Raw genomic sequence first — 53,849 nt, forward strand, 5'->3', positions numbered from 1 at the left:
TCGATCCTCTTCATCATCTTCGACCTGGAAGTGGCCTTCCTGTTCCCCTGGGCGGTGACGCTGATGAAGCTCCCGACCGAGGTGGCCCAGTTCGCCTTCTGGTCGATGATGACCTTCCTGGGCGTGCTCACGGTGGGCTTCATCTACGAATGGAAGAAAGGCGCCCTGGAATGGGAGTGATCGTTCCCGCGGGCTCCGCCGGTCGCACGACTGTCGAAGGCTATGACCCCAAGCTGCACGACCCGTACTTCGACGGCGTCTCGCAGCGCCTGGCGGACAAGGGCTTCGTCACGGCCGCCGCCGACGACCTGATCACCTGGGCCCGCACGGGCTCCTTGATGTGGATGACCTTCGGTCTCGCCTGCTGTGCGGTCGAGATGATGCAGGCGTCCATGCCGCGCTACGACCTGGAGCGCTACGGCTTCGCCCCGCGCGCCAGTCCGCGCCAGTCGGACGTGATGATCGTGGCCGGCACCCTGGTGAACAAGATGGCTCCGGCCCTGCGCAAGGTCTACGACCAGATGCCCGAGCCGCGGTACGTCATCTCGATGGGAAGCTGCGCCAACGGCGGCGGCTACTACTACTTCAGCTACTCGACCGTCCGGGGCTGCGATCGCGTCGTGCCGGTGGACGTGTACGTGCCGGGCTGCCCGCCCACGGCCGAAGCCCTGGTGTACGGCGTGCTGCAGCTCCAGAAGAAGATCCGCCGCACGGGGACGATCGTCCGATGAGCTGGCCCGCCACCCGTTCCGAACTGGAGGCCCTGGGCCAGGAGCTCGTCGCCAACGGCGCCGGCCTGTTCGGCGGCTATGAGGTCGCCTTCGGCGAACTCTCGCTGACGGCCCCGGCGGGCCGCATCGTCGAGGCCCTGACCTTCCTGCGCGACACCCAGGGCTTCCAGCAGCTCACCGAGCTGTGCGGCGTGGACTATCCCGAGCGCGAGCGCCGCTTCGACGTGGTCTACCAGCTCCTTTCGTTCACGAAGAACCGCCGCCTCCGGGTGAAGGTGCAGACCGACGAGGACACGCCGGTTCCGTCCGTGACGGGCGTCTATCCGAACGCTGACTGGTACGAGCGCGAGGCGTTCGACATGTACGGCGTCTTCTTCGACGGCCACCCCGACCTTCGCCGGATCCTCACCGACTACGGCTTCCACGGCCACCCGCTGCGGAAGGACTTCCCGATGACCGGCTATGTCGAGGTGCGCTACGACGACGAGCTGAAGCGGGTGGTCTACGAGCCCGTGAAGTCGGTGGAATGGCGCAACTGGGACTTCCTCTCGCCGTGGGAGGGCATGGAGCGCGGCTTCTCGCCCGTCCTGCCGGGCGACGAGAAGGGTGAGGAGGCCAAGTCTTGACCGGCCAGACCGCGCCTGCGGCGCCCGACGGCGCCGGGCACCTGCCCGAGACGCAGGTCCGCAAGTTCAACATCAACTTCGGCCCGCAGCACCCTGCGGCCCACGGCGTTCTGCGCCTGGTCCTGGAGCTGGACGGCGAGGTGGTCGAGCGGGTCGACCCGCACATCGGCCTCCTGCACCGCGGCACCGAGAAGCTGATGGAAGCCCGGCCCTACGCCCAGACGATCCCCTACATGGACCGCCTGGACTACGTGGCCCCGATGAACCAGGAGCACGCCTATGTGCTCGCCATCGAGAAGCTGCTGGGGGTCGAGGAAGTCCCCGTCCGGGCCCAGCTGATCCGAGTGCTCTACTCGGAAATCGGACGCATCCTGAACCACCTGCTCAACGTCACCACCCAGGCCATGGACGTGGGGGCGCTCACCCCGCCGCTGTGGGGGTTCGAGGAGCGCGAGAAGCTGATGGTGTTCTACGAGCGGGCCTCGGGGGCCCGTCTGCACGCCAACTACTTCCGCGTCGGCGGCGTCCGCCAGGACCTGCCGCCCGAGCTGGTGCAGGACATCTCGGACTGGTGCGACGCCTTCCCGAAGGTGCTCGACGACATCGAGGGCCTGATCACCGACAACCGCATCTTCAAGCAGCGCAACGTCGACATCGGCGTGGTGTCGAAGGACGAGGCTATCGCCTGGGGCTTTTCGGGCGTGATGGTGCGCGGCTCGGGCATCCCGTGGGACCTGCGCCGGTCGCAGCCCTACGAGTGCTACAACGAGCTGGAGTTCGACGTCCCGCTCGGCGTCAACGGCGACTGCTATGATCGCTACCTCTGCCGCATGCAGGAGATGCGGGAGTCCACCAAGATCATGAAACAGTGCTGCGAGCGCCTGATGAAGACGCCGGGCCTGGTTCTCGTGGACGACCACAAGATCTCCCCGCCGCGGCGGGGAGAGATGAAGCGCTCGATGGAGGCGCTCATCCACCACTTCAAGCTCTACACCGAGGGCTACCGGACGCCGCCCGGCGACGTGTACGCCGCGGTCGAGGCCCCCAAGGGCGAGTTCGGCGTCTATCTGGTCAGCGACGGCACCAACCGGCCGTACCGCTGCAAGATCCGCGCGCCGGGCTACCCGCACCTGCAGGCGATGGACTGGATGAACCGCGGCCACATGCTGGCCGATGTGTCCGCCATCCTGGGCTCGCTGGACATCGTGTTCGGGGAGATCGACCGGTGAACGCGGCCGCCACCCTTTCGCCGGCGCAGGTCGTGCAGGGCCAGCTCGACGCCTACAACGCCCAGGACCTGGACGCCTTCTGCGCCTTCTACGCCGACGACGCGGTGCTGGGTTCATACAATGGTTCGGTGGCGACCGAGGGCCTGGCGGCCATCCGCGAGCGCCACGCCCAGCTGTTCGCCGAGTTCCCGCGGAACACGGCCGAGCTCAAGCACCGGATCGTGATCGGGTCGAACGTCATCGACCACGAGTTCGTCACCCGTTCGCCCGGCGGCGAGACGTTCCACGTCGCCGCCATCTACACCCTCGCCGGCGGCAAGATCGCCCGCGTCGACTTCGTGAAGTGAGGCCCGCGTGAGTGTCCGCAGACTGAGCCCGGACCAGCCCGAAAGCTTCGCCTTCAGCGCAGAGACGCTGAAGAAGGCCAAGGCGTGGATCGCCAACTTCCCGCCCGGCAAGCAGCAGTCGGCCGTGGTGCCGATCCTGTGGCTGGTCCAGAAACAGGAAGGCTGGGTCTCCGAGCCCGCGATCCGCGCGGTGGCCGAGCTGCTCGGCATGCCGGTGATCCGGGTGCTTGAGGTCGTGACCTTCTACACCATGTTCATGCTGGAGCCGGTGGGCACGCACGCCCTGGTCCAGGTCTGCGGCACGACGCCGTGCCAGAGCCGGGGGGCCGAGGCGCTCATGGCCGTGTGCAAGAAGCGGATCGGACCCCAGAACCACCGCTCGGCCGACGGCAAGTTCTACTGGCAGGAAGTCGAGTGCATGGGGGCCTGCGCCAACGCGCCGATGGCCGCCATCAACGACTATTACTACGAGGACCTCACGCCCGAGGCCCTGGAGAAGCTGCTCGACGACTTCGCTGCGGGCAAGAAGCCGAAGCCGGGCTCGGCCATCGGCCGCCAGGGTTCGGCGCCCGAGGGCGGGCCGCTGACGCTCACCGACCCGTCGCTGTACGACGGCTCGCGCGCCAAGAAGATCAAGATCCCGAACCTGCCCTCGAAGGAGAAGGCGTGATGGCCGGCCTCCTCGCCGACAAGGACCGCATCTTCACCAACCTCTACGGCCTGCACGACTGGGGCCTGGAGGGGGCGAAGAAGCGCGGCGCGTGGAACGGAACGAAGGACATCCTCGCCCAGACGCCCGAGTGGATCTGCGACCAGATCAAGGCCTCTGGCCTGCGCGGCCGGGGCGGGGCGGGCTTCCCCACCGGGCTGAAGTGGACCTTCATGCCCAAGCAGGAAAGCGAGCGGCCGCACTACCTGGTGGTCAACGCCGACGAGTCCGAGCCGGGCGCGTGCAAGGACCGCGACATCCTGCGCAACGACCCGCACCTGCTGATCGAGGGCTGCCTGATCGCCTGCCGGGCGATCCGGGCGCGCACGGCCTACATCTTCATCCGCGGCGAGTACGTGCACGAGCGCGAGCGCCTGACGGCGGCCATCCAGCAGGCCTATGACGCCAAGCTGATCGGGCCGGGCAACGTGAACGGCTGGGACTGCGACATCCGCATCCAGCACGGCGGCGGGGCCTACATCTGCGGCGACGAGACCGCGCTGATGGAGAGCCTGGAGGGCAAGAAGGGTCAGCCGCGCCTGAAGCCCCCGTTCCCGGCCGGCGCCGGCATCTGGGGCGCGCCCACCACCATCAACAACGTCGAGTCCATCGCGGTCGTCGGCACCATCCTGCGCCGGGGCGCCGAGTGGTTCGCGGGCTTCGGCACCGAGAAGTCCACGGGAACCAAGCTGTTCGCGGCCTCGGGCCACGTGAACAAGCCCTGCGTGGTCGAGGACGCGGTCGGCATCCCGGTGAGACAGCTCATCGAGGAGCACTTCGGCGGCGTGCGCGGCGGCTGGGGCAACCTGAAGGCGGTCATCCCGGGCGGCATCTCGGTGCGCATGATCCCGGCCCACGAGGCCGAGGAAGCCCTGATGACCTACGAGGACCTTCAGGCCCGCGGCTCGGGCCTGGGCACCGGCACCATGATCGTCTTCGACAAGGACGCCGACCTCGTGAAGGCTATCGCCCGGGCCAGCTACTTCTACAAGCACGAGAGCTGCGGCCAGTGCACGCCGTGCCGCGAAGGCACCGGCTGGATGTGGCGGATCATGGAGCGGATGGTCACTGGCGAGGCCGAGATGTCCGAGATCGACCTGCTGCTGGACGTCGCCAGCCAGGTCGAGGGCCACACGATCTGCGGCCTGGGCGATGCGGCCGCCTGGCCGATCCAGGGCCTCTTCCGCCACTTCCGCCACGAGGTGGAGGAGCGGATCAACAATTACCGCGCGCGCAAGGGCTCCTACGCCGGCGCATCCATCGCGGCGGAGTAACCGGGCATGCCTACCTGCAAGGTCGATGGGGTCGAGGTCGAGTTCGAGCCGGGGATGAACGTCCTCCAGGTCTGCGAACTGGCCGGCAAGGAGATCCCGCGCTTCTGCTACCACGAGCGCCTGAGCATCGCCGGCAACTGCCGCATGTGCCTGGTCGAGGTGAAGCCCGGCCCGCCGAAGCCGCAGGCGTCGTGCGCGCTGCCGGCCGCCGAGGGCCAGGAGATCTTCACCGACACGCCGATGGTGAAGAAGGCCCGCCACGGGGTGATGGAGTTCCTGCTCATCAACCACCCGCTGGACTGCCCGATCTGTGACCAGGGCGGCGAGTGCGACCTGCAGGACCAGGCCATGGGCTATGGCCGCGACGATTCCCGCTACCAGGAGAACAAGCGGGCCGTCGAAGAGAAGTACATGGGTCCGCTCATCAAGACGGTGATGACCCGCTGCATCCAGTGCACCCGCTGCGTGCGCTTCATCACGGAAGTGGCCGGCGTTCCCGACATCGGTCTCATCTCCCGCGGCGAAGACGTTGAAATCACGACGTATCTCGACAAGGCGGTGGGGTCTGAACTGTCCGCCAACGTCATCGACCTGTGCCCGGTCGGCGCGCTGACCCACAAGCCGTGGGCCTTCAACTACCGCCCCTGGGAGCTGAAGAAGACCGAGAGCGTCGACGTGATGGACGCCCTGGGCTCGGCGATCCGCGTCGACAGCCGCGGCCCCGCGGTGCTGCGCGTGCTGCCGCGCATCAACGACGAGATCAACGAGGAGTGGATCTCGGACAAGACCCGCTACGCCATCGACGGCCTGTCCCGCCAGCGCCTCGATCGGCCCTACATCCGCGAGAACGGCAAGCTGCGCGCCGCCGCCTGGGGCGAGGCCCTGGACCTGGTGGCCTCCAGGCTCAAGGCCGCCAGTCCGGACCGGGTGGGGGTGATCGCCGGCGACCTGCAGGACGCGGAGTCCATGAAGGCCGCCCTCGACCTGTTCGGCGGCCTGGGCGTGAAGAGCCTGGACTGCCGCCAGGACGGCATGGTGCTGGGCGAGGGCGCCCGGGAGAGCTGGCTGTTCAACTCGACCCTCGCCGGGATCGAAGAGGCCGACGTCGTCCTGCTGGTCGGCTCCAACCCACGCATCGAGGCGCCCGTGCTGAACGCGCGCCTGCGCAAGCGCTGGCTGGCCGGCGCGCTGCGGGTAGGCGTGATCGGCGAGGCCGCCGACCTGACCTACCAGTACGACTACCTGGGCGCGGGCCCGGCCTCGCTGACGGGCCTCGCCAAGTCGAAGAGCGACTTTGTCAAGGCGCTCAAGGACGCCAAGAACCCGGCGATCATCGTCGGCGCGGGCGCCCTGGGCCGCGCCGACAGCGCCGCCGTCCTCCAGGCCGCCGCCCAGGTCGCCAAGACCTTCGGCATGGGCTGGAACGTGCTGCACACGGCGGCTTCCCGCGTAGGCGGCCTCGACATGGGCTTCGTTCCCGCCGCCGGCGGCAAGACGGCCCGTGAGCTCGTCCAGAAGGGCGGTGCCGAGGTGCTGTTCCTGCTGGGCGCCGACGAGATCGACCTCGGCAAGTCCGACGCCTTCGTCGTCTACCTGGGCACGCATGGCGACGCGGGCGCGCACCGCGCCGATGTCATCCTGCCGGGCGCGGCCTACACCGAGAAGAACGGCATCTACGTGAACACCGAGGGCCGCGTGCAGCTCGGTTTCCGCGCCGTCTTCCCGAAGGGCGAGGCCAAGGAGGACTGGGCGATCCTGCGGGCGCTGTCCGAACGCCTGGGCGCCAAGCTGCCCTACGACAACCTGGACCAGCTCCGGGCCAGGCTGTTCGCCGATCATCCGACCTTCGGGCGCATCGACTACGTCCCCGAGGCGCCGGCGGCCGTGGATTTCGCCGCCCTCGGAAAGAAGGGCGAGGTCTCTGACGACCCGTTCTGGAGCGGCGTGAAGAACTTCTACCTGACCAACCCCATCGCCCGCGCCAGCGTGACGATGGCCGAATGCGCCGCGCTCGCGGCCGGCGCCACGAAGATCGCGGCGGAGTAGGGCATGGAGCCGGCCACCAATTCGTTCTGGGCCACGCCGGGCGGCTGGACCCTCCTCACCGCGGGCCAGATCCTGGCCGTGATGATCTGGATCCTGCTGTCGCTGGCCTTCCTGCTGCTGGCCGACCGCAAGATTTGGGCGGGTGTGCAGATGCGAAAAGGGCCGAACGTCGTCGGTCCCTTCGGCCTGCTGCAGTCGTTCGCCGACTTCCTGAAGTTCGTGCTGAAGGAGATCGTGATCCCTTCCGGCGCGGACAAGGCCGTGTTCATCCTGGCGCCGCTGATCTCGTTCACCCTGGCCTTCGTCGCCTGGGCCGTGGTGCCGCTGGCCCCGGGCTGGGTGGTGGCCGACATCAACGTCGGCATCCTCTACCTGTTCGCGATCAGCTCGCTGGGCGTCTACGGCATCATCATGGGCGGCTGGGCGTCCAACTCGAAGTACCCGTTCCTGGGATCGCTGCGTTCGGCGGCCCAGATGGTGTCCTACGAGGTCTCGCTGGGCTTCATCATCATCACGGTGATCGTGCTGGCGGGCACCATGAACCTGCAGCAGATCGTCGAGAGCCAGCAGGGCGGCTTCTGGAACTGGTACGCCTTCGGCGGGCCGGGCGGGCTGGCCAAGCTGCCTCTGCTCCTCATCATGTTCCCGATGGCGGTCGTGTTCTTCATTTCGGCTCTGGCCGAGACCAACCGCCCGCCCTTCGACCTTCCCGAGGCCGAGTCCGAGCTCGTGGCCGGCTACCAGGTCGAGTACTCCTCGACCCCGTACCTGCTGTTCATGATCGGCGAGTATTCGAACATCGTGCTCATGTGCGCGATGATCACGGTGCTGTTCTTCGGCGGGTGGACGGCGCCGTTCCCCACCGAGTTCACCGCGGCCTGGAATCCCACGGCGGCCAGCTTCTTCGGCTTCATGTGGTTCTTCCTGAAGGTCATCTTCTTCTTCTTCCTGTTCGCGATGGCGAAGGCGATCGTGCCTCGCTACCGCTACGACCAGCTCATGCGGCTGGGGTGGAAGGTGTTCCTGCCGTTCTCGCTCGTCGCCGTGGCCCTGGTGGCCGGCTGGCGGCTGTTCGGGCCGATGGCGGCGGCATGAGAATCCTGGCGGCCATTCTCCTGGCCTTGACCTTGGGCGCCTGCGCGGCGGCCCAGCGGGACGGGGGACTGGCCACCTACGACGCCCTTCGCGCCGCGCAGACGGACTGCGCGGCCAAGGGCGGGACGCTGAAGCTCAAGAGCGGCGGGAATTCCCGGTACGTGGAAGACTTCGCCTGCGAGAGGAAGTGACGAGATGATCAACCGGATCGGCCAGGCGGCGAGGGGAGCGGCGCTGCTCGACTTCGCGGGCGCGTTCGGCCTGGCCATGAAGCACATGATGCGGCCGAAGAAGACCGTGCAGTACCCCCATGAGCGCAATCCGCAGAGCCCGCGCTTCCGGGGCGAACACGCGCTGCGCCGCTATCCCAACGGGGAAGAGCGCTGCATCGCCTGCAAGCTGTGCGAGGCGGTGTGCCCGGCCCAGGCCATCACCATCGAGGCCGAGCCGCGCGCCGACGGCAGCCGCCGGACGACCCGCTACGACATCGACATGGTCAAGTGCATCTACTGCGGCCTGTGCCAGGAGGCCTGCCCGGTGGACGCCATCGTGGAAGGCCCGAACCTGGAGTTCGCCACCGAGACCCGCGAGGAGCTCTACTACGACAAGGAGCGCCTGCTGGATAACGGCGACCGCTGGGAGCGGGAGATCGCGAAGAATCTGGAACTGGACGCGCCGTACCGTTAAACCCCCGGCGCGATTCAGCCGCCGTTTCACGCGTGATTTGAGGGACGAAAAGAGAGCCCGATGGCCCTGCAGGCGATCGCATTCTACCTGATGGCGGCCGTGACCGTCGCAGCCGGCTTCGGCGTCGTCTCGGCGCGGAATCCGGTCCACTCCGTGCTGTGGCTGATCCTGGCCTTCTTCTCGGCCGCGGGCCTCTTCGTCCTGATGGGCGCGGAGTTCCTGGCGATGCTGCTGGTGGTGGTCTATGTCGGCGCCGTCGCGGTGCTCTTCCTGTTCGTGGTGATGATGCTGGACGTGGACTTCACCGCGCTCCGGCAGGGCTTCGCCCGCTACATGCCGCTCGGCCTGCTGATCGCGGGCATCCTGGCCGTCGAGATGGTCGTCGTCTCCTCGACCGTCGCGACGCAGGGCGCGGCCAAGGGCGGCGACGTTCCGATGGCTTCGGGCGCTGGGGCGGACGTCACCAACGCCGAGGCGATCGGGCGGGTGCTCTACACCGACTACGTCTATTTCTTCCAGGCGGCGGGCCTGGTGCTGCTGGTGGCCATGATCGGCGCCATCGTGCTCACCCTGCGCCACAAGCCGGGCGTGAAGCGCCAGGTGATCGCCGACCAGGTTCTGCGCTCGCCGAAGACCGGCATGCGCGTCGTCTCCCTCAAGCCGGGTGAAGGGGTCGAGCAATGACCATCGGCCTCGCGCACTACCTCGCGGTCGCCGCGATCCTGTTCACGATCGGGGTCTTCGGCATCTTCGTGAACCGCAAGAACATCATCGTCATCCTGATGTCGATCGAGCTGATCCTGCTCGCGGTGAACATCAACCTGGTGGCGTTCTCGGTCTACCTGGGGAACGTGGTGGGGCAGATCTTCGCCATGTTCGTGCTCACCGTCGCGGCCGCCGAGGCCGCCGTGGGCCTGGCCATCCTGGTCACCTTCTTCCGTAACCGCGGCGATATCGCCGTGGACGACGCTTCGATGATGAAGGGCTGACGCGCCTCATGGATCCGAAAGTCCTTGTCTCGATCATCCTGTTCGGGCCCCTTCTGGGCGCGATCACGGCCGGCCTGTTCGGCCGCCGGATCGGGAACATCCCGTCCCAGGCGGTCACCACCGGCCTGCTGTTCCTGTCCTGCGCGCTGTCGTGGGTGGTGTTCGGCCAATGGACGTGGGGCGGCCTGGAGCCCTTCACCGTCACCTACGCGCCGTTCATCCACGTGGGCGACTTCGTCTCGAACTGGTCGTTCCGCCTGGACGGCCTGTCGGCGGTGATGCTGGTCGTCGTGACGAGCGTCTCGGCGCTCGTGCACCTCTATTCCTGGGGCTACATGGCCGAGGACGACAGCCGGCCGCGCTTCTTCGCGTACCTGTCGCTGTTCACCTTCGCCATGCTGAGCCTGATCAGCGCCGCGGACTTCATGCAGCTTTTCTTCGGCTGGGAAGGCGTGGGCCTGGCGAGCTACCTGCTGATCGGCTTCTGGTTCAAGAAGCCCTCCGCCAACGCCGCCTCGATCAAGGCCTTCGTGGTCAACCGGGTGGGCGACTTCGGCTTCGCGCTCGGCATCATGACGGTATTCTGGGCCTTCGGGACCATCCAGTTCGCCGAACTCTTCCCGATGATCGCCGACAACACCGGCCGCACCTGGGAGTTCGCCGGCGGCTCGTTCCGCCTGATCGACCTGGCCTGTTCGCTGCTGTTCGTCGGCGCCATGGGCAAGTCGGCCCAGTTCTTCCTGCACACCTGGCTGCCCGACGCCATGGAAGGCCCGACCCCGGTGTCGGCCCTGATCCACGCGGCCACCATGGTGACGGCCGGCGTCTACATGGTCTGCCTGCTGTCGCCGATGTTCGAGTACGCCCCTGTGGCCAAGAACATCGTCACCGTCATCGGCGCGGTCACGGCCCTGTTCGCCGCGACCGTCGGTCTGACCCAGAACGACATCAAGCGGGTGATCGCCTATTCGACCTGCTCGCAGCTCGGCTACATGTTCTTCGCCGCGGGCGTGGGCGCCTACCAGGCGGCCATGTTCCACCTCTTCACCCACGCCTTCTTCAAGGCCCTGCTGTTCCTGGGCGCCGGCTCGGTGATCCACGGCATGGCCCACGAGCAGGACATGCGCCGCTATGGCGGCCTGGTGAAGTACCTGCCGGTGACCTACGCGGCCATGACCATCGGCACGATCGCCATCACCGGCCTGGGCATTCCGGGCGTGGAGCTGGGCTTCGCCGGCTTCTACTCGAAGGACGCCATCATCCACGCCGCCTACGAGGCCGGCGGGGCGGGCCATCCGATGGGCTACTTCGCCTTCGTGATCGGCGTCTTCGTGGCCGGCCTGACGGCGTTCTATTCCTGGCGCCTGGCGTTCTTCACCTTCAACGGCCGCGCCCGCTGGACCAGCGAAGACCTGGAGCATCACTGGCACAACCGCGATCACGCGGACGGCCATGACGACCACGCCACCCACGCCCAGATCGAGACGCATGAAGAGCCGCTGGCGGACGATCATGCTCACGGCCACGGTCATGGCCCGGCCCTGCCGCACGAGAGCCCCTGGACCATGCGCCTGCCGCTGATCCTGCTGTCGATCGGCGCCATCGCGGCGGGCTTCGCCTTCCACCACCAGTTCATAGGCGAGCACAACGCCGAGTTCTGGAAGGGCGCGGTGTTCAACCTGCCGGCCGAGCACGCGGCCGAGGGCGGCCACCATGCGCCGACCTGGGTGATCTGGGCCCCGCTCGTGGCGTCGGTCGTGGGCCTGCTGGTCGCGGCCTACGTCTATCTCGCGAAGGAAGGGCTGGGCGCGCGCCTCGCCGCCCGCGGCGGGCCGCTCTACACCTTCTTCTACAACAAGTGGTTCTTCGACGAGCTCTACGACTTCGTCTTCGTCCGCGGGGCCCGGTTCCTGGGCGACCTGTTCTGGAAGGGCGGGGACCAGAAGCTCATCGACGGCCTGGGTCCCGACGGCGTCTCGGCGCTGTCGGTCCAGGTGGGCAAGGGCGCCGGACGCCTGCAGTCCGGCTACGTCTACCACTATGCCTTCGTCATGCTGCTCGGCGTCGCGGGTCTCCTGACCTACGCCCTGTGGGCCTGGAACGCCTGAGGGGGATAACGACCATGCCGCTTCTCTCCCTCATCACCTACGCGCCCCTGGTCGGCGTCGCCGGCATCCTGGCGCTGCGCTTCCTGGGCAGGCCGGACGACGCCAAGGTCGTCTCGGCCACCAAGTGGATCGCGCTCGTCGCCACGCTGGCCACCTTCGCGCTCTCGGTGCTGCTGGTCGTCCAGTTCGACCCGGCCAACCCTGGCTTCCAGTTCGTGGAAGAGGCCCCGTGGTTCGCGACCCTGAACTACCGGATGGGCGTGGACGGGATCTCGGTCCTGTTCGTCCTGCTGACCGCCTTCCTCATGCCGCTCTGCATCGCCGCCTCGTGGACCTCCATCGAGAAGCGGGTGCCGGAGTACATGATCGCCTTCCTGGTCCTCGAGACCCTGGTGATCGGCGTGTTCTGCGCGCTGGACCTCGTGCTGTTCTACATCTTCTTCGAGTTCGGCCTGGTCCCGATGTTCCTGATCATCGGCATCTGGGGCGGGGCGCGCCGGGTGTACGCGGCCTTCAAGTTCTTCCTCTACACACTGCTGGGCTCGGTGCTCATGCTGGCGGCCATCCTGTTCATGATCGGCTCGACCGGCACCAGTTCGATCCCCGAACTGATGCAGTACGACTTCCCGGCCGGCGTGCAGACCTGGCTGTGGCTGGCCTTCTTCGCCTCGTTCGCGGTGAAGATGCCGATGTGGCCGGTGCACACCTGGCTTCCCGACGCCCACGTCGAGGCGCCCACGGCGGGCTCGGTGATCCTGGCCGGCATCCTCTTGAAGATGGGCGGCTACGGCTTCATGCGCTTCAGCCTGCCGATGTTCCCGGACGCCTCGCAGATGTTCGCGCCGCTGGTGTTCGCGCTGTCGGTGATCGCCATCGTCTACACCTCGCTGGTCGCCTTCCGGCAGACCGACATGAAGAAGCTGATCGCCTATTCGTCGGTGGCGCACATGGGCTTCGTGACCATGGGCATCTTCTCGGGCAACGCCACCGGCGAGCAGGGCGCGCTGTTCCAGATGATCTCCCACGGGGTGATCTCGGGCGCGCTCTTCCTCTGCGTGGGCGTCGTCTACGACCGGATGCACACCCGGGAAATCGCCTTCTACGGCGGCGTGGTGAACCGCATGCCCTGGTACGCGGCCGTGTTCATGCTCTTCACCATGGGCAACGTGGGCCTGCCGGGCACCTCGGGCTTCGTGGGCGAGATCTTGACCATGACCGGGACCTACCAGGCCTCGACCTGGACCGCGCTCTTCGCGGCCAGCGGCGTGATCCTGTCGGCCATGTACGCGCTGACGCTGTATCGCCGGGTGATCTTCGGCGAGCTCGTCAACCCGAAGCTGGCGACCATCACCGACCTCGACTGGCGCGAGGCGGCGATCTTCGTCCCGCTGATCGCGTCCACCCTGTACCTGGGCGTCCAGCCCAACTCCGTCTTCGACCTGACCGCGGCCTCGGTGGACCAGCTCGTGTCCGCCTACCAGGCGGCCGTCGGCGGGTGAGGGGCCTCTAGATGAACTTCGCAGCCGACCTCTCGCTCGCGTTCCCCGAGCTCATCCTGGCCGCCGGCGCGCTCGCGCTGCTGGTGGTCGGGGCCTTCGCGCCGCGCGCCACCGCCGCGGTGAGCGCCGCCGCCGTCGTGGCCCTGCTGGGCGCCGCCGTCGCGGCCGCGACCCAGCCGTTCGGCGTGGCCTTCGGCGGCGGCCTGATCGCCGACGCCGCCGCCGCCTTCTCGAAGGTGGCGATCTACGCGGCCTCGGCCGTGGCCATCCCGCTGGGCCAGCCCTGGTTCGAACGCCGGGGCGTGCGGAACTTCGAATACCCGGTGCTGATCCTGCTGGCCGCGCTCGGCATGGGCATGATGGCGTCCTCGGGCGATCTCATTTCGCTCTACGTGGGCGTCGAGCTGCACTCGCTCGCGCTCTACGTCATGGCCGCCATGCACCGCGACAACGCCAAGGCCTCGGAAGCGGGCCTGAAGTACTTCGTGCTGGGCGCGCTGTCCTCGGGCCTGCTGCTCTATGGCGCCAGCCTGATCTACGGCTTCGCCGGCTCGACGCTCTTCACGGACATCGCCGCCTCGGTGCAGGGCGGCGCCAACACGGGCATCCTGTTCGGCCTGGTGTTCCTGATTTGCGGCCTGGCGTTCAAGGTCTCGGCCGCTCCGTTCCACATGTGGACGCCCGACGTCTACGAGGGCGCGCCGACCCCGGTCGTGGCCTTCTTCGCCGCCGCGCCGAAGCTGGCCGCCATGGTGCTGTTCGCCCGCGCGCTGGCCGAGGCCTTTCCCGGCGCCACCGCGCAGTGGCAGCAGGTGATCGTCGCCATCGCCCTGATCTCGATCGCCGTCGGCGCCTTCGCGGGCCTCGTGCAGCGCAACCTGAAGCGCCTGTGGGCCTATTCCTCGATCGCCAACGTCGGCTATGCGCTGCTCGGCCTGTCGGCTGGCACCCAGGAAGGCGTCCAGTCGATGCTGGTCTTCATGGTGCTCTACATGATCGACGTGACCGGCTTCTTCGCCTGCCTGGCCGCGCTGTCGCGCCAGGGCCGGCCGATGGAGACCATCGACGACATGGCGGGCCTCATCAAGGAACAGCCCGGCATCGCGCTGGCCATGACCGCGTTCTCGCTGTCCGCGCTCGGCCTGCCGCCGTTCTCGGGCTTCTGGGCCAAGGTGGTCGTGTTCCAGGCGGCGTTGGACGCCGGCCTCTGGGGCCCGGCGGTCGCCGGCCTCGTGGGCTCGGTCGTGGCGGCCTTCTATTACCTGCGCCTGATCAAGGCGATGTGGTTCGACGCCAGCCCCGGCGCCACCGACAAGGCGCCGTTCGAGGCGCGCGGCACGGCCATCGCGCTCGGCCTGTTCTCGTTCCCGGTCGTGCTCGTGGCGCTGACGTGGATCTATCCCGCCGCCGGCGTCGCGGCCCGCGCCTTCGGGCTGTCGTAGGGGTTGGCCGAACATCCGCCGATCGAGGCTTACGAAGCGCTCGACTCCACCAACGCCGAGGCCCGCCGCCGCGCCGAGGCGGGCGAGGCCGGGCCGGTCTGGATCACGGCGGCGGTGCAGACCGCCGGCCGGGGCCGCCGGGGCCGGGCCTGGTCGACCCATAAAGGCAACCTGGCCGCCACCCTGCTGACGCTTGCGGACGTCCCGGCCGCCGAGGCGGCCCAGCTCTCGTTCGTGGCGGCGCTGGCGGCCTGCGACCTCGCCGACGCCTGCCTGGGCCCCGGCGCAGCGCGGCTGAAATGGCCCAACGACGTGCTCCTGCACGGCCGCAAGGCGGTCGGCATCCTGGTGGAATCCGGGACACGGCCCGACGGTCGCCTTTGGCTGGCCGTGGGGATCGGGGTGAACCTCGCCCACGCGCCGCAGGACGTGGAGCGGCCCGCCGCCGCCTTCTCCGACTACATGGCCGGCCCGCCGCCGGAGCCGCGCGCGGCCCTGGAGGTCCTTGCCGCCGCCTTCGAGCGCTGGCGCAGGGCCTGGGCGACGCGGGGTTTCGCGCCGATCGCCGAGGCCTGGACCGAGCGGGCCGTGGGCCTGGGCCAGCCCTGCGAGGCGCGGCTGCCCAACCGCACGCTCACCGGCGTGGCCGAGGGCATGGATTCCGACGGCGCCCTGCGGCTCAGGCTGGACGACGGGTCCCTTGAGCGCGTAACGGCGGGCGACGTGTTTTTCGGGGGCGTGTGAGGCGACGGATGCTGCTGGCGATCGAACAGGGCAACACCAACACGCTCTTCGCCGTCCACGACGGTGAGCGCTGGACCGCCCAGTGGCGCGCGGCCACCGAATCCAGCCGAACCGCCGATGAGTATGCCGTGTGGCTCTCCCAGCTCCTCGGCATGGCCGGGCTGTCGCTGGGCGTGTTCGACGGCTGCATCATCTCGAGCGTGGTGCCGCAGTCGATCTTCAACCTGCGCAACCTCTCGCGCCGCTACCTGCACGTGGAGCCACTGGTGATCGGCGAGAACGCCGATCTGGGCATCCCGGTGCGCATCGACAAGCCGTCCGAGGCCGGCGCCGACCGCCTGGTCAACGCCATCGGGGCCCATGTGGTCTACCCGGGGGCACTGATCGTCATCGACAGCGGCACGGCCACCACCTTCGACGTCATCGCCGCGGACGGCGGGTTCGAGGGGGGTGTGATCGCGCCGGGGATCAACCTCTCGATGGAAGCGTTGCACAACGCGGCGGCCAAGCTTCCCCGGGTGGCGATCCAGAGGCCGCAGAAGGTCGTGGGGACGGATACGGTGGGCGCCATGCAATCAGGCGTGTTCTGGGGCTACATCGCCCTGATCGAGGGGCTGGTGGCCCGCATCAAGGCCGAGCGGGGCGAGCCGCTGACGGTCGTGGCCACCGGCGGCGTGGCCTCGCTGTTCCACGGCGCCACGACGGCGATCGACCATTTCGACCCGGATCTCACCATTCGCGGCATGCTGGAAATCTGGCGCCGCAACCAGGCGGCGGCGTGATGGCGCGTAACAAGGACACCGACGAGCTCGTCTTCCTGCCGCTGGGCGGGTCGAACGAAATCGGCATGAACTTCAACCTCTACGGCTTCGGACCGGCCCACGACCGCAAGTGGATCGTGGTGGACCTGGGCGTGACCTTCGGCGACCAGACCACGCCCGGCGTCGAGGTCATCCTGCCGGACCCGGAGTTCATCGAGGAACACGCCGACCGCATCCTGGGCATCGTGCTGACCCACGCCCACGAGGACCACATCGGGGCCGTGGCCTGGCTGTGGCCGCGCCTGAAGGCGCCGCTCTACGCCACGCCCTTCACCGCCTTCATCCTGCGCGAGAAGCTGCGCGAGGCCGACCTTCTGGACCAGGTGTCGATCACCGAGGTGCCGCTGGGCGGGTCCATCGAGCTGGGCCCGTTCAAGCTGGACCTGATCACGCTCACCCACTCGATTCCCGAGCCGAACGGGCTGGCGATCCGGACCCCGCTGGGGACCGTGCTGCACACCGGCGACTGGAAGATCGACCCCGATCCCCTGCTGGGCGGGGTGACCGACGAGGACGCCATCCGCCGCCTGGGCGACGAGGGCGTGCTGGCGATGGTCTGCGACTCGACCAACGTCTTCGTGGACGGCCACGCCGGGTCCGAGGCCGAGGTTCGCGTGGCCCTGACCAAACTGATCGCCGGGCTGAAGGGCAAGGTGGCGGTGGCCTGCTTCGCCTCCAACGTGGCGCGGATGGACAGCGTGATCCGGGCGGCGGAGGCGGCGGGCCGCCGCGTCTGCCTGGTGGGGCGCTCGATGCATCGCATGGCCGCGGCGGCCAAGTCGGTTGGGCTGATGCAGGACATCCAGCCTTTCGTGGAAGACACCGAGGCCAAGCTCCTGCCCGAGAACGCCGTGCTTTACCTCTGCACCGGCAGCCAGGGCGAGCCGCGTGCGGCGCTGGCGCGGATCGCCGAGGGCACGCACCCGCACGTGAGCCTGGGCGCGGGCGATTCCGTGGTGTTCTCCAGCCGGGTGATCCCGGGCAACGAGATTCCGATCCGCAACCTGCAGAACAATCTGACCGAGCGCGGCGTGCGCCTCTACACCGAACGCGACCATCCGGGCATCCACGTCAGCGGCCACCCGTGCCGCGACGAGCTGGCCCAGATGTACCGCTGGGCGCGGCCCACCGTGGCGGTGCCGACCCACGGCGAGCGGCGGCACCTGATGGAGCACGCCGCCTTCGCCCGCGACCTGCAGGTGCCGCAGCAGGTGACGCCCCGGAACGGCGATATGGTGCGCCTGGCGCCCGGCCGAGCCGAGATCATCGACGAGGTGCCGGCCGGCCGCCTGTTCGTGGACGCCGGCGTGCTGACGCCCGAGAACGGTCCCTCGCTGCGCGAGCGGCGGCACGCGGCCTTCAACGGCGTGGTGGCGGTCTCGGTCGTGCTGGACGGCCGCAACCGCATCGCGTCTGGGCCGCAGGTGAGGGCGCTGGGCCTGCCCACCGACGACGACTATCCGCTCGACGAGGTGCTTGACGACCTGGCCGACGAGGCCCGCGAGGCCCTGAACCGCCTGAAGGGCGAGCAGCGCGAGCTGGACGAGGAGGTCGAGACCGCCATGTCCCGCGCCGTGAAGAAGGCCAGCCAGCGCATCTGGGGCCGCCGCCCCGTGGTCGAGACGACGGTGCTCAGGGTCTGAAGTTCCCCTGCGTGATCTCGCGCCCATCCGGCAAGCGGCGTATAGGACGCCCATGAAGATCGGGAAGCTGAACCATGTGGGCGTCGCCACGCCCTCCATCGAACAGTCCGCCGCCATGTACCGCGACGTGCTGGGGGCCACGAAGATCGGCGAGAAGTTCGCCATGCCCGAGCAGGGCGTGTGGGTCTGCTTCGTCGACCTCCCAAACAGCCAGATCGAGCTGATCGAGCCGCACGGCGACAACTCGCCGCTCAAGGGCTTCCTTGAAAAGAACCCGGCCGGCGGGCAACACCACGTCTGCTTCGAGGTCGAGGACATCATCGCCGCCCGCGACGACATGGTCGCCAAGGGCGCCACGGTGCTGAACAACGGCCAGCCCCGCATCGGGGCCCACGGCACGCCGGTGATCTTCGTCCATCCGAAGAACATGGGCGGCGTCCTGGTGGAGTTGATGGAAACGCCGAAGGGGGCGCACTGATGGGCCCGATCACCGCGATTGCGATCTACCTGACCATCTGGTGGACGGTGCTGTTCGCGGTGCTGCCCTGGGGCGTCCAGAGCCATCATGAGGCCGGGATCGACCGGGGCGACGGCGGCGACCCCGCCGCGCCGGTGAACCCCAGGCTGAAGCAGAAGTTCCTGACCACGACCTGGATCTCGGCCCTGGTCTTCGCGGCGATCTGGGCGGTCATCCAGTTCGGCCTGATCAAGCTGCCCAGCCTGCCGTCGGGCTATTAGGGAGCCCAAGGGTTCCTGGCGCGTTGCCAAGCTTCGGGCGGGGAGGGTATCAGAGCGCCTCCTTCCCGCCTTGAATCCTTAGGACACCGACAACGATGCGCCTTTCGCGTTACTTCATGCCGACGTTGCGCGAGGCGCCCTCGGACGCCCAGATCGTCTCGCACCAGCTCATGCTGCGCGCGGGCATGATCCGCCAGGAGGCGGCCGGCATCTACGCCTGGCTGCCGCTGGGCCTGAAGGTGCTGAAGCGGATCGAGCAGATCGTCCGCGAGGAGATGAACCGGGCCGGCGCCGTCGAGGTGCTGATGCCGACCCTCCAGCTCGCCGACCTATGGCGCGAGAGCGGCCGCTACGACGACTACGGCGAGGAGATGCTGCGCATCAAGGATCGCCACGAGCGGGACCTGCTGTACGGCCCCACCGCGGAGGAGGTCATCACCGACATCTTCCGGGCTTACATCAAGTCCTACAAGGACTTGCCGAAGAATCTTTACAACATTCAGTGGAAGTTCCGCGACGAGCGCCGGCCCCGGTTCGGGGTCATGCGCGGCCGCGAGTTCCTGATGAAGGACGCCTATTCCTTCGATATCGACGAGGCGGCGGCGCGCCGGGCCTACAACCGGATGTTCCTGGCCTACCTGAACGTCTATGCGCGGCTGGGCCTGAAGGCGATCCCCGTGCGGGCCGACACCGGTCCGATCGGGGGCGATCTGTCTCACGAGTTCATCATCCTGGCCGAGACGGGCGAGAGCGCCGTCTTCGCCCACCGCGACCTCGTGGAGATGGGCGCGCCGGGCCCCGACATCGACTGGGACGGCGACCTGGAGCCGCTGGTGCAGCAGCGCACGCGCCTCTACGCCGCCAGCGACGAGATGCACGACCAGGCCCGCTTCGAGGCCGAGGCGCCCGAGGACAAGCGGATGTCCGCCCGCGGCATCGAGGTCGGCCACATCTTCTATTTCGGCGAGAAGTACTCGCGGCCCATGAACGCCAAGGTGGCTGGCCCCGACGGCCAGGACCGCTTCGTGCAGATGGGCTCGTACGGCGTCGGCGTCTCGCGCCTGGTGGGCGCGATCATCGAGGCCAGCCACGACGAGGCCGGGATCATCTGGCCCGACAGCGTGGCGCCGTTCGGCGCGGCCGTCGTGAACCTGCGGCCCGGCGAGGCGGCGGTGGACGAGGTGGCCGAGCAGGCCTATCGGGCGCTCCAGGCCGCCGGCAATGACCCGCTGCTGGACGACCGCGACGAGCGGCCGGGCGCGAAGTTCGCCAGCCTCGACCTCGTGGGCGTGCCCTGGCAGCTCATCGTCGGCCCGAAGGGCGTGGCCGAAGGCGTCGTCGAGCTGAAGCGCCGCGCCACCGGCGAGCGCCAGACCCTGCCGCTCGAGGCGGCGCTGAAGGCGATCACCGGGTGAGCGACCCCGCCGCCGTCATGGGCGGGCGCGCCCCGCCGTTCGGCTACTGGGAGCGGATGCTGGCCGGCCGCTACCTGCGCGCCAGGCGCAGCCAGGGCGGCGTGGCGCTGATCTCGGTGATCTCGTTCATCGGCATCATGCTGGCCGTGGCGGTGCTGATCATCGTCATGAGCGTGATGAACGGCTTCCGGTCCGAGATGCTGACCCGCATCCTGGGCTTCCAGGGCCACCTCTACGTCACCGGCGGGGTGCTGGACGGCCCGGAACGCGACGCGGCGGTCCAGCGCATCCTCAAGGTCCCCGGCGTGGTCCAGGCCGCCCCCATCGTCGAGGCCCAGGCCATCGCGCTGGGGCCCACCCAGATCTCGGGCGCCATCGTGCGGGGCATCTCGCCCAGGGACCTGCGGGACACCAAGCTGGTTTCCGGCAATATCTCAAAGGGTTCGCTCGCCGAGTTCGGCGCGGGCGAATACGGCGGCGAGACGATCGTGGTGGGCCAGCGGCTGGCCGAGGCCCTGGGCGTGGCGCCCGGCGACGTCCTGACGCTGATCTCGCCCTCGGGGGGCGCCACGGCTTTCGGCGGCGCGCCGCTGCAGAAGGACTATGTGGTCGGCGCGACCTTCAGCGTCGGCATGAGCCAGTACGACCAGGCCTACATCTACATGCCGCTGGAGCAGGCCCAACTCTTCTTCGGCCGGGAAGGGACCGCCGACGCCATCGAGATCCGCGTCCAGGACCCGGACCATGCCGCCCGGATGAAGGCGGCGATCAACCAGGCCGCCGGCCCGGCCGCCCTGGTCACCGACTGGACCCAGCGCGACAGCTCCTTCTGGGGCGCGCTGAAGGTCGAGCGCAACGTGATGCGGCTGATCCTCATGCTGCTGGTCGCCATCGCGGCCATGAACATCATCTCGGGCCTCGTCATGCTGGTGAAGAACAAGGGCCGCGACATCGCCATCCTGCGGACCATGGGGGCCGGGCAGGGCTCGGTGCTGCGCATCTTCTTCATGGCCGGGGCCGCCGTGGGCGTGCTGGGCACCGCCGCGGGGCTCTCGCTGGGCGTGCTGTTCTGCGTCTACATCGAGCAGATCCAGGACCTGGTGGAATGGATCACCGGGGCCACGGTGTTCTCCTCGGACGTCTATTTCCTGTCCCACATCCCGGCGAAGGTGGACTGGCGCGAGGTGGTGGTCATTACCGCCTGGGCGCTGGGCATGAGCTTCGTGGCCACCCTGCCGCCGGCCTGGCGGGCCTCGCGCCTCGATCCGGTGGAGGCGCTCCGCTATGAGTGAGCCCGTCCTCTCCATCCGCGGCCTTGAGCGCACTTACCGCACGGCGGCGGGGCCGCTGACGGTGCTGCGCGGCGTGGACCTGGACCTGCGCCCCGGCGAGATCGTCGGCCTGATCGGGCCCTCGGGGTCGGGCAAGTCGTCCCTGCTGCACGCCGCGGGCCTGCTGGAGCATCCCGACGCCGGCCGCATCAGCGTGCTGGGCCGCGACTGCTCGAACCTGGGGGAGGGGGAGCGCACCCGCGTGCGGCTGGCTGCGATCGGCTTCGTCTACCAGTTCCACCACCTGCTGCCGGAGTTCTCGGCCCTCGACAACGTGGCCCTGCCGCAGATGATCGCCGGCAAGAGCCGCAGGGCCGCCCGCGACCGCGCCGCCCTGCTGCTCGGGGAATTGGGGCTGACCGAGCGCGTCCACCACCAGCCGGCCCAGCTCTCGGGCGGGGAGCAGCAGCGGGTGGCCATCGCCCGCGCCCTCGCCAATTCGCCCCGCATCCTGCTGGCCGACGAGCCCACGGGGAACCTCGACCCGACGACCTCGGGCGCGGTATTCGAGAACCTCTATGCGCTGGCCCGCAAGACCGGAGTCGCGGCCCTCGTGGCCACCCACAACCTTGAGCTCGCCAGCCACATGGACCGGGTGCTGGCGCTGAGGGACGGGCGCCTGGAGCCCTGGACGAAGCCCGAGGCGGCCGGAGCCTAGGTCGTGGACTCATAAGCTCTGAGCCAGAGTCGGGTTGAGGCGAGGAGGACGGCGGCGAGGAAGTTCCTTGCGAGCTTGTCGAAGCGAGTGGCGACGCGGCGGAAGTGCTTGAGGCGGCAGAAGAAACGCTCGACCTGATTCCGTTGCCGGTAGATGGCCGGATCGACGGAGCGCCTGACGATGCGGCGCGAGCAGCTTGGGATGCTGGGCTGGGCTCCCGAGCGGGCGATCAGCTCGATCACAGCGTTGGAGTCGTAGCCGCGGTCGGCGACGACGGTGGTTGGTGTAGGCAGGCCGGCGAGGAGTTCTGGGACGGCGCCCATGTCGGAGGCCTGGCCCGGCGAGATCAGCAGGCGCACCGGCAGGCCGTCCTGATCGACGACGGCGTGGATTTTGGTGCTCAGTCCTCCACGAGAACGGCCAATGGCGTGATCCGGGCCCCCTTTTTTCCGCCGGCGGCGTGCTGGTGAGCCCGGATGATCGAGCTGTCGATCATCTGCATCGACTGCGGGGACTGGGCTGCCAGGGTCTCGAATATCTTCAGCCAGACCCCCGCCTTCGCCCAGCGATTGTAGCGGTTGTAAACCGTCGTGTAGGGGCCGTAGCGCTCCGGCAGGTCCCGCCAAGGCGTGCCCGTCCGCAACACGTAGAAAATGCCGTTGAGCACCCTGCGATCATCGACCCGGGCCACCCCTCGCGGCTTGTTCGGAAGCAGCGGCGCGATCAGCCGCCACTCCGCCTCGCTCAGATCGTAGCGCGCCATCCGAAGGCTCCTTTCGGTAGCCTTGAATCAAGCGTCGCACTCACCCGCAAGCTTTATGGGTACAGAACCTAGCGGCGCGCCCTCCAGCCCTCGGCCGTGCGGGCGTCCGGCAGGTCGATCTGATTCAGGATCGCGATCAGGGCCTCGCCGCCGGCCTGGATGTCGGCCTTCGGATGCACCTGGCGGATGTCGTAGGTGTACTCGCCGCGGCGGAGGAACAGCACGACCTGCACCCGGCCCTGGTTGTCGACCCAGTTGCGGCCGATCTGGACCTGGGCCTTGGGACCCTGGGGTGGGTCGGTGAGCCGCGCGGCGACGCCCACGGCCTTCTCGAGTTCCTTTAGGCCGGCGTTGACGAGCAGCTTGTCCTTGGAGGCATCCGGCTGGCGGGTCACGTAGATCGTCGCCCACCCCGTGTCGCTCTCGAGCATGCAGGCCATGTTTAGGCGCGCGTCGTCAGGGTCGTAGACGCCGAGCACCTGGCGTTCGTAGGTTCCGAAGGCCCGGGGGCAGACGAAGCCGGAGCCGCGCATCACGAAGGCGGCGTCGTCGCCCCAGGTGATCAGATGGTCGTCGGGCACATAGAGCGCGGCGAAGCCGTCCGCGCCGGCGATGTCCTGCGGCCGGAGAATCTCGGCCTGGGGACCGTCCTCCAACGGGATGAGGAGGCTGATCGCGTCGCCCACGGGATCGTGGACGGCGATGGCCCTCCGGTCCGTCTCCAGCAGTTCGGCGATGTCGTCCGCGATCCGGCGCGCCGACGGCGGCCCGTCGTAGATCTGGCCGATGTAGTTCGCCCCTCTGTCGCGGCCCACGAGGTAGTAGGCCGGCGCGTTGCTGGCGGCGGGCAACCCCTGGCGTCCGCCCTGATCCCAGGCCCTGGCGTCCGACAGCGACGGTCCCCTCATGACGAAGAAGAAGTCGTCGTGGCCCGTGGCGCCGGCCCATCGCACCGGCAGGCGGCCGCTCCCGCTGTTGAGCGTCCAGATGGCGTCTGCAACCTCGAACCGGGCGACGGCGCAGGGCTGGGCGGCCTCGATCTCCTTCTCCGGCCATCGCCCCGGTCCCGACGGATCGTGCAGGGTCAGGAAGATGGCGCTGATCAGCGCGCCGCGCGTGGCCGGGTCGAGCGGCGTCTTGAGGACGACGGGCTTGCCGGTCTCGGCCAACGGCGCGGCGCAGGCCGCCGCCATCTGCTGGAACATCCGCTCGGGCTTCGCCTGGGCGAACGCGGGCTGGGCCGCGAGGACGGGCAGTCCCGTGATGAGCAGGGCCGCGACGGCTCCGCGAAGGCTGTGCATACCGGAGGTCCCCCCAACGAATCTTCGCAACCTATAGCAGGCTTGACGGCGCGAACAAAAGGGGAATAAGAACGAAAAAGGAACACAGGGGTTGTCCCTGCGATTGTCCACAGGGACCCCACAGGAAGGATGCCGCAGATGGTTCGTCTCGCCCGGGAATCGCTGGCGTTTATGTCGGTCGCCAGCTTTGTCTGGATGGTGTGCGCCGTGGCGGCTCATGTGAGCTGACGCCATGCGAATGGGGGAGGCGGCCGGGTTGAGCGAAGATGCCGAAGGCTTCGTCCACCTGCGGGTCCGGTCCGCCTATTCGCTGCTGGAAGGGGCCATCAAGGCCGACAAGATCGGCGACCTCGCCAAGGCCCAGGGGATGCCCGCCGTGGCGCTGGCCGACCGGGCCAACCTGTTCGGCGCCCTGGAGTTCTCGGTGGCCACCAAGGGCGCGGGCGTCCAGCCGATCATCGGCTGCGCCCTGCCGGTCTCGGGGATCGGCGAGAAGCCGCCCGAGCGCTGGGCCAAGACCCCCACCGTCATGCTGCTGGCCCAGAACGAGGCCGGCTACCTGAACCTCTGCGAGCTCTCCTCGGCGGCCTTCCTCGACGTGGACGCCAGCGAGGAGCCGAACGTCCCCTGGGCCAAGGTCCGGGAGCGCGCCGAGGGGCTGATCCTGCTGTCCGGCGGGCCGGACGGGCCGGTGGACCACCTGTTCGCGTCCGGCAAGGTGAAGGAGGGTCGCGCGGCGCTCTCCGAGATGAAGGCCGCATTTGGCGACCGCTTCTATGTGGAGTTGCAGCGCCACGGGACGCCCGCCGAGGCCGCCGCCGAGGGCGAACTGGTGGCCTTCGCCTATGACGAGGACGTCCCCCTCGTCGCCACCAACGACGTCTATTTCAAGGACCCCAAGATGCACGCGGCGCACGACGCGCTGCTCTGCATCGCCGACGGGGCGTTCATCGGCCAGGACGAGCGGCGGCGGGTGAGCGCCGAGCACTGGTTCAAGCCGCCGGCCGACATGCGGGCCCTGTTCGCCGACCTGCCCGAAGCCTGCGACAACACCCTGGACATCGCCCGGCGCTGCGCCTTCATGGTGCACAAGCGCGACCCGCTGCTGCCGAGGTTCACCACCGACGCCGGCCGCTCCGAGGCGGACGAACTGGCCCACCAGGCGCGCGAGGGGCTGAAGGCCCGCATGGCCCGGGGCCAGGCCAACGTCTATCCGGCCGAGGACTACGAGGCCCGCCTGGAGCGCGAGATCCAGGTCATCACCCAGATGGGCTTCCCGGGCTACTTCCTGATCGTCTCGGACTTCATCAAGTGGGCGAAGGCGCGCGGCATCCCGGTGGGGCCGGGGCGGGGCTCGGGCGCGGGCTCGCTGGTGGCCTATGCGCTGACCATCACCAACCTCGACCCGCTGCGCTACGGCCTGCTGTTCGAGCGCTTCCTGAACCCCGAGCGGGTCTCGATGCCCGACTTCGACATCGACTTCTGCCAGGAGCGGCGGGAGGAGGTGATCCAATACGTCCAGCAGCGCTACGGCCGGGACAAGGTGGCCCAGATCATCACCTTCGGCACGTTGCAGGCCCGCGCCGTGCTGCGCGACGTGGGCCGGGTGATGCAGCTTCCCCTGGGCCAGGTGGATCGGCTGGCCAAGATGGTGCCGGCCAATCCCGCGAACCCGGTGACCCTGGCCCAGGCCATCGACGTCGAGCCGCGCCTGAAGGAGGAGGCCGCCCGCGACGAGGCGGTCGCGCGCCTGCTCGACGTGGCGCTGCAGTTGGAAGGCCTCTACCGCAACGCCTCGACCCACGCCGCCGGCGTGGTGATCGGCGACCGTCCGCTGACCCAGCTCACGCCGCTCTACCGCGATCCGCGCTCGGAGCTGCCGGCCACCCAGTTCAACATGAAGTGGGTCGAGAGCGCGGGCCTCGTGAAGTTCGACTTCCTGGGCCTGAAGACGCTGACGGTCATCGACCGGGCGGTGAAGCACCTGGAGAAGCGCGGGGCGGCCGTCGACATGGACGCCCTGCCGCTGGACGACGCCAAGACCTACGAGCTGATGAGCAGCGCCCAGACGATCGGGGTGTTCCAGCTCGAAGGGCAGGGGATGCGCGACACCCTGCGCCAGCTCCGGCCCGGCAGCATCGAGGACGTCACCGCCATCGTGTCGCTGTACCGGCCGGGCCCGATGGACAACATCCCGGCCTTCGTCGACTGCAAGTTCGGCCGCAGGGAGATCGACTACCTGCACCCCACGCTCCAGGGGGTTCTGAAGGAGACCTACGGCATCATCGTCTACCAGGAACAGGTGATGCAGATCGCCCAGATCCTGGCGGGCTACAGCCTCGGTCAGGCCGACCTCCTGCGCCGCGCCATGGGCAAGAAGAAGAAGGAGGAGATGGAGCAGCAGCGGGCGCTGTTCGTCTCAGGCGCCGAGGCCAAGGGCGTGCCGGCCGCCCAGGCGGGGGCGATCTTCGACCTCGTGGACAAGTTCGCGGGCTACGGCTTCAACAAGTCCCACGCCGCCGCCTACGCCGTGGTCAGCTACCAGACGGCCTGGCTGAAGGCGAACGCGCCGGTCGAGTTCTTCGCCGCCTCGATGAGCCTCGACATGGCCAACACCGACAAGCTGTCGGTGTTCTACCAGGACGCCAAGCGGTTCGGCGTGAAGATCCGCCCGCCGTGCGTGAACCGCTCGGGCGCCGACTTCGAGGTGGAGGACGGCGAGGTGCTCTACGCCCTGGGCGCGATCCGCAACGTGGGCCTGCAGGCGATGGAGCACGTGGTGCAGGTGCGCCGCGAGGGCGGGCCGTTCCGGGACATCTTCGACTTCGTGGAGCGCGTGGACCCCAAGCAGGTCAACAAGCGCACCTTCGAGACCCTGGCGCGGGCCGGGGCCTTCGACGCCATCCATCCGAACCGGGCCCAGCTCGTGGAGGCCGCCGAGCTGCTGGTGGGCGTGGGGCAGGCCGTGGCCGCCCAGCGGGAGTCGGACCAGGGCGGCCTGTTCGGCGACGGCGACCGCGACCTCGTCGAGGCCCAGAAGCGCAAGATGCCGCGCACCGAGCCCTGGACGCCGACCGAGCGGCTGGACGAGGAGCTGGCGGCGGTGGGCTTCTACCTTTCGGGCCATCCGCTGGAGGACATGGTCGAGGCCCTGCGCCGGCGGCGCACCGACCTGCTCACCGACGCCATCGCCAAGGCGGTGGCCGGGGCCGAGGCCCTGCGCATGGCGGGCGTCATCCGCCGCAAGCAGGAGCGGCCGTCGCGCACCGGGGAGAAGTTCGCCTTCGTGACGCTGTCGGACCCGACGGGCGAGTACGAGGTGCTGTTCCCGCCGGAATCCCTGCGCAAGTGCCGCGACCTGCTGGAGCCCGGACGGGCGGTGGCGCTGAAGGTGCGGGCCAAGGCCAACGAGGGCGAGGTGCGCTTCTTCGGCGACGACGTGGAGCCGGTGGAGAAGGCCGTCGAGAATGTGGTCGCGGGCCTGCGCGTCCACGTGGCCCCGCGCAGCGCCGAGATCGAGGCGCTGAAGAAGCGGCTGGAGGGCGTTGTCAATCCGCGGGGCGGGGAGATCGTGCTGGTCGCCGCCCTGGAGGTCGGCCGGGAGGTGGAGCTGAAGCTGCCCGGCCGGTTCACCCTGGACGGCGCCGTGCGCGGCGCGCTGAAGACCGCGCCGGGCGTCGTCTTCGTCGAGGACCTGTAGCGGCGCCCATGGCGGCGCCTATCGCGTCCGAAAGCCGCCAGACGGGCGGCTAGAGGCTGCCTAGAGACCCGCGTTCCGCCACCTTCCCTTGAGTCGCGACATGACCTTCGACAGCCGATCCTTCCCCTGCGCCGCCTTCCTGGCCCTCGCGGCCGTCCCGGCCGCCGCCTCCGCCACCGAACGGATTCCCGAACCTGGCCCTCGGGCCGAGCAGGCGCTGGAGGACGCGTGGTGGACCGGCCCGATGCTGGCCTCGGGCGCGGCGACGCTGCCCAAGGGGCGCTGGCTGGTGGAGCCCTATCTGTTCGACGTGCGCGGCGACGACGGCGACAGCCTCGGCAACCTGACCTACATCCTCTACGGGCTGAACGACCGGGTGACCGTGGGGGTGATCCCGACCTTCTCGTACAACCGCCCGGACGGCGCGCGGAACAGCTCGCACGTGGGCCTCGGCGACGTGACGGTGCAGGCGCAGTACCGGCTGACCGAGTTCCGCAAGGGGAGCTGGGTTCCCACGACCTCCGTGGTGCTCCAGGAGACCCTGCCGACGGGCAAGTACGACCGGCTGGACGGCCGGGCCGCCGACGGCTTCGGGGGCGGGGCCTACGCGACCACCCTGGGGGTCTACGCCCAGACCTACGCCTGGGCGCCGAACGGGCGGATCGTGCGGCTGCGCCTGAACACGTCCGCGACGGCGTCACGGGCGACCGACGTGCGGGACGACAGCGTCTACGGCACGCCCGCGGGCTTCCGCGGCCGGGCCAAGCCGGGCGCCTCGGTGCTGGTGGACGCGGCCATGGAATACAGCGCCACCCGGAACTGGGTGCTGGCGCTGGACCTCGTCTATCGCCACGACGAGCCGATCAAGGTCAGCGGCGTGGGCCCCGCCGGGGAGCTCATCGCCTACGACACGGGAACCCACGACAGCTTCGCCGTGGCCCCGGCCGTGGAGTACAACGTCTCGCCGACCCTGGGCTTCCTGTTCGGCGTCCGCGTCATCCCGGCGATCGCCGGGCGGCAGGCGACGGTGACGCCGGCCATTGCAGTGAATATGATCTACTAGTCGAGGTTGTGCGGAGAGCCCGAGATGAGACGCCTTGCCCCCCTGTTGGCGGTTGTGGCCAGCCTGGCGGCGTTCTCGCCAGCGGCCGCCCAGAGTTACGGGATGTTCGGCGCCAAAGAGTCGCGGCCGAAGTCGCCGACGGCGCCCTCCCTGGCCGACGCCTACAAGCCCAAGCCCCCGCTGGGCGCGCCCGCCGCGCCTAGGGTCTATGCGCCCATGGCGCCGCTCCCCCAGGCGAAGGCGCCCGAGCCCTTCAAGCCCTACCAGCCCTACAAGCCGGGATCGGTCTACGGCTCGCAGACGCCGCGCCGGCCGTAGCCGCCCCGCGACGACTTGATTTTCCGGCGCTTTCCCCCTACATGCGCCGCTTCAATCCACACGCGGGCGTTCGGCCTGGCCGGGGAGACATCCCGTCCTGGTCCGTTCCGGTCCTCTTCGGAGGGTTTGCCTGCGGCGGTCAACCGGAAGAAAGAGACGATACAGACGATGGCTCTGCCTGATTTCTCCATGCGCCAGCTGCTCGAAGCCGGCGCCCACTTCGGCCACCAGACGCACCGCTGGAACCCGAAGATGGACAAGTACATCTTCGGCGCGCGCTCCAACATCCACATCATCGACCTGTCGCAGTCGATCCCGCTGATGCACCAGGCCCTGGTGAAGGCGCGCGAAGTCGCCGCCGGCGGCGGCCGCATCCTGTTCGTGGGCACCAAGCGCCAGGCCTCGGAGCCGATCGCCACGGCCGCCAAGCGCTGCGCCCAGTACTACGTCAACCACCGCTGGCTGGGCGGCACGCTCACCAACTGGCGCACCGTGTCGGGCTCGATCGCCCGCCTGCGCGAGCTGGAGACGGTGCTGGCCGGCGAGGGCCAGGGCCGCTCGAAGAAGGAGCTGCTGCAGCTCACCCGCGAGCGCGACAAGCTGGAGCTGAGCCTCGGCGGCATCAAGGACATGGGCGGCATCCCCGACCTGATGTTCGTGATCGACACCAACAAGGAAGCGATCGCGATCCAGGAAGCCCGCAAGCTGAACATCCCGGTGATCGCCATCCTGGACACCAACTGCAACCCGGACGGCATCACCTATCCGATCCCGGGCAACGACGACGCCGCGCGCGCCATCCAGCTCTACTGCGACCTGATGGCCGACTCGATCCTGGACGGCCTGGCGGCCGGCCAGGCGGCCTCGGGCGTCGACCTGGGCGCCTCGGAAGCGCCGATCGAGCCGATGCTGGCCCGCGAGCTAGCGCCGGAACCGGCGGCTGAACCCGAGGTCACCGCGCCGGAAGCCGCGGCCCTCGAAGCCGAGATGACCGGCGCCGAAGCTCCCGCGGCGGATGCGGCGAGCGAAGAACAGGCCGGCTGAGCGCCCCCGCGGGCGCTTCGCTGACACGAAACTCTGATGGCGGGCCCTCATGATGGGGGCTCGTCCGATTCCAGACTGAAGGAGCCGACCATGGCGGAGATCACCGCTGCGCTGGTCAAGGAACTGCGCGAAAAAACCGACGCGGGCATGATGGACTGCAAGAAGGCCCTGCAGGAGAACGGCGGCGATATCGAGGCCGCGGCCGACTGGCTGCGGACCAAGGGCCTCTCCAAGGCGGCCAAGAAGTCGGACCGCGCGGCCGCCGAAGGCCTCGTGGCCGGCCTGGTGAGCGGCGACGGCAAGACCGGCGTGCTCATCGAACTGAACGCCGAGACCGACTTCGTGGCCAGGAACGAGAAGTTCCAGGACGCCGCCCGCCGCATCGCGGCCACGGCCCTGGCGCACCAGGCGCTCGAGACCCTGCACGAGGCCAAGACGGCCGAGGGCGAGGTGATCGGCGACCTCGTGACCGGACTGATCGCCACGATCGGCGAGAACATGCGTCTGCGCCGCAGCGAACGCCTGAGCGTCGAGAACGGCGCCGTGGCCCTCTACCTGCACAACGTGCAGGGCGAAGGCGTGGCGCGCCTCGGCGTGCTGGTGGCCCTGGAAGGCGCCGGCGACCAGGCCGTGCTGAAGGATGTCGGCCGCAAGATCGCCATGCACGTGGCCGGCACGCCGACCCCGCCGCTGGCGCTCACCTCCAACGACCTCGACCCCGAGGCCGTGGCCAAGGAGCGCGAGATCCAGACCCAGACCGCGATGGAGTCGGGCAAGCCCCGCGAGATCGCCGAGAAGATGGTCGAGGGCCGGATCCGCAAGTGGCAGGAAGAAGTGGTCCTGCTGAAGCAGCCGTTCGTGATGAACCCCGATCAGACGATCGAGCAGCTCATCGAGGAGACGGCCAAGCAGTCGGGCTCGCCCGTGAGCGTGAAGGGCTTCGTGCGCTTCGCCCTCGGCGAAGGCGTGGAGAAGAAGGCGGACGACTTCGCGGCCGAAGTGGCCTCGATGACGAGCGCCTCCTAGGCTCGACCCAAAACGACCCGTTGAGGGCGCGGCGCGTTCGACGCGCGCCGCGCCCTTGATGTATCTAGTGACCGCTTAAGAGAATCTCCGGACCCGACATGACCAAACCCCGCTACAGCCGCGTGCTCCTGAAGGTGTCGGGCGAGGTCCTGATGGGCGACCAGCCTTTCGGCATCGACACGGGCACCCTGGAGCGGACGGCCGAGGATATCGCCGAGGTGGTGCGCACGGGCGTGCAGCTCTGCCTGGTCATCGGCGGCGGCAACATCTTCCGCGGCGTCTCGCTGGCGGGGCGCGGCATGGAGCGGGCCAGCGCCGACTACATGGGCATGCTCGCCACGGTGATGAACGCGCTCGCCCTCCAGGCCGCCCTGGAGAAGATCGGCGTCTACACCCGCGTGCAGTCGGCCATCCCGATGGAGGCGGTCTGCGAACCCTACATCCGCCGGCGCGCGATCCGGCACCTGGAGAAGGGCCGCGTGGTGATCTTCGCCGCCGGCGTCGGCGCGCCGTTCTTCACGACCGATTCCGGCGCGGCGCTGCGGGCCGCCGAGATGGGCTGCGAGGCGCTGTTCAAGGGCACCAGCGTGGACGGCGTCTACACCGCCGACCCCAAGAAGGACGCGTCCGCCGAACGCTACGACACGCTCAGCTACACCGACGTGCTGGCCAAGGACCTGCGGGTCATGGACGCCTCGGCGGTCAGCCTGATGCGCGACAACCAGATTCCGATCGTGGTGTTCTCCATCCGCGAGCGGGGCAATTTCCTCCAGGTGCTCAAGGGGCAAGGGGTCTACACGACCATCGCCTGACGCCCTAGTTTCCAACGCCACTGACATCCCACGGGAGAGATCCGCATGGCCACCGCCGAGAAGCCGGTGCTTTCCAAGTACAAGGACCGCATGGACAAGGCCGTCGCGGCGCTGAAGGAGGAGTTCGCCTCGCTGCGGACCGGCCGGGCCTCGGCCAGTCTGCTCGACCAGATCCACGTGGACGCCTACGGCTCGTCAATGCCGCTCAACCAGGTGGCCGCCGTCTCCGTGCCCGAGGCCCGGATGATCTCGGTCAACGTCTGGGACCGGGGCATGGTGGTCTCGGTCGAGAAGGCGATCCGGCAGTCGGACCTGGGGCTCAATCCCGTCGTCGACGGCCAGACCCTCCGCATCCCGATCCCGCCGCTCACCGAGGAGCGACGCAAGGAAATCGCCAAGATCGCCGGCCGCTACGCCGAGCAGCAGCGGGTGGCCGTCCGCAACATCCGCCGCGACGGCAACGAGGACCTTCGCAAGGCGCAGAAGGACAACGTCATCAGCCAGGACGAAGAGAAGCGGATGGAGGCCGAGATCCAGAAGTTCACGGACGAAGCCATCAAGCGCATCGACGAAGCCTTGAAAACCAAAGAACAAGAGATCATGCAGGTCTGACGCGCGCGTCCGCCGCCGCACCCTTGGATATCCCAGACGCCATGGCCGCCCCTGAGAAGATCCCGCACGCGGGCGCGCCTGCCGACCAGGCGCAAGGCCGGCCCCTGCACGTCGCCGTCGTCATGGACGGCAACGGCCGGTGGGCCAAGCAGCGCGGCCTGCCGCGCACGCTGGGCCACCGCGAGGGCGTCGAGGCGCTGAAGCGCACCGTCTCGGCCGCGCCCGAGCTCAACATCCGCTGGCTGACGGTCTTCGGCTTCTCGACCGAGAACTGGAGCCGTCCCGCCGCCGAGGTGGCGGAACTGATGGCGCTCCCCAAGCGCTACTTCGAGACCGACATCGCGCGGCTTGAGCGGGAAGGGGTCCGCGTCCGGGTGATCGGCCGCCGCGAGGGACTGTCGAGCGATCTCGTCAGAATCATCGAGGACGCCCAGGACCGCACGGCCGCCAACGACCGGTTCTTCCTCAACATCGCCTTCAACTACGGAGGGCAGGCCGACATCGCCGACGCCGCCCGTCGCTTCGCCGAGGAGGTCGCCGCCGGCCGCGCGAGCCCGGCCGATCTCACCGAGGAACGCTTCGGGAGCCTCCTGGCGACCGCCGGTTCGCCGCCGCCGGACCTGATCGTCCGGCCTTCGGGCGAGCAGCGCCTCTCGAACTTCCTGCTCTGGGAAGCCGCCTATGCGGAACTCGTCTTCCAGGACGTGCTCTGGCCCGACTACGGCAAGGAACACCTGAGGGCGGCGCTGGCGGACTACGCCGCGCGAGACCGGCGCTATGGCGCGATCGTGGCCGATGACGTCCTCGCCGCCGGCTAAGCGGTTCGACTGGTCCAACCTCGGCCTGCGGATCGCCTCGGCCGTGGTGATCGCGCCGGCCGCGGTCGGCGCCGCATGGGTGGGCGGCTGGCCCTATCTCGTGCTGATCGCCGTGGGCGTGGCGCTCCTCTCCCTGGAATGGGGCGGGATGAGCGCGCCGGTCGCCCCGACCCGCGTCTCGGCCGCGGTGACCGCGGCGGTGCTGGCCAGCGTCTTCCTGGCCTACCAGGACCAGGACCTGTTGGCGTGGACGGCGGCCGCGCTGGGCGCCCTGGCCGCCGCCCTGGTGGCGCGGGGGGTGGCCGAGCGGCCCGCCGACGCCGCGTTCGGGGTCGTCTACATCGCCCCGGCCGCCATCTGCCTTGTCTGGCTCAGGGCCACCGACCAGGGCCATTGGTGGATGATGACGCTCTTCGCCGCCACCTGGGCCGCGGACATCGGCGCCTTCGCCGTCGGCAGCTTGCTGAAGGGACCCAAGCTGTGGCCCCGGTTCTCTCCCAACAAGACCTGGTCCGGCTTCGTCGGCGGCCTCGCGGCCTCGGCCCTGGCCGGATTCGCCATGGCGCTCTTCAGCGTCTTCCAACTCAACCTGGCGGCCGCGGCGCTCGTCGGCCTCTCGGTCGGCCTCGCCACCATGGCCGGCGATCTCTGGGAATCGATGCTGAAGCGCCGTTTCGGCGTGAAGGACTCCGGCGACCTCATTCCAGGGCACGGCGGGCTGCTGGATCGCGTGGACGGCCTTATGTTCGCCGTGGTCGTGATGGCCCTGGTCCGGCTCGCCAACATATGGGGATGGCATTGAACCTGCCGCGCACGGTCAGCGTCCTGGGCTCCACTGGCTCGATCGGGGTATCGACCCTCGACCTGTTCGAACAGGCCAAGGTGGACGTGGACGTCGTCGCCCTGACCGCCGGGCGCAACGTCGAGCGGCTGGCCGAACAGGCCCTGCGCTGGCGCCCGCGCATCGCGGTGATCGAGGATGAGGCGGGCCTGCCGGCCCTGCGCGACCGCCTGAAGGGCTCCGGCATCGAGACGGCCGCGGGCGCCAACGCCGTGCGGGATGCGGCGGCGGCCGAGGCCCAGTGGGTGATGTCGGCCATCGTCGGCTTCGCCGGCCTCGCGCCCACGCTCGCGGCGGCCAAGGCGGGGGCGGTGATCGCGCTCGCCAACAAGGAAAGCCTGGTCTGCGCCGGACCGGCCCTGCTGCGCACGGCCAGGATGGCCGGCGGCGCGGTCGTGCCGGTGGACTCCGAGCATTCGGCCATCTTCCAGGTCCTTGACCCCGAGGTCGCCGACCAGGTCTCGCGACTGATCCTCACCTCGTCGGGCGGGCCGTTCCGCAACGCCACGCGCGAGGAGATGGCCGCGGCCACGCCCGAGCGCGCGCTGGCCCACCCGAACTTTTCGATGGGCGCCAAGATTTCGATCGATTCCGCGACCATGATGAACAAGGGCCTGGAGGTGATCGAGGCCGCCTATCTGTTCGCCATGCCGCCGGAGCGGATCGAAGTCCTGGTCCATCCCCAGCAGATCATCCACAGCCTCGTGGAATACGCCGACGGCTCGACGCTGGCCCAACTGGGGCCGCCCGACATGCGGCCGCCGATCGCGTGCGCCTTCGCCTGGCCCGACCGGCTGCCGTGGCCGGCGCCGAAGCTGGACCTGACCCAGACGCCGCTGACCTTCCAGCATCCCGATTTCGACCGCTTCCCAGCCCTGCGCATCGCCAAGGAGGCGCTGCGGGCGGGGGGCCACGCGCCGGCGGCGATGAACGCGGCGAACGAGCGCGCCGTCTCGGCTTTCCTTGACCGGCGCATCGGCTTCCTCGACATCAGTGCTGTCGTCTCGGAAACGCTGGAGCGTCTGGACGGCATGGAATTCGCAGCGGACGGCCCGGACGCCGTGGAGTGCGCCAGGATGACCGATACCGAGGCCCGCCGGGTGGCGGACGACGTGGTGGGCGGCCTGGCCTCAAGGGCCGCCAGGGCGTGATGGAGTCGTTCCCGATGCAGTTCCTTCAGAACGCCTTGCTCTACGTCGTCCCGTTCCTGCTCGTCCTGGGCATGGTGGTGACGGTCCACGAACTGGGCCACTTCCTGGCCGCGCGCTGGCTCGGCACCAAGATCGACCGCTTCTCGATCGGCTTCGGCCGCGCGCTGGCGAGCTGGCGCGACCGCCACGGCGTGGAATGGCGCGTGGGCTGGATGCCGCTGGGCGGCTACGTCCGCTTCGCGGGCGACGAGAACATGGCCTCGATCCCCGACGCCGAGGACCTCGCCGCCATGCGCCGGGAGGTGGTGAAGCGGGAAGGCGAGGGGAGCCTCTCCCAGTATTTCCATTTCAAGCCGCTGTGGCAGCGGGCGATCATCGTGGCCGCCGGCCCGGCCGCCAACTTCCTGCTGGCCATCGCCATCTTCGCGGCCCTGCTGATGAGCTTCGGCGAGCTCGTGCTGCCGTTCCGGGTCGCCCAGGTGACGCCGAACAGCCCCGCGGCGGTGGCTGGCTTCCGGCCGGGCGACCTGATCGTCGAGGCCAACGGCCGCGCCGTGCGCCGCTTCGACGAGGTGCAGCAGCTTGTCCGCGTCCGCGCCGAGGTGCCGACCAGCTTCGTGGTCGAGCGGGGCGGGGCGCGGGTGACCCTGGTCGCCACCCCGCGCTGGGAGGTGCAGAAGGATGCGGTCGCCGGCGAGCAGCGGGTGGGCGTCCTGGGGCTGATTCCGGCGCAGCGGGCGGAGGACTTCCAGCGCGTCCGTTACGGGCCCGTCCAGGCCGTGGCCGGCGGCGTGCAGCGCACCTGGAGCACGCTGGAGACCAGCGTTTACTACCTGGGCCGCTTGGTGACGGGGCAGGTGGGCGCGGACCAGCTCCGCGGGCCCTTGGGCATCGCCAGCGTCACCAAGAACGTCGCCGAGCTCGGCGCCGAGGGCGCGCTCTCGGTCGGGCAGATGGTCATTGGGGCGAGCCTCAACCTGATCCAGCTCGCGGCCCTGATCTCGGTCAGCATCGGCTTCATGAACCTGCTGCCGGTGCCGGTGCTGGATGGCGGGCACCTGATGTTCTACGCCTACGAAGCGGTCGCAAGGCGCCCTCTTGCCGCCAAGGTTCAAGCCGCAGGTTACCGGGTAGGCCTTGCGCTCGTCCTCGGTTTGATGTTGTTCGCCACTTGGAACGATTTGCAGCGCCTGCGTGTGTTCAATCTGTTCGGCGGCCTATTCTCCTAGGCCCTCGGTCCCACAAAACGGCTGATTCGATGCTCAAGACCCGCGCCTGCAGCGCTGCGCTCGCCTCCGGCCTTGCCCTTCTCCTGGGTTCGACCGCTCTCGTGACGCCGACGCTGGCCTTCGCCCAGCAGGAGCAGGGGGGACGGGTCCAGCGGATCCTTGTCCAGGGCAACGAACGCATCGAGCAATCGACGGTCGTCTCGTACCTGCCGGTGCAGGTGGGCGACCAGGTCACGCCCGAGCGAATCGACCTGGCCCTGAAGGCGCTGTTCCGCACCGACCTGTTCTCGGACGTGAAGATCGACTTCCAGAACGGGGACCTCATCATCACCGTCGACGAGAACCCGATCATCAACCGGGTGATCTTCGAGGGGAACAAGGGCCTGAAGGAAGACAAGCTGCGCGACGAGGTGAGCGTTCGCCCGCGCGGCATCTTCACCCGCGCCAAGGCCCAGGGCGACGTCCAGCGGATCGTCGAGCTCTACCGGCGCTCGGGCCGGATCTCGGCGACGGTCGAGCCGCAGATCATCGAGCTGCCGCAGAAGCGCGTGGACCTGATCTTCAAGATCGACGAGGGCCCCAAGAGCGGCATCCTCTCGGTCAACTTCCTAGGCAACAAGGCCTTCAGCGACAACGACCTGCGCGACGTGGTCGTGACCGAGGAGAGCCGCTGGTACAAGTTCTTCTCCTCGAACGCCAACTACGACCCCGACCGCCTGGAGTACGACAAGGAGCAGCTGCGCAAGCACTACCGCAACCGCGGCTATTACGACTTCCGGGTCTCCTCGGCCGTGGCCGAGCTGTCGCCCGACAAGAACGGCTTCGTGGTCACCTACACGGTCGACGAAGGGCCCAAGTACGACTTCGGCAAGGTCGAGGTCGAGACCGAGCTCCAGAAGCTGAACAAGGACGTCCTGGCGTCGCTGCTGCCGATCCGCACCGGCCAGACCTATCAGGACGAGGCCATCGAACAGGCCACGGACTCGCTGACCTTCGCCGCCGGCGCCGCGGGCTTCGCCTTCGTGGACGTCCGCCCGCGCTACACGCCCAACCGCGAGGCCAGGACCGTCGATGTGACCTTCCAGGTCCGCGAAGGGCCGCGGGTCTACGTCGATCGCATCGACATCGTCGGCAATACCCAGACCCTGGACTACGTGATCCGCCGCGAGATGAGCGTGGTGGAGGGCGACGCCTACAACCGCGCCCTGGTCGACCGCTCGAAGCGCCAGATCCGCGGGCTGGGCTATTTCAAGAACGTCGACATCACCGAGATCCCCGGCTCGGCGCCCGATCGCACCGCGTTGCAGGTGCGCGTCGAGGAGCAGCCCACGGGCGAGCTGTCGTTCAGCGCCGGCTACTCCTCGGTGGACCAGCTCGTGCTCGACCTGGGGATCAGCCAGCGGAACTTCCGCGGCCGCGGCCAGGACGTGCGCGCCCGCGTCTCGGTGGGTTCGCTGCGCCAGCAGCTCGACTTCTCGTTCACCGAGCCCCGGTTCATGGGCCGCGACGTGGCCGCCGGCATCGACGTCTACGGCTACCGCTACGACTACTCGGACTACCTGGCCTACGAGAACACCACGGTCGGGACGACGCTTCGGGCCAACTTCCCGCTCAGCCTCAACGCCCGCGGTTCGCTGCGCTACACCCTGCGCCAGGACGAGATCGACATCTCCGACCTGAACTGCGACCCGAACAACCCGGTGCTGTCGCTGACCCTTTGCGACCAGCGGGGCAGGTTCATCACCTCGCTGGTGGGCTACGGGGTGCGTTTCGACCGCCGCAACGACTACCTGAACCCCACCCGGGGCTTCTACGTCGACTTCGCCCAGGACTTCGCAGGGCTCGGCGGCGATGTGAACTTCATCCGCACCGAGGCCGAGGGCGGCTGGTATCACGGCTTCACCCGCGACTTCATCCTGAGCCTGGTGGCCTCTGCGGGTTACGTCGAAGGCTGGGGCGGCGACACCGTCCGGATCAACGACCGCTTCTACAAGGGCGGCAACACCTTCCGGGGCTTCGAGACCGCGGGCATCGGTCCGCGCGACCTGAGCTTCACCCGCGCCGACGCCCTGGGCGGCAAGGCCTACGCCATCGGCACGGTCGAGTTGACCGTCCCCACCTTCCTGCCCGAGCAGTACGGCATCAAGGCGTCGCTGTTCTCCGACGTCGGTACGCTCGGCCTCCTCGACAAGGAGGACAAGCAGTGCCCGGCGCCGGGCACCACCGATTGCCCGCTCGGCACGCGCGATCCGGCCGTCAAGGACGACCTGTCGCTGCGCGCTTCCGCCGGGTTGAGCGTCCACTGGCGTTCGCCCATGGGTCCGATCCGGTTCGACTTCAGCCGCGTTTTGGCCAAAGAGGACTACGACAAGACCGAGACGTTCCGGTTCTCCACCTCAACCAGGTTCTAGGAATCATATGAACTTCAAGACCTTCGCCGTGGCGGGCTGCGCCGCGGCCGCCGCCCTGGCCGTCGCCGGCCAGTCCTTCGCCCAGACCCCGCCCGTGGCCCAGACCAACGCGCCGCCGCCGGTCACCCACGGCCCGGCCGTCCCGGGCGTCTGCATCCTGTCGGTGCAAGGCGCCATCGCCGGCTCGTCGGTCGGCAAGTATGTCGACACCCGGATGCAGCAGATCATCCAGCAGGTGAACGCCGAGCTGAACGGCGAGCGCACCGCGATCGAGAACGAGAGCAAGACCCTCGAAAGCCAGCGCGCCACCCTTGACCGCACGACGCTGGAGCAGCGGGCCTCGGCCCTTCAGGTCCGCGCCAACGCCCTGCAGCGCAAGGCCGCCCAGCGCGAGCGCGAGGTCCAGGTGACCGAGCAGAAGGCCCTGGGCCGCGTGGGCCAGGAGATGGAGCCGCTGATCCGTCAGGTCTATGAGCAGCGCCAGTGCTCGGTCCTGCTGAACCGCGAGGCCGTGGTCATCGGCAATCCGGCGATGGACATCACCGCGGGCGTGGTCACGGCGCTGAACGCCAAGATCACCCAGTTCGCCTTCGACCGCGAACGTCTGGACCAGCAGCCCGCGCCTGCGCAGACTGCGCCGGCCCAGACTCAGCAACGCCGGTAATCCAGGACCGAAGCGACGCGGGTCGAGCTCGCAAGGCGAACCATGCCCGATCCGCGCTTCTTCGAAGACCTGGGCCCCGCACCCCTGGCCGAACTGGCCAGGCTGGCCGGGGCCGAGCTGCGCGCCCCCGAGGCGGGCGACCGACCGATCCGCGCCGTCGCCATCCTGGCCCATGCCGGACCGGACACCGTCACCTTCCTGAGCGACCGCAAGCACGCGGGCGACCTCGACCCCCGAGCCGGAGCCTGTTTCGTCCAGGACCGGGACGCGGGCCTGCTGCCGGCGGGTTGTGCGGCGCTGGTCTGCGCCAATCCCCACGCGGCCTATGCGCTGGCGGCCCTGAGGCTGCATCGCCCCAGGGCGGGCGTGGGCGAGGCGATCGCCCCTGACGCCGCCCTTGAGCCGGGAGTCCGATTGGGCGCGGGCGCGGTCGTGGGGCCGGGGGCCTCCATCGGTCGGGGCACACGTGTCGGCGCCAATGCGGTGATCGGCCCCGGCGTGGCCATCGGGCGCGACTGCGACATCGGCGCCAACGTCACCATCGGCTTCGCCCTGGTGGGCGACCGGGTCCGCATCCTGGCCGGGGCGGTGATCGGAGAGCCGGGGTTCGGCGCCACCGTCGGGCCGCGCGGCCTGATCGACATCCCCCAGCTCGGTCGGGTGATCATCCAGGACGGCGTGACGATCGGGGCCAACAGCACCGTGGACCGCGGCGCCTACGACGACACGGTGATCGGCGAGAACACCAAGATCGACAACCTGGTGCAGATCGCCCACAACGTCCGTGTGGGCCGTAATTGCGTGATGGCCGCCCACACGGGCATATCCGGCAGCGTGACGATCGGCGACGGCGCCCAGTTCGGCGGCCGCGCGGGCGTCGCCGACCATGTGACCGTCGGCGCGGGCGCCCGTGTGGGCGCGGCGGCCGGGGTGATGAAGGACATACCCGCGGGCGAGACCTGGGGCGGCATGCCGGCCCGGCCTATCCGCGAGTGGCTGAAGGAAACGGCGTGGCTCGCCCGGTCGGCGAACCGCAGAGGGGGCTAACGGGGAATGACGCGCAAGGCGCCGGTGGGGCAGGACCCCACGCAGATCGACATCACCGAGGTGCTGGCGCGGATCCCGCACCGCTACCCGTTCCTGCTCGTGGACCGCTGCGAGGAGTACAAGCCCAGCGAGTCCATCGTGGGCATCAAGTGCGTGACCGTGAACGAGCCCTTCTTCCAGGGGCACTTCCCGGACTATCCGGTCATGCCGGGCGTGCTGCTCATCGAGGCCATGGCCCAGACGGGCGCCGTCCTGATGTCCAAGTCGCTCGAGGTGGACACGGCGGGCAAGGCCATCTTCTTCATGTCCGCCGACAACTGCCGCTTCCGCTCGCCGGTGCGGCCAGGCGATGTGGTGCGCATGCCGGTGAAGGTCGTCCGCCACCGCGGCGACGTGTTCAAGTTCGCGGGCCAGGCTCTGGTCGACGGCAAGGTCGCCGCCGAGTGCGAGTTCGCCGCCATGGTCGTGGAGACCTGATCGCCTTGGCCCAGATCCATCCCACCGCCATCGTCGCCGACAGCGCCGAGATCGCCGAGAACGCGGTCATAGGTCCGTTCTGCATCGTGGGCGAGGCGGTGCGGATCGGTGCCGGCACGCGCCTCCACGCCCACGTGGTCGTCGAGGGACGCACGACCCTCGGGCGCAACAACCAGGTCCATCCCTTCGCCGTCCTGGGCGGGCCGCCGCAGCATACCGGCTACAAGGGCGAGGACACCCAGCTCGTCATCGGCGACAACAACATCATCCGCGAACACGCCACGATGAACATCGGGACGGTGAACGGCGGCGGCGTGACCCGTGTGGGTTCCAACGGCTTCTACATGATCGAGTCCCATGTCGGGCACGACTGCGTGGTGGGCGACAACGTCATCCTGACCAAGCAGGCGACGCTCGGCGGACACTGTCACGTCGGCGACTATGTGATCGTGGGCGGCCTGGCGGCGGTCCATCAGTTCACCCGCGTGGGCCGCCACGCCATGATCGGCGGCCTGGCGGCCGTGGTGAAGGACGTGATCCCCTACGGCTCGGTGTGGGGCAACCACGCCCATCTCGAGGGGCTGAACCTCGTGGGCCTGAAGCGCCGGGGCTTCGACCGCGAGACGATCAACACCCTGCGGGCGGCCTACCGGTTGCTGTTCGCCGACGAGGGGACGTTCCAGGAGCGCCTGGAAGACACGGCCCAGACCTATGCGGACAGCCCCGAGGTCATGGAGATCATCGAGTTCATCCGGGCCGACGCCAGCCGGCCGCTCTGCCTGCCCGAACGCGAGCTCTGATGAAGAAGCTGGGGCTGATCGCCGGCGGCGGGGGCCTGCCCGTCGAGATCGCCGAGCATTGCGACCGCTCCGGCCGGCCTCTGTTCGTGATCCGCCTGAAGGGTTTCGCGGGCGAGGCGCTGGCGCCCTACGCTGGGGCCGAGGTCGGGATCGCCGAGGTCGGCAAGTGCATCAAGGCGCTGAAGCGGGCGGGCTGCCAGGCGGTCTGCCTGGCCGGCATCGTGGCGCGGCCGGACTTCACGAGCCTCATGCCCGATCTTCGCGGGCTGAAACTGTTGCCGCGGGCGATCGCCGCCGCGCGCAAGGGCGACGACGCTCTGCTGCGCCTGCTGGTCGAGGAGTTCGAGGGCGAAGGCTTCGAGGTCGAGGGCGCGCACGAGGTCATGGACGACCTGTCGCTGCCCGCCGGGGCGCTCGGCCGCGTCGTTCCCGACGAGGACGAGATGGCCGACGCGCGGCGCGCGCTGGAGGTGGCCCGGGCCATCGGACACCTGGACGTGGGCCAGGCGGCCGTCGTCGCCCACGGCCTCGTCCTGGCCGTGGAAGCCCAGGAGGGCACCGACGCCATGCTGTCGCGGGTGGCCGACCTGCCGGCCCATCTGCGCGGACGCCCGGGTGCGGGCGTCGGCGTGCTCGCCAAGGCGCCCAAGCCGATCCAGGAGACCCGGGTGGACCTGCCCACCATCGGCCCGGCCACGGTCCAGGCGGTCGCCCGCGCGGGCCTGGCCGGCATCGTGGGGGAGGCGGGGCGCCTGCTGGTGCTGGAGCGCGAGGCGGTGATCGAGCAGGCCGACGCGCTGGGCGTCTTCGTCCTGGGCGTGGAGGCCGACACGCCGTGAGCGCGCGCCCGCTCACCGTGATGCTGGTCGCCGCCGAGGCTTCCGGCGACGACCGGGGGGCCGGGCTGATGCGGGCGCTGAAGCGCCGCCTGGGCGGGGGTGTCCGCTTCGTGGGCGTCGGCGGCGAACGGATGACCGCCGAGGGCCTCGCCAGCCCCTTCGACATCGCCGAGTTGTCGGTCCTGGGGCTGCTGGAGGGGCTCGCGGCCTATCCCAAGGTCGTGCGGCGGGTCCGGGAGACGGCGGCCCTGGCGGCCCGGGAGAAGCCGGACATCGCCGTCCTGATCGACTCCTGGGGCTTCACGCTCCGGGTCGCCAAGGCGCTCCGCAAGCACGATCCCAGACTGCCCCTGGTGAAGTACGTGGGGCCGCAGGTCTGGGCCTCGCGGCCGGGGCGGGCGAAGACGACCGCCGAGACCTTTGACCGGCTGCTCTCGATCCACGCCTTCGACGCGCCGTACTTCGAGGCCGCCGGCCTGCCGGTGACCTTCGTGGGGAATTCGGCGCTGGCGGTGGATTTCAGCGCAGCCGACCCAGACCGCCTGCGGCGTCGGATCGGGGCCGGGCCGGACGATCCGATCCTGCTCGTTCTGCCGGGCAGCCGGCCCGGCGAGATCGCCCGCGTGTTGCCCGCGTTCGAGGACGCGGTGATGCGGCTTAAGACGGACTGGCCGGACCTGCACGTCGTCGTCCCGGCGGCGCCCACGGTCGCCGACGCCGTCAGGGCGCGGGTGGCGGGCTGGCCGCACCGGGCTCACGTGCTGGAGGGCGAGGAGGCCAAGCTGGACGCCATGAAGGCCGCGACTGTGGCGCTGGCCTGTTCTGGCACGGTCACGACGGAACTGGCGCTGGCCGGCTGCCCGATGGTGGTGGGCTACAGGCTGGCGCCGCTGACCTACGCGATCCTCAAGCGGCTGATCCGCACGAAGTGGGTGACACTGTTCAACATCGCCGCCAAGGACTTCGTGGCCCCGGAGCTGATCCAGGACGCCTGCAACGGCCCGGCCCTGGCGCGGGAAGTGGCGCTGCGCCTGGACGACGCCGAGCTGCGCCGCCGCCAGGTCGAGCGGCAGTACGAGGCCCTCGCAAAAATGGGACGCGGCGGCCCCGATCCGAACGAGGCCGCCGCGCAGGCAGTTCTGGAAATGCTTGGGAAAAGAGCGGCTTAGCCGCGCTTTTCGACGGCCACGTAGTCGCGCTGGGCGGCGCCCGTGTAGAGCTGGCGCGGACGGCCGATCTTCTGGGACGGATCCTCGATCATTTCCTTCCACTGGGCGATCCAGCCCACCGTGCGGGCGAGCGCGAACAGCACCGTGAACATCTCGGGCGGGAAGCCCAGGGCGCGCAGCGTGATGCCCGAGTAGAAGTCGACGTTCGGGTAGAGCTTCCGTTCCACGAAGTAGGGGTCGTTGAGCGCGATCTTCTCGAGCTCCATCGCCACCTTCAGCAGCGGGTCGTCCGAGTGACCGACCTCGGCCAGCACCTCGTGGCAGGTCTTCTGCATGACCTTCGCGCGGGGGTCGTAGTTCTTGTAGACCCGGTGGCCGAAGCCCATGAGGCGGTAGCGGCGGTCCTTCACGCCCTGGACGTACTCCGGGATGCGATCGACCGAGCCGATCTCCTTGAGCATGTTGAGGGCTTCCTCGTTCGCACCGCCGTGGCTGGGGCCCCAGAGGCAGGCGATGCCGGCGGCGATGCAGGCGAACGGGTTGGCGCCCGACGAGCCGGCGAGGCGGACGGTCGAGGTCGACGCGTTCTGCTCGTGGTCGGCGTGCAGGATGAAGATGCGGTCCATGGCGCGCGTCAGGACCGGGTTCGGCTTCCAGTCCTCGGCCGGAACCGAGAAGCACATGCGCAGGAAGTTCTCGGCGTACGAGAGGTCGTTGCGCGGGTACACGAACGGCTGGCCCAGCGAGTACTTGTAGGCGCGGGCCGCGATGGTCGGGATCTTGGCGATCATCCGGTGGGCGGAGATCATCCGCTGTTCCGGGTCATCGATGTTGGTGCTGTCGTGGTAGAAGGCCGAGAGGGCGCCGACCGCGCCGACCATGATCGCCATCGGGTGAGCATCCCGGCGGAAGCCCATGAAAAAGCGATCGAACTGCTCGTGCACCATCGTGTGGTAGGTGATGTTGTGCTCGAACTTGGCGTACTCGGCCGCGGTCGGCAGTTCGCCGTGCAGCAGGAGGTAGCAGACCTCCAGGAAGTTCGACTGTTCCGCCAGTTGGTCGATGGGGTAGCCGCGGTGCAGCAGGATGCCCTGGTCGCCGTCGATGAAGGTGATCTTGCTCTCGCAGGACGCCGTCGAGGTGAAGCCGGGGTCGTAGGTGAAGGTGTCCGTCTCAGCGTACAGCTTGCGGATGTCGATCACGTCCGGGCCTGCGGTCCCCTTCAGGACCGGAAGTTCAACGCCCTTGCCCCCGATGCCGATCTTCGCCGTTTCGCCCATGCGGACCCCTTTCGCGGATGCGAGATAAAACGCTCGTTCGGAGCGGCCTTATAACGGTTTACGCCGCGCGTGAAAGCGCATCGTCGAGCCTTCCCAGACTTTCGTCGCGGCCAAGCGCCACCATGGCGCCGGCGAGGTCGGGCGCGGGCGCTCCGCCCGAGAGGACGGCGCGCAGTTGGGGACCGAACTTGCCCAGGCCCACGCCCTCGGCTTCGGCGAAGGCGCGCAAGGCCCCCTCGAGGCTCGGGACGTCCCAGAATTCGACCGCCTCCAGAGCTTGCCGCAACCGCGAAAGACGGCCGGTCATCTCCTCGGTCATCTGGGCCTTGGCCTTCTCGGGCAGCTCCAGCGGACGGCGCTTGAGCGCGAAGATCACGTTGTCGGCGAGCTCCAGGGTCGTCTTGGCTCCGTCGCGCACGAACGGGATCGTCCGCTCGACGATCGCCATGTCGCCGGCCGTGAGCGCCACGTCGCGGCTGGCCAGGATCTTTTTCACCAGCCCCGCGAGCCGGGCGGGCTCCGCCTGGCGGATGTAGTGATTGTTGAGGTGGTTCAGCTTGTCCCAGTCGAGCCGGGCCGGCGCGCTGACCACGTCCTTGATGTCGAACCAGGCGATGGCCTGCTCGTCCGAGAAGATCTCGTCGTCGCCATGGCCCCAGCCCAGCTTGGCGAGGTAGTTGCGCATGGTCTCGGGCAGATAGCCCATGTCGTCGAACTCGCTGACCGCTTGCGACCCGTGACGCTTGGACAGCTTCTTGCCGTCCGGCCCGTTGATCATCGGCAGGTGCGCCCAGACGGGCGTCTCCCAGCCCAGGCCCTGGTAGATCAGGGTCTGGCGGGCGGCGTTGTTCAGGTGGTCGTCGCCGCGGATCACGTGGGTGATCCCCATGTCGTGATCGTCCACCACCACGGCGAGGTTATAGGTGGGCGTGCCGTCGGTCCGCAGCAGGATGAGATCGTCCAGCTGCTTGTTCTGGAAGCGCACCTCGCCCTTGACGGCGTCCAGGATGACGGTCTCCCCCTCCTGAGGGGCCTTGAGACGCACGACGAAGGGACGGGCGGGAGCGTCGTTTGGCGAGGCGTCGCGCCAGGGTGAGCGCACCACACGGCCCTCGGCCCGGGCGACCTCGCGCTCAGCCTCCAGCTCCTCGGGCGTCATGTAGTCGCGATAGGCGCCGCCGCGGGCCAGCAGCTCCTCGGCGACGGCCCGGTGGCGCTCTGCCCGGGCGAACTGGAAGACCGGCGGCTCGTCCGGCTGGAGGTTCAGCCACGCGAGCCCGTCGAAGATCACCTTCACGGCTTCGTCCGTGGAGCGCTCCCGGTCGGTGTCCTCGATGCGCAGCAGGAACTGCCCCCCGGTGTGGCGGGCGTAAAGCCAGTTGAACAGCGCGACCCGCGCTGTGCCAATGTGCATCATGCCGGTGGGCGAGGGGGCGATCCGGGTGCGGACGGGGCGGTCTGACATAGAGCTCGGAGGGTCTGTTGAGGCGGCGGCGGAAGGCGCGCGTCTGGGGGGTGTCGGAGCGGCGCCTCTTAGCACGCGGATTCGGAACGCGGCGAGTCCGGCAAGGCTCCGCGTCCTGTTCCAGGACCAGGCGGCGGCCCAGGCCGACCGCTGGACGCTCTGGACCCCGGTGGCGTTCGGCGCGGGCTGCGCCCTCTATTTCGGCCTGCCGCGCGAGCCCCAGGTCTGGGTCGCCTGGCTGGCGATCGGGTTCGCGGCGGCGCTGCTGGCCGGCGCGGCGCGGTGGGCGCAGGGGCGGGCTCTGCTGGCGACGCTGGTGCTGATGGCGTTCGCCATGGGCGGTTTCGGGGTCGCCAAGCTGCGGACCGAGGCGGTGAGGGCGCCGGTGGCGTTGACCGGCGCCCGGCCACAGGTCGTGGAAGGCTGGGTGCTGGACGTGGCCCCGCCGGGACAGGGCGGCCAGCGCCTGCTGATCGCGCCGGCGCGCGTGGCGACCTGGCCAGCCGAGGCGACGCCCATCCGCCTCCGCGTGACGCTCCGGCCCGGGACGCCGCTGCCCAGGCCGGGCGAGGCGGTCAGCCTGCTGGCCATCCTCAATCCGCCGCCGCCGCCCGCCAGCCCGGGCGCCTACGACTTCGCCCGGGACGCCTGGTTCGAGAGCGTCGGCGCGGTGGGGCTGGCGTTGCGGGCGCCCGAAGCGTGGACGCCGGATGGGCGGCCGCCCTGGCGGCTGGCCCTCGCCATGCGGATCAACGCCCTGCGCTGGGCCCTGACCGAGCGCATCGTGCAGACGCTGGGCCCGGAGACCGGCGGCCTGGCCGCGGCCATGACCACGGGCCACGAAGCCTACATCCCGCCAGAGCAGGTGGAGGACCTCCGGGCGGCGGGTCTGGCCCACATCATCTCGATCAGCGGCCTGCACATGGCCATCGTCGGCGGCTTCGCCTTCGCCGCGGCGCGCCTCCTGATCGCCGCCTGGCCGTGGCTCGCCCTGCGCGCGCCGGGCAAGAAGCTGGCGGCGGTTTTCGGCCTGGCCGCCGTCGGGGGATACCTCGTTCTGTCGGGCGCGCCGCCGCCGGCCGAGCGGGCGGCGATCACCGCGGCGGTGGCCTTCGCCGCGATCCTGGTGGACCGGCAGGCGATCAGTCTGCACGCGCTGGCGCTCGCGGCCATGGGGGTCCTGCTGTTGCAGCCCGAGGCGGTGACCGAGCCGGGATTCCAGATGTCGTTCGCCGCCACAGCCGCCCTGGTGGCCCTGGCCGAGGCCTGGCCCAGGCCGGTGCGCGAGATCGAGGCGCCCTGGTGGATCCGTGCGCCCCAGGCGGCCGGAACCTGGATCGCGGCCAGCCTGGCGGTGAGCTTCGTGGCGGGGTCCGCCACCGGGCCTTTCGCCATCCAGCACTTCAACCGGGTCTCGACCTGGGGGCTGCTGGCGAACCTCGCGGCGGCGCCGATCTCGTCGTTCCTGCTGATGCCGGCCCTGGCGTTGGGCGCGGCGCTCGCGCCCCTTGGCCTCGGCAAGCTCCCCCTGGAGGTCGCGGGGTTCGCCATCGACCTGATCACCGGCGTGGCCGGCCTGGCCGCCCGCGCGCCGCTGGCCCAGGCGGTCGTGCCGAGCGCGCCCGGCTGGACCCTGGCGGCGTCGTTCCTGGGCCTGCTGTTCGTGTGCCTGTGGCGTGGGACTCTGCGCTGGGCGGGCCTTCCCCTGGCCCTTTCCGTGCTGTGGGCGCCCAGGCCCGCGGCGCCGGACGTGTGGATCGCCGCCGACGGCGCCGCCGTGGCCGTGCGCGAGGGCAAGTCGGCCGTGCTGCTGCGGCCGGACGTCAAGCTGTTCGGGGCGGAGCTATGGGCGAGGCGGCGGGGGCTTTCGCCGCTGATCTCGGAGGCGGAACGGGACGCGCGCTTCGCCTGCGACCGCTGGAGCTGCGCGCCCGGGTCGACAGCGCCGGTTTCCCTGGCCGCCGCCTGGAACCTGCGGCGACCCTTCAAGGCGGGCCGGCTCGAAGCATTGTGCGCCTCGGCCGAGATCGTGGTGCTGAGGAACGACTTCCGTCCGGAGAGCTGCGGCGCGTCCCTGGTGTTGACGGGGGCCGACTTCCGGGCCGGCGGCTCGGCCGAGCTCTATCGACGGCCCGACGGCGCCTGGCGGATCGTCTGGGCCCAGGACCTGCGCGGCCGCAGGCCCTGGACGTGGGGGTTCGATCCCCGGACCTAGTGGTAGCGGCGGATCAGGCCCACGAGACGGCCCTGCACGGCCACTTGGTCGGGGCCGAAGATGCGGGTCTCGTAGGCCGGGTTGGCGGCTTCGAGCGCGATGGACGCGCCCTTCTTGCGCAGGCGCTTGAGGGTGGCTTCCTCGCCGTTCACCAGGGCCACCACGATGTCGCCCGAGTTGGCGGCGTCGGTGCGGCGGATGACCACGAAGTCGCCGTCCAGGATGCCTGCGTTGATCATGGAGTCGCCCTGGATCTCGAGGACGAAGTGTTCGCCCGCGCCCAGCATGGCCTCGGGCACCGGCAGGCGGTCGCGTTCCTGCTGGATGGCCTCGATCGGCGTGCCGGCGGCGATCTTGCCGAGGATCGGCAGCTCGCGGGTGTCGTTGGCGGCGGCCGGCACGGCCTGGCCCGCGTCGACGAGCTGGGGCTTGAAGGGCGCGCGTCCCTTGGGCGGGGCGGCGGCGGTGGCCTCCTGCGGCAGGCGGACCACCTCCAGCGCCCGGGCCCGGTGGGGCAGGCGGCGCAGGAAGCCCCGTTCCTCCAGGGCGGTGATGAGCCGATGGATGCCCGACTTGGACGCCAGGTCCAGCGCCTCCTTCATCTCGTCGAAGGACGGGGAGACGCCCGTCTCCTTGATCCGCTCATGGATGAACATGAGCAGTTCATGCTGCTTTTTGGTGAGCATGGCGGCGACCCTCGGAACAAAGCGAAAACCTGTGGATGTTCTCTAGGTGTTCCGGATTAATGTCAAGTTACCGACGTTATCTCTGAAAACTAAGGGGAATTTGTCGCAGGCTCCACCCGGGGCGGCGACTCACCCGGCGTTTCACCCCAGCAGGGCGCGAGTCGCGGCGGTCACGTCGGCCTGACGCATGAGGCTTTCGCCGACCAGCATGGCCTTGGCGCCGCAGCGTTCGAGGCGGCTGACGTCGGCCGGGGTGAAGATGCCGCTCTCGGTCACCAGGAGTGCGCCCGCGGGCGCCAGGGCGGCGAGCCGTTCGGTGATCGCCAGGTCGACGGTGAAGGTTCGCAGGTCCCGGTTGTTGACGCCCACCAGGTCGGCGCCGAGCTTTCCGGCGCGCGCCATCTCGGCCTCGTCGTGGACCTCGACCAGGGCGTCCATGCCGAAGCGCCGGGCCTCCGCCATCAGGTCGACGGCGAGCGCGTCGTCCACCATGGCCAGGATGACGAGGATGGCGTCGGCGCCCAGGTCGCGGCTCTCGGCCACCTGCCAGGGATCGACCAGGAAGTCCTTGCGTATGCAGGGCAGGGCGCTGGCGGCGCGGGCGGCGACCAGGTAGTCGTCGCGGCCCTGGAAGCTGGGCTCATCGGTGAGCACGGAAAGGCAGGCCGCACCGCCGGCCTCGTAGGCGCGGGCCAGGGCCGGCGGGTCGAAGTCCGCGCGGATCAGGCCCTTGGACGGCGAGGCCTTCTTGATCTCGGCGATGAGGGCGAGCTTGCCCGGGGCATGGGCGCGTTCCAGCGCGGCGCGGAAGCCGCGGGGGGCGTCGGCGGCCGGCGTGACGGTCGGGCGCGCGGCCTTGCGGACGGCGACTTCGTCGCGCTTGTAGGCGGCGATCCTGGCCAGGATGTCGCTCATGGGGCGGTGATCTCGGCGAGCCTGGCGAGCGCCGCCTTGGCGCGGCCGTCGTCCAGCACCTGCCCGGCCAGCTCCACGCCCTCGCGCAGGGTCTCGACCTTCTCGGCCACCAGGAAGGCGGCGGCGGCGTTGAGGGCCACGATGTCGCGGTAGGGCCCGGTCTCGCCGTCCAGCAGGCGGCGCAGCGCCTGGGCGTTCTCGGCGGGCGAACCGCCCGTGAGGTCGGCGAGCGCGGCGCGGGGCAGGCCGACCGCCTCGGGCGTGACCGTGAAGAGGCGCACCTTGCCATCGCGCAGTTCGGCCACGCTGGTCTCGCCCGTGGTGGTCATCTCGTCGAGGCCGCCGCCGTGGACGACCCAGGCGCGCTCGGAGCCCAGCAGGCCCAGGGCCTCGGCCAGGGGCTTCACCCAGCGTTCGGCGTAGACGCCCACCACCTGGCGCTCTGCGCCGGCCGGATTGGTGAGCGGGCCCAGCAGGTTGAAGATCGTGCGGAAGCCCAGCTCGGCGCGGATCGGCGAGACGTGGCGCATGGCGCTGTGGTGGGCCGGGGCGAAGAGGAAGCAGATGCCCGCCTCGTCCAGGGCCCGGAGCTGCCGGTCGGCCGGGGCGGCGATGTTGATCCCCAGCTCGGTCAGCACGTCGGCGGCGCCCGACTTGGACGACATGGCCCTGTTGCCGTGCTTGGCCACCTTCAGCCCGCCGCCGGCGCAGACGAAGCCCACTGCGGTGGAGATGTTCAGCGTGTGCAAGCCGTCGCCGCCGGTGCCACAGACGTCGATGGTCGGGAAGGGGGCCGGCAGGCGGATGGCGGCCCGGCGCATGGCCCGGGCGCAGGCGGCGATCTCGCCGAGGGTCTCGCCGCGCATCCGCATGGCGGTCAGGGCCGCGCCCACCTGGGCCGGCGTGGGTTCGCCCCGCAGGCAGGCCGAGAAGAACGTATCGGCGTCGTGGTCCGACAGGGTCGCGCCGTCGGCCAGGCGCGAGAGGAGCGGCTTGAAGGCGTCGGACATCGGGGCCGCGTCAGGCCTCGGCCAGCCGCTTCACGCCGGCGATGTCGAGGAAGTTCGCCAGCAGCTCGTGGCCGCACTCGGTGGCGATGGATTCCGGGTGGAACTGCACGCCGAACACCGGCCGGGCCCTGTGCTGCACGCCCATGATCTCGCCGTCGTCCGTCCAGGCCGTGACCTCCAGGTCCGGCGGGACATGGGATCGCTCGATGGAGAGGCTATGGTAGCGGGTGGCCGTGAAGGGCTTCTTCAGCCCGGCGAAGATGCCCTTGCCGTTGTGGTGGACCTGGCTGGTCTTGCCGTGCATCAGGGCCTTGGCGCGCACCACCTCGCCGCCGAAGGCCTGGCCGATGGACTGGTGGCCCAGGCAGACGCCCAGGATCGGCAGGTCGGCCGGCGCGGCGGCCAAAAGCGACAGGCAGACGCCCGCTTCGTTGGGCGTGCAGGGCCCGGGCGAGAGGAGGACGGCCTCGGGCTTCAGGGCCAGGGCTTCCTCGGCGGTGAGCGCGTCGTTGCGCACGACATGCGTCTCCGCCCCCAGTTCGTTCAGATAGTGAACCAGGTTGTAGGTGAAGCTGTCGTAGTTGTCGATCACCAGGATCATGCGACCCATCTAGGCTTTGCCGAGGCATCCGCCAAGCGGGATGCTGGGCCATGGCCGCAAACGATTCGGCATTGGACGCTGACGCCATGGCCCGGGCCCGGGCGCTGCTCGCGCGCCCCGAGCGGCCGGAGCGGCTGTGGCCGGCCGTCTCGGCGGCGGCGTTCCTGGCGGTTTCGGCCCTGGCGTTCGCGACGGCGATGGTGATCGCGCCGCCCGTGATCACGCACCCGACGACGAGCGCGCCTGGCTGACGTCGGCCCGCATCGGCGGGGTCAGCCGGAACCAGGCCTCGATCACCCCCCGTTCGGCCAAGCCGGCGAAGAGCCGCTGCACGTTGACGGCGTTGTCCCGCAGGAAAGCTCGCCACAGGGGACGGTCGAGGAACTCCTCCGGCACGTCGACGCCGCGTTGGTCACGGACGCACAGCCCGCGGTCGACAAGTTCGTTAACATGGCGGCGTACGGTCTCGGGGGGCATCCGCAGGCGCTGGGCGATGGCGGCGATGCTCTGGGGGTGGTCCAGGCTGCCCAGGGCCGCCAGCAGGACCAGGACGCCGACGACGTCGCCGGTGATCCCCATCACCATGTCCAGCGTCCGCAGCATGTAGTCCGACAGCAGGCGGGCGGCGGCCCGGACCGGCACCGTGGCTTCCGGGGGATAGGCCGAGCGCGGAAGCTCGTCCACGAGCCCGGCGGCGTTGGCCTCGTAGAAGAACGCGCGCAGCCGGTTGTGGTTCTCGAACACCGACTGGACGTAGCCCGGCGAGGTCAGGAATTCCTCGGGCACGATGACCCCGCCCTCGACGGCGGCGCAGGCGCCGGCGTCCTGCAGGCGGCGCACGCGGCGCCGGGTGGTCTCGAAGGGGAGGCGCAGCGAGGCGGCGACGGCGTTGATGCTCACCGGCCGGCGGCGGGCGTCGGGCGCGGCCGCCTCCATGCGGCCGTAGCGCATGCGGGCCAGCGGCTCGCGGGTCAGAGGGGCGATGTTGGCCTGGTTGATGGCCATCACCAGCATGGCGTCCAACGGGGCCAACGACTCGATGCCGGTCGCGACCTCGTCGAGGATGAAGGCGAAAGACAGCAGGCCGAGGGCGCGGTCTCGTCGCGTCAGCGGCGGATTGTCGTCTTCATCTGTCCGGAGATCGTCCACGCCGCCGTTTTACCCCGTCCCCAGGCCCGGAACGCCCGTGGCTGTTCGCGGACTATGGACACACCATTAACCACGGGCGAGTCTGCGCAAGCGGAACGTTACCCGCATTGAGCAAACACAACCGGAGCCCATACCCGCTTTGAGCAAACGCGGGTCGGGCAAGCGCATGGCGGGATGCGTTCCGCGCGGTCTAGGACGAATCCACATTCAGCGTAGCCAGAGCATGATGGCGGCGAGGTGGATGAAGGCGAGGAAGTGGTCGGCGCGGCGGTCGTAGCGGGTGGCGAAGCGACGGAAGTGCTTGAGCTTGT

At 69.5% G+C, this 53,849-nt stretch carries 54 protein-coding genes and 1 pseudogene (1 of these 55 running past the window's edge); 45 read left to right on the forward strand and 10 right to left on the reverse strand.

Features of this window, described 5'->3' with window-relative positions:
• The 24 genes from ACK4TT_RS12075 to ACK4TT_RS12190 form a co-directional block, all read left to right on the forward strand.
• On the forward strand, nucleotides 1-180 hold the 3' portion of the coding sequence (locus ACK4TT_RS12075) for an NADH-quinone oxidoreductase subunit A (protein WP_409637202.1). The gene continues 198 nt to the left of window position 1, outside the view; 180 of the gene's 378 nt are visible here — the last part of the coding sequence; its start codon lies off the left edge, out of view; it ends in the stop codon at nucleotides 178-180.
• On the forward strand, nucleotides 150-731 hold the full coding sequence (locus ACK4TT_RS12080) for a NuoB/complex I 20 kDa subunit family protein (protein WP_409637205.1): 582 nt from the start codon (nucleotides 150-152) through the stop codon (nucleotides 729-731). The genes ACK4TT_RS12075 and ACK4TT_RS12080 overlap by 31 nt, the downstream gene beginning before the upstream one ends.
• A complete protein-coding gene (locus ACK4TT_RS12085) occupies nucleotides 728-1,357 on the forward strand; it encodes an NADH-quinone oxidoreductase subunit C (RefSeq protein WP_409637208.1) in 630 nt (209 codons plus the stop codon). Before ACK4TT_RS12080 ends, ACK4TT_RS12085 begins: the two co-directional genes overlap by 4 nt.
• Entirely contained in the window at nucleotides 1,354-2,586 is a 1,233-nt protein-coding gene (locus ACK4TT_RS12090; protein WP_409637210.1) for an NADH-quinone oxidoreductase subunit D, read from the forward strand. The genes ACK4TT_RS12085 and ACK4TT_RS12090 overlap by 4 nt, the downstream gene beginning before the upstream one ends.
• On the forward strand, nucleotides 2,583-2,933 hold the full coding sequence (locus ACK4TT_RS12095; RefSeq protein ID WP_410213046.1) for a nuclear transport factor 2 family protein: 351 nt from the start codon (nucleotides 2,583-2,585) through the stop codon (nucleotides 2,931-2,933). Before ACK4TT_RS12090 ends, ACK4TT_RS12095 begins: the two co-directional genes overlap by 4 nt.
• Nucleotides 2,934-2,940: 7 nt before the next feature.
• Nucleotides 2,941-3,603 carry an NADH-quinone oxidoreductase subunit NuoE gene (gene nuoE / locus ACK4TT_RS12100; RefSeq protein WP_409637215.1) on the forward strand — a complete coding sequence of 221 codons (663 nt, stop codon included), beginning with the start codon at nucleotides 2,941-2,943 and terminating at the stop codon, nucleotides 3,601-3,603.
• Complete coding sequence (gene nuoF / locus ACK4TT_RS12105) at nucleotides 3,603-4,916, forward strand: NADH-quinone oxidoreductase subunit NuoF (RefSeq protein ID WP_409637218.1); 1,314 nt, start codon at nucleotides 3,603-3,605, stop codon at nucleotides 4,914-4,916. Before nuoE ends, nuoF begins: the two co-directional genes overlap by 1 nt.
• A 6-nt stretch (nucleotides 4,917-4,922) precedes the next feature.
• Entirely contained in the window at nucleotides 4,923-6,962 is a 2,040-nt protein-coding gene (gene nuoG, locus ACK4TT_RS12110) for an NADH-quinone oxidoreductase subunit NuoG (RefSeq protein ID WP_409637221.1), read from the forward strand.
• Nucleotides 6,963-6,965: 3 nt separating this feature from the next.
• A complete protein-coding gene (gene nuoH, locus ACK4TT_RS12115) occupies nucleotides 6,966-8,057 on the forward strand; it encodes an NADH-quinone oxidoreductase subunit NuoH (RefSeq protein WP_409637224.1) in 1,092 nt (363 codons plus the stop codon).
• Nucleotides 8,054-8,248 carry a hypothetical protein gene (locus tag ACK4TT_RS12120; RefSeq protein WP_409637227.1) on the forward strand — a complete coding sequence of 65 codons (195 nt, stop codon included), beginning with the start codon at nucleotides 8,054-8,056 and terminating at the stop codon, nucleotides 8,246-8,248. The genes nuoH and ACK4TT_RS12120 overlap by 4 nt, the downstream gene beginning before the upstream one ends.
• Before the next feature lie 4 nt (nucleotides 8,249-8,252).
• A complete protein-coding gene (gene nuoI, locus ACK4TT_RS12125; RefSeq protein ID WP_409637229.1) occupies nucleotides 8,253-8,744 on the forward strand; it encodes an NADH-quinone oxidoreductase subunit NuoI in 492 nt (163 codons plus the stop codon).
• Nucleotides 8,745-8,804: 60 nt separating this feature from the next.
• Nucleotides 8,805-9,428 (forward strand): NADH-quinone oxidoreductase subunit J, encoded by a 624-nt coding sequence (locus ACK4TT_RS12130; RefSeq protein ID WP_409637351.1) that lies wholly within the window; start codon nucleotides 8,805-8,807, stop codon nucleotides 9,426-9,428.
• Nucleotides 9,425-9,733, forward strand: a complete 309-nt coding sequence (gene nuoK / locus ACK4TT_RS12135) for an NADH-quinone oxidoreductase subunit NuoK (protein ID WP_409637232.1) — start codon at nucleotides 9,425-9,427, stop codon at nucleotides 9,731-9,733. The genes ACK4TT_RS12130 and nuoK overlap by 4 nt, the downstream gene beginning before the upstream one ends.
• Nucleotides 9,734-9,741: 8 nt before the next feature.
• The gene (nuoL, locus tag ACK4TT_RS12140) at nucleotides 9,742-11,841 is read left to right on the forward strand and encodes an NADH-quinone oxidoreductase subunit L (protein WP_410213047.1); all 2,100 of its coding nucleotides are present in this window, start codon (nucleotides 9,742-9,744) and stop codon (nucleotides 11,839-11,841) included.
• Nucleotides 11,842-11,855: 14 nt separating this feature from the next.
• A complete protein-coding gene (locus ACK4TT_RS12145) occupies nucleotides 11,856-13,340 on the forward strand; it encodes an NADH-quinone oxidoreductase subunit M (protein ID WP_409637238.1) in 1,485 nt (494 codons plus the stop codon).
• 11 nt (nucleotides 13,341-13,351) lie between these two features.
• The gene (gene nuoN, locus ACK4TT_RS12150) at nucleotides 13,352-14,782 is read left to right on the forward strand and encodes an NADH-quinone oxidoreductase subunit NuoN (RefSeq protein ID WP_410213048.1); all 1,431 of its coding nucleotides are present in this window, start codon (nucleotides 13,352-13,354) and stop codon (nucleotides 14,780-14,782) included.
• A 3-nt stretch (nucleotides 14,783-14,785) separates the two neighbouring features.
• Nucleotides 14,786-15,526 (forward strand): biotin--[acetyl-CoA-carboxylase] ligase, encoded by a 741-nt coding sequence (locus tag ACK4TT_RS12155; protein WP_409637244.1) that lies wholly within the window; start codon nucleotides 14,786-14,788, stop codon nucleotides 15,524-15,526.
• An 8-nt stretch (nucleotides 15,527-15,534) separates the two neighbouring features.
• Nucleotides 15,535-16,308 (forward strand): type III pantothenate kinase, encoded by a 774-nt coding sequence (locus ACK4TT_RS12160; protein WP_409637247.1) that lies wholly within the window; start codon nucleotides 15,535-15,537, stop codon nucleotides 16,306-16,308.
• A complete protein-coding gene (locus ACK4TT_RS12165) occupies nucleotides 16,308-17,990 on the forward strand; it encodes a ribonuclease J (RefSeq protein ID WP_410213049.1) in 1,683 nt (560 codons plus the stop codon). Before ACK4TT_RS12160 ends, ACK4TT_RS12165 begins: the two co-directional genes overlap by 1 nt.
• 52 nt (nucleotides 17,991-18,042) lie before the next feature.
• Nucleotides 18,043-18,468, forward strand: a complete 426-nt coding sequence (gene mce / locus ACK4TT_RS12170; RefSeq protein WP_409637252.1) for a methylmalonyl-CoA epimerase — start codon at nucleotides 18,043-18,045, stop codon at nucleotides 18,466-18,468.
• Entirely contained in the window at nucleotides 18,468-18,728 is a 261-nt protein-coding gene (locus ACK4TT_RS12175; RefSeq protein ID WP_409637255.1) for a DUF1467 family protein, read from the forward strand. The genes mce and ACK4TT_RS12175 overlap by 1 nt, the downstream gene beginning before the upstream one ends.
• A 95-nt stretch (nucleotides 18,729-18,823) precedes the next feature.
• Nucleotides 18,824-20,143: a proline--tRNA ligase gene (gene proS / locus ACK4TT_RS12180; protein WP_409637258.1), complete on the forward strand. Its 1,320-nt coding sequence runs from the start codon at nucleotides 18,824-18,826 to the stop codon at nucleotides 20,141-20,143.
• Between the two features lie 17 nt (nucleotides 20,144-20,160).
• The gene (locus ACK4TT_RS12185) at nucleotides 20,161-21,435 is read left to right on the forward strand and encodes a lipoprotein-releasing ABC transporter permease subunit (protein ID WP_409637354.1); all 1,275 of its coding nucleotides are present in this window, start codon (nucleotides 20,161-20,163) and stop codon (nucleotides 21,433-21,435) included.
• The gene (locus ACK4TT_RS12190) at nucleotides 21,428-22,132 is read left to right on the forward strand and encodes an ABC transporter ATP-binding protein (RefSeq protein ID WP_409637261.1); all 705 of its coding nucleotides are present in this window, start codon (nucleotides 21,428-21,430) and stop codon (nucleotides 22,130-22,132) included. Before ACK4TT_RS12185 ends, ACK4TT_RS12190 begins: the two co-directional genes overlap by 8 nt.
• Here ACK4TT_RS12190 and ACK4TT_RS12195 read toward each other — a convergent pair.
• Together ACK4TT_RS12195 and ACK4TT_RS12200 are read right to left on the reverse strand one after the other, a co-directional pair.
• Nucleotides 22,129-22,895, reverse strand: a protein-coding gene (locus tag ACK4TT_RS12195) for an IS5 family transposase (protein ID WP_410213050.1) whose coding sequence is annotated in 2 segments (ribosomal slippage) — nucleotides 22,129-22,586 and nucleotides 22,586-22,895 — 768 coding nt in all. Because the reading frame shifts where the segments join, the coding sequence is not laid out codon by codon here. The two genes, ACK4TT_RS12190 and ACK4TT_RS12195, sit on opposite strands and share 4 nt — an antisense overlap.
• 68 nt (nucleotides 22,896-22,963) lie before the next feature.
• Nucleotides 22,964-24,196: a hypothetical protein gene (locus tag ACK4TT_RS12200; RefSeq protein ID WP_409637264.1), complete on the reverse strand. Its 1,233-nt coding sequence runs from the start codon at nucleotides 24,194-24,196 to the stop codon at nucleotides 22,964-22,966.
• Between the two features lie 138 nt (nucleotides 24,197-24,334).
• Between ACK4TT_RS12200 and sidA the strand changes: the two genes are divergently transcribed.
• The 19 genes from sidA to lpxB all read left to right on the forward strand — a co-directional run bounded on the left by sidA (nucleotide 24,335) and on the right by lpxB (nucleotide 44,217).
• Nucleotides 24,335-24,424 (forward strand): cell division inhibitor SidA, encoded by a 90-nt coding sequence (gene sidA, locus ACK4TT_RS12205; RefSeq protein WP_409637267.1) that lies wholly within the window; start codon nucleotides 24,335-24,337, stop codon nucleotides 24,422-24,424.
• A gap of 28 nt (nucleotides 24,425-24,452) precedes the next feature.
• A complete protein-coding gene (dnaE, locus tag ACK4TT_RS12210; RefSeq protein ID WP_409637271.1) occupies nucleotides 24,453-27,896 on the forward strand; it encodes a DNA polymerase III subunit alpha in 3,444 nt (1,147 codons plus the stop codon).
• A 100-nt stretch (nucleotides 27,897-27,996) separates the two neighbouring features.
• Nucleotides 27,997-28,959 carry a transporter gene (locus ACK4TT_RS12215; protein WP_409637274.1) on the forward strand — a complete coding sequence of 321 codons (963 nt, stop codon included), beginning with the start codon at nucleotides 27,997-27,999 and terminating at the stop codon, nucleotides 28,957-28,959.
• A 24-nt stretch (nucleotides 28,960-28,983) separates the two neighbouring features.
• Nucleotides 28,984-29,277, forward strand: a complete 294-nt coding sequence (locus tag ACK4TT_RS12220; RefSeq protein WP_409637277.1) for a hypothetical protein — start codon at nucleotides 28,984-28,986, stop codon at nucleotides 29,275-29,277.
• Between the two features lie 168 nt (nucleotides 29,278-29,445).
• Nucleotides 29,446-30,321: a 30S ribosomal protein S2 gene (gene rpsB / locus ACK4TT_RS12225; RefSeq protein WP_409637280.1), complete on the forward strand. Its 876-nt coding sequence runs from the start codon at nucleotides 29,446-29,448 to the stop codon at nucleotides 30,319-30,321.
• Nucleotides 30,322-30,411: 90 nt separating this feature from the next.
• Nucleotides 30,412-31,347, forward strand: coding sequence for a translation elongation factor Ts (tsf, locus tag ACK4TT_RS12230; protein WP_409637283.1), 936 nt, complete (start codon nucleotides 30,412-30,414; stop codon nucleotides 31,345-31,347).
• 98 nt (nucleotides 31,348-31,445) lie between these two features.
• Nucleotides 31,446-32,159 (forward strand): UMP kinase, encoded by a 714-nt coding sequence (pyrH, locus tag ACK4TT_RS12235; RefSeq protein WP_409637286.1) that lies wholly within the window; start codon nucleotides 31,446-31,448, stop codon nucleotides 32,157-32,159.
• Nucleotides 32,160-32,204: 45 nt separating this feature from the next.
• A complete protein-coding gene (gene frr / locus ACK4TT_RS12240; protein WP_409637289.1) occupies nucleotides 32,205-32,771 on the forward strand; it encodes a ribosome recycling factor in 567 nt (188 codons plus the stop codon).
• A gap of 41 nt (nucleotides 32,772-32,812) precedes the next feature.
• Nucleotides 32,813-33,589 carry a polyprenyl diphosphate synthase gene (uppS, locus tag ACK4TT_RS12245; protein ID WP_409637292.1) on the forward strand — a complete coding sequence of 259 codons (777 nt, stop codon included), beginning with the start codon at nucleotides 32,813-32,815 and terminating at the stop codon, nucleotides 33,587-33,589.
• On the forward strand, nucleotides 33,567-34,391 hold the full coding sequence (locus ACK4TT_RS12250; RefSeq protein ID WP_409637295.1) for a phosphatidate cytidylyltransferase: 825 nt from the start codon (nucleotides 33,567-33,569) through the stop codon (nucleotides 34,389-34,391). The genes uppS and ACK4TT_RS12250 overlap by 23 nt, the downstream gene beginning before the upstream one ends.
• Nucleotides 34,382-35,581 carry a 1-deoxy-D-xylulose-5-phosphate reductoisomerase gene (dxr, locus tag ACK4TT_RS12255; protein WP_410213051.1) on the forward strand — a complete coding sequence of 400 codons (1,200 nt, stop codon included), beginning with the start codon at nucleotides 34,382-34,384 and terminating at the stop codon, nucleotides 35,579-35,581. Before ACK4TT_RS12250 ends, dxr begins: the two co-directional genes overlap by 10 nt.
• A 14-nt stretch (nucleotides 35,582-35,595) precedes the next feature.
• Complete coding sequence (gene rseP / locus ACK4TT_RS12260; RefSeq protein ID WP_410213052.1) at nucleotides 35,596-36,810, forward strand: RIP metalloprotease RseP; 1,215 nt, start codon at nucleotides 35,596-35,598, stop codon at nucleotides 36,808-36,810.
• Between the two features lie 29 nt (nucleotides 36,811-36,839).
• Nucleotides 36,840-39,221 carry an outer membrane protein assembly factor BamA gene (gene bamA / locus ACK4TT_RS12265; protein ID WP_409637303.1) on the forward strand — a complete coding sequence of 794 codons (2,382 nt, stop codon included), beginning with the start codon at nucleotides 36,840-36,842 and terminating at the stop codon, nucleotides 39,219-39,221.
• Nucleotides 39,222-39,228: 7 nt separating this feature from the next.
• Nucleotides 39,229-39,885, forward strand: a complete 657-nt coding sequence (locus ACK4TT_RS12270) for an OmpH family outer membrane protein (RefSeq protein WP_409637306.1) — start codon at nucleotides 39,229-39,231, stop codon at nucleotides 39,883-39,885.
• A gap of 42 nt (nucleotides 39,886-39,927) precedes the next feature.
• Entirely contained in the window at nucleotides 39,928-40,932 is a 1,005-nt protein-coding gene (gene lpxD, locus ACK4TT_RS12275; protein WP_409637309.1) for a UDP-3-O-(3-hydroxymyristoyl)glucosamine N-acyltransferase, read from the forward strand.
• A 6-nt stretch (nucleotides 40,933-40,938) separates the two neighbouring features.
• Nucleotides 40,939-41,409, forward strand: coding sequence for a 3-hydroxyacyl-ACP dehydratase FabZ (fabZ, locus tag ACK4TT_RS12280; RefSeq protein WP_409637312.1), 471 nt, complete (start codon nucleotides 40,939-40,941; stop codon nucleotides 41,407-41,409).
• A gap of 5 nt (nucleotides 41,410-41,414) precedes the next feature.
• Nucleotides 41,415-42,209, forward strand: coding sequence for an acyl-ACP--UDP-N-acetylglucosamine O-acyltransferase (gene lpxA, locus ACK4TT_RS12285; RefSeq protein WP_409637315.1), 795 nt, complete (start codon nucleotides 41,415-41,417; stop codon nucleotides 42,207-42,209).
• Nucleotides 42,209-43,048 (forward strand): UDP-2,3-diacylglucosamine diphosphatase, encoded by an 840-nt coding sequence (gene lpxI / locus ACK4TT_RS12290; protein WP_409637318.1) that lies wholly within the window; start codon nucleotides 42,209-42,211, stop codon nucleotides 43,046-43,048. The genes lpxA and lpxI overlap by 1 nt, the downstream gene beginning before the upstream one ends.
• The gene (gene lpxB, locus ACK4TT_RS12295) at nucleotides 43,045-44,217 is read left to right on the forward strand and encodes a lipid-A-disaccharide synthase (RefSeq protein WP_410213053.1); all 1,173 of its coding nucleotides are present in this window, start codon (nucleotides 43,045-43,047) and stop codon (nucleotides 44,215-44,217) included. The genes lpxI and lpxB overlap by 4 nt, the downstream gene beginning before the upstream one ends.
• Here lpxB and gltA read toward each other — a convergent pair.
• Complete coding sequence (gene gltA, locus ACK4TT_RS12300; protein ID WP_410213054.1) at nucleotides 44,214-45,497, reverse strand: citrate synthase; 1,284 nt, start codon at nucleotides 45,495-45,497, stop codon at nucleotides 44,214-44,216. The genes lpxB and gltA overlap by 4 nt on opposite strands.
• 58 nt (nucleotides 45,498-45,555) lie before the next feature.
• Entirely contained in the window at nucleotides 45,556-46,962 is a 1,407-nt protein-coding gene (gene gltX / locus ACK4TT_RS12305; RefSeq protein ID WP_410213055.1) for a glutamate--tRNA ligase, read from the reverse strand.
• A 79-nt stretch (nucleotides 46,963-47,041) separates the two neighbouring features.
• Here gltX and ACK4TT_RS12310 point away from each other — a divergent pair, with 79 nt between their 5' ends.
• Complete coding sequence (locus tag ACK4TT_RS12310; protein WP_410213056.1) at nucleotides 47,042-49,177, forward strand: ComEC/Rec2 family competence protein; 2,136 nt, start codon at nucleotides 47,042-47,044, stop codon at nucleotides 49,175-49,177.
• Here ACK4TT_RS12310 and lexA read toward each other — a convergent pair.
• The 4 genes from lexA to ACK4TT_RS12330 all read right to left on the reverse strand — a co-directional run bounded on the left by lexA (nucleotide 49,174) and on the right by ACK4TT_RS12330 (nucleotide 52,389).
• Nucleotides 49,174-49,863, reverse strand: coding sequence for a transcriptional repressor LexA (gene lexA, locus ACK4TT_RS12315; RefSeq protein ID WP_409637330.1), 690 nt, complete (start codon nucleotides 49,861-49,863; stop codon nucleotides 49,174-49,176). The two genes, ACK4TT_RS12310 and lexA, sit on opposite strands and share 4 nt — an antisense overlap.
• A 141-nt stretch (nucleotides 49,864-50,004) precedes the next feature.
• Complete coding sequence (trpC, locus tag ACK4TT_RS12320; RefSeq protein ID WP_409637333.1) at nucleotides 50,005-50,778, reverse strand: indole-3-glycerol phosphate synthase TrpC; 774 nt, start codon at nucleotides 50,776-50,778, stop codon at nucleotides 50,005-50,007.
• The gene (gene trpD, locus ACK4TT_RS12325) at nucleotides 50,775-51,788 is read right to left on the reverse strand and encodes an anthranilate phosphoribosyltransferase (protein WP_409637336.1); all 1,014 of its coding nucleotides are present in this window, start codon (nucleotides 51,786-51,788) and stop codon (nucleotides 50,775-50,777) included. Before trpD ends, trpC begins: the two co-directional genes overlap by 4 nt.
• 10 nt (nucleotides 51,789-51,798) lie before the next feature.
• Nucleotides 51,799-52,389 carry an anthranilate synthase component II gene (locus ACK4TT_RS12330; protein ID WP_409637360.1) on the reverse strand — a complete coding sequence of 197 codons (591 nt, stop codon included), beginning with the start codon at nucleotides 52,387-52,389 and terminating at the stop codon, nucleotides 51,799-51,801.
• 50 nt (nucleotides 52,390-52,439) lie between these two features.
• On the opposite strand from ACK4TT_RS12330, the gene ACK4TT_RS12335 reads away from it, so the two are divergent.
• On the forward strand, nucleotides 52,440-52,640 hold the full coding sequence (locus tag ACK4TT_RS12335; protein WP_409637339.1) for a hypothetical protein: 201 nt from the start codon (nucleotides 52,440-52,442) through the stop codon (nucleotides 52,638-52,640).
• Here the strand turns inward: ACK4TT_RS12335 and ACK4TT_RS12340 are convergent.
• Nucleotides 52,609-53,538, reverse strand: a complete 930-nt coding sequence (locus tag ACK4TT_RS12340; RefSeq protein ID WP_409637342.1) for a helix-turn-helix domain-containing protein — start codon at nucleotides 53,536-53,538, stop codon at nucleotides 52,609-52,611. The genes ACK4TT_RS12335 and ACK4TT_RS12340 overlap by 32 nt on opposite strands.
• A 207-nt stretch (nucleotides 53,539-53,745) precedes the next feature.
• Nucleotides 53,746-53,849 (reverse strand): annotated as a pseudogene (locus ACK4TT_RS12345) (IS5/IS1182 family transposase); the annotation flags it as partial.

Origin of the sequence: Phenylobacterium sp., assembly GCF_046463815.1 — a bacterium.
In the GTDB taxonomy this organism is placed as follows: domain Bacteria; phylum Pseudomonadota; class Alphaproteobacteria; order Caulobacterales; family Caulobacteraceae; genus Phenylobacterium.

Coding starts and splice junctions, on each gene's coding strand:
- lpxI (WP_409637318.1), top strand. CDS start 42,209: ATGAAGAAGCTGGGGCTGATCGCCGGCGGCGGGGGCCTGCCCGTCGAG.
- lpxD (WP_409637309.1), top strand. CDS start 39,928: ATGCCCGATCCGCGCTTCTTCGAAGACCTGGGCCCCGCACCCCTGGCC.
- mce (WP_409637252.1), top strand. CDS start 18,043: ATGAAGATCGGGAAGCTGAACCATGTGGGCGTCGCCACGCCCTCCATC.
- ACK4TT_RS12160 (WP_409637247.1), top strand. CDS start 15,535: ATGCTGCTGGCGATCGAACAGGGCAACACCAACACGCTCTTCGCCGTC.
- proS (WP_409637258.1), top strand. CDS start 18,824: ATGCGCCTTTCGCGTTACTTCATGCCGACGTTGCGCGAGGCGCCCTCG.
- nuoL (WP_410213047.1), top strand. CDS start 9,742: ATGGATCCGAAAGTCCTTGTCTCGATCATCCTGTTCGGGCCCCTTCTG.
- ACK4TT_RS12080 (WP_409637205.1), top strand. CDS start 150: ATGGAAGAAAGGCGCCCTGGAATGGGAGTGATCGTTCCCGCGGGCTCC.
- trpC (WP_409637333.1), bottom strand. CDS start 50,778: ATGAGCGACATCCTGGCCAGGATCGCCGCCTACAAGCGCGACGAAGTC.
- ACK4TT_RS12185 (WP_409637354.1), top strand. CDS start 20,161: ATGGGCGGGCGCGCCCCGCCGTTCGGCTACTGGGAGCGGATGCTGGCC.
- gltA (WP_410213054.1), bottom strand. CDS start 45,497: ATGGGCGAAACGGCGAAGATCGGCATCGGGGGCAAGGGCGTTGAACTT.
- ACK4TT_RS12130 (WP_409637351.1), top strand. CDS start 8,805: ATGGCCCTGCAGGCGATCGCATTCTACCTGATGGCGGCCGTGACCGTC.
- trpD (WP_409637336.1), bottom strand. CDS start 51,788: ATGTCCGACGCCTTCAAGCCGCTCCTCTCGCGCCTGGCCGACGGCGCG.
- ACK4TT_RS12120 (WP_409637227.1), top strand. CDS start 8,054: ATGAGAATCCTGGCGGCCATTCTCCTGGCCTTGACCTTGGGCGCCTGC.
- ACK4TT_RS12085 (WP_409637208.1), top strand. CDS start 728: ATGAGCTGGCCCGCCACCCGTTCCGAACTGGAGGCCCTGGGCCAGGAG.
- ACK4TT_RS12215 (WP_409637274.1), top strand. CDS start 27,997: ATGACCTTCGACAGCCGATCCTTCCCCTGCGCCGCCTTCCTGGCCCTC.
- ACK4TT_RS12330 (WP_409637360.1), bottom strand. CDS start 52,389: ATGATCCTGGTGATCGACAACTACGACAGCTTCACCTACAACCTGGTT.
- bamA (WP_409637303.1), top strand. CDS start 36,840: ATGCTCAAGACCCGCGCCTGCAGCGCTGCGCTCGCCTCCGGCCTTGCC.
- pyrH (WP_409637286.1), top strand. CDS start 31,446: ATGACCAAACCCCGCTACAGCCGCGTGCTCCTGAAGGTGTCGGGCGAG.
- tsf (WP_409637283.1), top strand. CDS start 30,412: ATGGCGGAGATCACCGCTGCGCTGGTCAAGGAACTGCGCGAAAAAACC.
- frr (WP_409637289.1), top strand. CDS start 32,205: ATGGCCACCGCCGAGAAGCCGGTGCTTTCCAAGTACAAGGACCGCATG.
- sidA (WP_409637267.1), top strand. CDS start 24,335: ATGGTTCGTCTCGCCCGGGAATCGCTGGCGTTTATGTCGGTCGCCAGC.
- dxr (WP_410213051.1), top strand. CDS start 34,382: ATGGCATTGAACCTGCCGCGCACGGTCAGCGTCCTGGGCTCCACTGGC.
- rseP (WP_410213052.1), top strand. CDS start 35,596: ATGCAGTTCCTTCAGAACGCCTTGCTCTACGTCGTCCCGTTCCTGCTC.
- ACK4TT_RS12220 (WP_409637277.1), top strand. CDS start 28,984: ATGAGACGCCTTGCCCCCCTGTTGGCGGTTGTGGCCAGCCTGGCGGCG.
- ACK4TT_RS12250 (WP_409637295.1), top strand. CDS start 33,567: ATGACGTCCTCGCCGCCGGCTAAGCGGTTCGACTGGTCCAACCTCGGC.
- ACK4TT_RS12175 (WP_409637255.1), top strand. CDS start 18,468: ATGGGCCCGATCACCGCGATTGCGATCTACCTGACCATCTGGTGGACG.
- rpsB (WP_409637280.1), top strand. CDS start 29,446: ATGGCTCTGCCTGATTTCTCCATGCGCCAGCTGCTCGAAGCCGGCGCC.
- nuoH (WP_409637224.1), top strand. CDS start 6,966: ATGGAGCCGGCCACCAATTCGTTCTGGGCCACGCCGGGCGGCTGGACC.
- lexA (WP_409637330.1), bottom strand. CDS start 49,863: ATGCTCACCAAAAAGCAGCATGAACTGCTCATGTTCATCCATGAGCGG.
- nuoI (WP_409637229.1), top strand. CDS start 8,253: ATGATCAACCGGATCGGCCAGGCGGCGAGGGGAGCGGCGCTGCTCGAC.
- nuoN (WP_410213048.1), top strand. CDS start 13,352: ATGAACTTCGCAGCCGACCTCTCGCTCGCGTTCCCCGAGCTCATCCTG.
- ACK4TT_RS12200 (WP_409637264.1), bottom strand. CDS start 24,196: ATGCACAGCCTTCGCGGAGCCGTCGCGGCCCTGCTCATCACGGGACTG.
- ACK4TT_RS12165 (WP_410213049.1), top strand. CDS start 16,308: ATGGCGCGTAACAAGGACACCGACGAGCTCGTCTTCCTGCCGCTGGGC.
- ACK4TT_RS12145 (WP_409637238.1), top strand. CDS start 11,856: ATGCCGCTTCTCTCCCTCATCACCTACGCGCCCCTGGTCGGCGTCGCC.
- nuoK (WP_409637232.1), top strand. CDS start 9,425: ATGACCATCGGCCTCGCGCACTACCTCGCGGTCGCCGCGATCCTGTTC.
- uppS (WP_409637292.1), top strand. CDS start 32,813: ATGGCCGCCCCTGAGAAGATCCCGCACGCGGGCGCGCCTGCCGACCAG.
- ACK4TT_RS12270 (WP_409637306.1), top strand. CDS start 39,229: ATGAACTTCAAGACCTTCGCCGTGGCGGGCTGCGCCGCGGCCGCCGCC.
- nuoF (WP_409637218.1), top strand. CDS start 3,603: ATGGCCGGCCTCCTCGCCGACAAGGACCGCATCTTCACCAACCTCTAC.
- ACK4TT_RS12190 (WP_409637261.1), top strand. CDS start 21,428: ATGAGTGAGCCCGTCCTCTCCATCCGCGGCCTTGAGCGCACTTACCGC.
- gltX (WP_410213055.1), bottom strand. CDS start 46,962: ATGTCAGACCGCCCCGTCCGCACCCGGATCGCCCCCTCGCCCACCGGC.
- fabZ (WP_409637312.1), top strand. CDS start 40,939: ATGACGCGCAAGGCGCCGGTGGGGCAGGACCCCACGCAGATCGACATC.
- ACK4TT_RS12335 (WP_409637339.1), top strand. CDS start 52,440: ATGGCCGCAAACGATTCGGCATTGGACGCTGACGCCATGGCCCGGGCC.
- nuoG (WP_409637221.1), top strand. CDS start 4,923: ATGCCTACCTGCAAGGTCGATGGGGTCGAGGTCGAGTTCGAGCCGGGG.